Genomic DNA, 57,671 nt, shown 5'->3' with positions numbered 1-57,671 from the left:
CCAAGGCAAAACCACCCATTAGGTGTGTCGTGGTGTCCAAGTGTGAAACCACCCTTTTAATTGGTTGATGCACATAGAATCAATGGGTTAACGATGGGTTGCAATGGTGTCCAAGGAAAAACCACCCATTAGGAGTGCCGTGGTGTCCAAGTCTGAAACCACCCTTTTAATTGGTTGATGCACATAGAATCAATGGGTTAACGATGGATTGCAATGGTGTCCAAGGCAAAACCGCCCATTAGGTGTGCTGTGGTGTCCAAGTGTGAAACCACCCTTTTAATAGGTTGATGCACATAGAATCAATGGGTTAACGATGGGTTGCAATGGTGTCCAAGGAAAAACCACCCATTAGGAGTGCCGTGGTGTCCAAGTCTGAAACCACCCTTTTAATACATTGATGCACATGAAATCAATGGGTTAACGATGGGTTGCAATGGTGTCCAAGGCAAAACCACCCATTAGGTGTGCCGTGGTGTCCAAGTCTGAAACCACCCTTTTAATAGGTTGATGCACATAGAATCAATGGGTTAACGATGGGTTGCAATGGTGTCCAAGGCAAAACCGCCCATTAGGTGTGCTGTGGTGTCCAAGTGTGAAACCACCCTTTTAATACGTTGATGCACATGAAATCAATGGGTTAACGATGGGTTGCAATGGTGTCCAAGGCAAAACCACCCATTAGGAGTGCCGTGGTGTCCAAGTGTGAAACCACCCTTTTAATACGTCGATACACATGAAATCAATGGGTTAACGATGGATTGCAATGGTGTCCAAGGCAAAACCACCCATTAGGAGTGCCGTGGTGTCCGAGAGTGAAACCACCCTTTTGCTAGCTTGAAGCAAATACAATCAATGGGTGGGCGATGGAATGCAATGGTGTCCAAGGCAAAACCACCCATTTGGAGTGCTGTGGTGTCCGAGTGTGAAACCACCCATAGCCTAAGCAAAAGCACCATAACTTCAGTTTTAACTGAGATGCGCTAATTAAGAACGACCGCTAATTGTATCTTGGCATCTGTGTATGGCGTTGGTAAATGGAGATAATGCTACGAAACCAATGTAAAACAGTCCAATGATTACACGGTGATTTATGTGAAGTATCCAACAAAAAAACCACCCATAATTGTGAGAAAGATCGTTGAATAATTGGTTGAAAATAATACAAGAGCCAAAATATTACCACATGGTAACAGACGGCGAATCCAAATCTTCAGCAATGGTTGGTTGCATTGATACTCAATGCCAGTGAAACTCATAGTGCACAACCCATCCTTTTTCTGAATCATTCATAGCTGCACTATTATCTAGCGGCTAGATCACAAAATCTGAGTTTAACTCCAATAAAAAACCACCCATAAAAGAACTTAAGCCACTGTAATAATTGATATAACCCATCAACGACTAATTCTATAAATAAAATAGTGTTTCAGTAGTTAGTTGAGTAATGTGGTAAGATTAGAGCAGGCGTTTATTTTGATGTTTATAACAGGGTGTGGTTGGAGGATCGAGTGGTGCTCTGTGGATAACCTGTTATTAGGCTGTTATATTGACGAATGATCGCGTTGGGTTGTTTGAATGATCGTGTTGAGTTATTTGATTGATCGTGTAGGCTTATACGATTGATCGTGTTTAGTTAGTTGATTGATCGCGTTGCTCTCTTTGAATGATCGTGTCGCCTTTTTCTAATCAAGCGACTGAAAAATAAGGACTAAATTATCTCTAAGATAAAAGATCTTTAGTTAAGAGAGATAAGATATTAGTTAAAGGAAACAATAAATGCTTATTCATGATGAAAATGGTTTTGTAGAAACAGATCGAAATTGGCGTTTAGGGTCACTTATCTATTTTAACATCGAGAGTATGAGCGATCTTGATCTGGCTTCGTTGACAGATTTACAGAAAAGCCGCCTTGAGATCTTACTTCATCATGCCAAGCAAGTAGATGATAGGGTCATATCAAAATCTGATATGTCTAAATTGCTGGGGCTCAGCTTACCGACTACCACACGATTACTGCAGGCCTTCATTGAAAAAGGGGTGTTAAGCAAAATAGAGCGCTTCAAACACCACTCTAACCGAAGTAACTTGTTTGCATACCAGTTTAACAAGCTCTCTAAAGCACCTGTTACGGCAGTTGTGATTCAAGAAACATCATCTAACCAAAGTGAGCAATATCGTCAGGAAATGGCGTTAGCGAAGCGATATAGCCATAACGTTGATGTGCAAAGCGATGACTTTCATGCTTTTGAGGAACGTAAGATCCTTGACGCCTTTCTCGGATCTTCTGGACAACTCTCTTTTTCAAACTTCTTAGGTGCTGATGGTGAAAATACACGTTCACTGGAAAGACAATTGCAGACCATAGACAAAGACGGTAAACGTTTAGTGGCCAGAGCTAAACTGGAATCAGATTTAAGTTGTTTAGAGGTATCCGATACTCGCTTTATCTACGCTTTACTCAACTTAACCATCACATACCACCTTGCCCATGGCGATCTGTATTCAAAGAATGGTCAAAGTTCGATTAAAAACATCACGCCTATTGCACGCGACGACCTAATGACATGGTTAAGGCTTAGTAAGAATGAGCCAAACCGTAAGTATGTGCATGACAAGCTTCATCAAGTTGAAAACAACAAGTTTTCACTCGAGCTGACAGCGGAAGATGACGAGTTTGTTCACCAGAACAAACGTGGTAAGCGGTTATTTCAGATCGTAGAGTCGGATGCCAGGGTTAGAAAAACGAAGGCTAACATAGCGGCTCCCCTGCCCTATCGCTACTTTATAAAATGGGATACGAATGTACTAAGGCAGATGTTTACCACAAAATCCCTATTCATATTCCCTGTCGAAGTAATACAGCAGCCATTCACCGTGTTTATGCTTTATGTCCAAACCCGGATAGTTCTTAGCAAAAGGCCAAAGGTTGTGTATGACCTCGATAAGCTAGCGTCATTAATCAACTACACTGATCCAAACCGGGGCCCAGCAGTAAAAATGTTGTGGAAAGACTTTAAGAAAGCTTTTGCTGACACTGCGATAGAAATAAGGGCTGGTAAAAGTGTTAGATCGAAATTAGTTTCTGTAAAAGCCACAGGCTCTGTTGGCGGTTGTAAATTTACGGTGATCGGAGACAAATTTACCAGTAAAAAACCCATCTTTCAGGTTACAATCGAAGCGGACAGTGCAGACATATTGGCACTTTCACAGCCTGAGAAAATCCGCCATACATTGCTGAGCGATGGTGAAATAGATCTTTCAAAACTAGAAGCGTTGGGTAGAGGTACAAAATCGGCGGTTAAATTCTCTAATTTACCCTTGGTTGCATCCAGATTAGAAGATGACAACTACGTTCAAACAACTCCGGACCAGCCAATGCTAAAAGCGCTTCAGCTTGAAGCCAAGCCGTTTGTACTTAGAAAACGTAAATACACCCTAACCGTAGAAGCGAGTCATTCCAAATACATCTTTCATCGTTACATGTCGAAGAATGAGTATGATGGCGCCATCGAGGACGTGGCCAAGCTGACAGGTAATGATATTAGTGCCGTTACGAAGCGTATCGAGCCGGCCTTTAAAGCGCTTAATCTATTTCTATTAGATCGGAAACTGCCTTTAACCCCAAAACAGTTAGATTCTCTTTTAACTGAACTGGACCAAGGTAAAAAGTTGGAGATCGACTTGTCGACACTTATCCAGCGTTTTCAGTTGCGAGCAAGAGCCCTTGCATGTATTGATGCAGATGATACCGATACTCTAAAAGAGTACATCATTAACTTGGTTTAACCGGTGAACATTATTAAATAGGGGGGCGTCAAGCTCCCTTTTTTATCGACTAACTTGCGTTGCTCGCTTCATGAGCTGGTTTTGTATAAAAAACCAGCGTAAATGCAAAATGTCCTTCTTAGACAAAAATAAAAAAATAAATTTACATATCCTGAAAAATGCAGCATTATCCACATAACGCAATAAATGCTGCATATTTTAAGGTGAACAGATGGACGTGAGTAAGCAACAATTTCATCGCCTAGCGGCACGCTCAACATCAATGCTGAGCTCGCTATCCGAACAAATCAATGCCCAAAAAGACGAGTTGGATGAAAACGGCTATCATCAAACCTACTCAAAAGCTGCATTAACTAAGCTTCCTAACCTCACTAAAGCGCTGGTTGATAAAACCGTTGCTGAAATGGAGCAAGAAGGCTATGTATTTGAGAAGAAAGCGGCCGGCACAGCAGAAAAGTACGCTTTAAGCTTGCAAAACATCATAGATATTTATGCTCACCGTCAGGTACCTAAGTACCGTGATCGCTTTAATGAGGCGTTTGTTATCTTTATGGGTAACTTGAAAGGCGGTGTTGCGAAAACTGTGGCCACGGTAACCACCGCGCACGGACTACGAGCGCACCCTAACCTACTTAAAGAAGATCTTCGTATCTTGGTCATAGACTTAGACCCGCAAGCATCTGGTACCATGTTTTTGAATCACACCAAGAGCTATGGCAGTGTTGAAGCTACTGGCGCCCAAGCCATGCTGCAGAACGTCACGCGAGAAGAGCTACTGGAAGAATTTATCGTCAAGTCAGCGATTGATGGTGTCGATATCATGCCTGCATCCATTGATGATGCCTTTTTAGCGTCAAACTGGGAGCAGCTATGTGCTGAACACTTACCCGGTCAAAATATTCATATGGTGTTAAAGCAAAATGTCATCGACAAGATAGCGTCAGACTATGACTTCATCTTTATTGACAGTGGCCCACACTTAGACGCCTTCTTAAACAACGCGTTTGCGGCGTCCGATATTATTTTCACCCCTATTCCACCAGCACAGGTCGATTTTCACTCAACATTGAAGTACCTCACTCGATTACCAGAGCTAATTGAAATTCTGGAGCAAGATGGCAGTGAGGTAAAAGTGCAGGCTTGTATTGGATTTATGAGCAAACTTGCCAATAAAGCTGACCATAAGCTTTGTCATTCTTTGGCAAAAGAAATCTTTGGTGGCGATATGCTTGACGTGTCACTGCCGCGGCTAGATGGTTTTGAGCGCTGTGGTGAGTCCTTTGATACCGTGATCTCGGCCAATCCAGCGACCTATGTTGGTAGTGCGGAGGCATTGAAAAAGGCCAAGGCAGCGGCAGAAGATTTTGCGAAAGCAGTATTTGATCGAATTGAATTTATAAGAGCTAACTAATTATGACCGCAAAAAGAGCAACAATTGGCCGTACCTTGGGTAAGACCACATTTAGCGACCCTACTGCAGAACAAGGTGTGACCTTTACCCTGAAATCAGGCCGTAAAGTCACATTCAAAAAGCAGCATATTGAAGCGGATAAACTGGAAGATTCGACGTTTGTTGAAACCTCAACCAATGGCCGTGACCAAGCAGGCTTAACACCAGAGTCATTGCTCGACATTCGCCGTACTATCAAAGTACAACAATTCTTCCCGGCTATTGGTTTTGTGGCCAGCAATGGCAAAGTCAACACCCTTGATGGCTCTCGTCGTAGAAAAGCAGCCATCCTTGAGCATGTTGGGCTTGATTACCTCGTTGCTGACGAAGAAATCTCTGCTGATGATGCTAAGCAGCTTGCCCGTGACATCCAAACAGCCAAAGAGCATAACCTGCGTGAACTCGGGTTAGAGTTAATGTCATTAAAAGACAGTGGCCTTAATCAAAAGGAAATCGCGCAAGAGCGCGGTTTGTCTGCGGCTAAAGTGACCCGTGCACTGCAAGCGGCCAGCGTGCCATCGGAAATGCTCAGCGTGTTCCCGGACTACTCTTTGTTGTCACATAATGAGTACAAACAATTGCTCTCTATCCAAGAAGCACTACAGGCCAAAGGGGTGACCTTGGACGACCTGATAACTCATGTCATGGTTGATAAGGACAGCTTCAGCGATGAGCTAACCAATGACGAGGCAAAAGACGAGTTAATTAAGCTTTATGGCAAGCACAGTAAATTGTTGTTGGATAAGCCCAAGGCAATAAAAACTAAGGTGACTGAACTTGCGCAATTCAAAAATAAAGATCAGTTTGCTCGTAAGAAAGTGAAAGGACGCTTCACCAGCTTTGAATTTAACCGTTTAGACAAAGAAACACTGCAAGAAATCGAGTTAGCTATCAGCGAAATTATCGCGAAAAACGCGTAATTTTCGCCAAGCGATTTCATGGGTTAAGTGTTTGTAATTATTATAAATGTGAAAATAATTTCAGACTGAAATCGCCAAGAATTTCAGGCAAAAAAGTAGCTAAGAAAAGCAAAAGGGTAAGTGCCTCCAGTCGCCAAACTCACAGGCCCCTACCCTTTCAACACCAACATTGAAGAGGATCAACAAATGTCAGTAGCCCAGATTTTAACAATAGCCGCAGCCATTGCCAACCATCAAGCTGTGAAACTACCTGCTATGTCCAAGCAAGACTTTGATCGACTGCTTGGAATTATCAAAGCTTCTAAATAACAAAAGCCCGCTTAAGTGCGGGCTTTTTGTCTGATTAAACTACCTATTCGGCAGTAGTCTGAGAGATTTCAACATCAGTTCGTGTCGTTCTATGGTCAGCTACTTATTCAGCAGTAATATCTCTATACATTTTCACTATAGCAAAGTTTATAAAACTTGCAAAAATCAAGCTGATTAGACTGCTCGTTAATTGCTGATCGAATCGTAAACATGCAAAGCTTTAGCTGAGAAACTGGGACGTTCTCCTTCGGGCGCTCTGTTTTCATTTTCAAAAACACCAATCAAGAAGGTATGGCACAAGCGCATTGCTGCGGCAGGATGTACGCAAACAACCCCTTCATACGCACCCTTGGCGTAAACATCGCCAGAAGTCACCGTAAACGCATCCATATCGCCAACATGCTCTAAGGTGATGCCTTTGGCTTGGGCTAATTGAAACTGCTCAGGTGTAGGTGTGTGGCGACTAACAAAAGCAAATAACATAGTTGGAACTCCGTTGTTGTTTAACTGAAAATGACTATACCGAAACAAAAGCCTGAAATGTGTTCACACAAATTTGTCAGAGCTGCACACTAAACGAGAACCCAATTATACAAATTCCAAATAGCAAAAAACCCGCATTGCACGGGCTTCTTAGCTTTTTCCTCATTTTACCCCAATCCATTTTATTCGATTGCTTTAAGCAACGAGTGAACATCCCTTTAAGACCAATGACTCCCCTTAGCCATTGAGTTAATAATACCGCCTCATTAAATAGGCGCTACCGCTTAATCATTGAATTGTTCAATCAAAGATATAATGGCGTTCTTCATCAAGGGCTAATTCTTCTACGGCTGGCAATGAATGGCCATTTACGGGCAAATGAAGGATATTGCGTGTTTCTTCGTTGCCTCCAGCATAAGCAGGAGTGAAGCCCAAAGCGAGCCAGAAAGGAAGGGTATCGCCAGAGCCAAGTGCAGTGGCCTTTAAACGCACCACCTCAACGTGAGCAGGCAGCGAAGATAGAAAGACTTTGAATACGGTTGTTCCTTGCTTTTGACCTCTTAAGTGAGGCGGCACATAAAGCATGTGAACCAGCGCCCTATTACCATCAATCTCCGAATCAATGTATGAATCGTTCGAGTAAATATCTTCGTAACCAGCTTCCATAAAACGCCCTTACTGTTAATTAAATTTAACAACGAACACTGTCATGCAGTGAGAATATCGGTTTCCAATCACCCGAGCCAAAACCAAAGGTCTCCGCATTAAAATATTGCTCTAAAACGGCATCCATAATGCACTCATAGACACCCTCAAGTCCCATTGGTAACTCTTTTCTGGTTTTGGTGTTGTAATTTTTTAAGCGTTGCAGCGCCGCAGAGCCATTGCTGCCTCTTTTCAATTCTACCGACTCTAGCATTCGCCGCAGTCGTGTTGGCCTGTTAATGCCACCAGCAGAGAAATAATCCGTGTAGGCGTTAAAGGCGTAATGAAGCATGCCGATGCTTTCATCTTTTAGTGCGGCCATCGAAGACAGATTGGCTACATTTGCCTCAAAGCAGGCTTGATACCTCCCTGCCCCATTGATGTAGCCTTGGTGATGCCATCCAGTATGATCAGACATTGACAACCTCTGTTACAAAATTGAATGAGCAAGAGAGCTTACGGGTAGCCACGACATCATTGTGTCGACTTGCTTTGTAACTGGTTGAGCGTTATTGGGACTTAGTGGAGTGTGCGTCACAAAAAACCATTCTTCCAACATCGCGTCTAATAGCGCCTCAAAATGCGGCTCTAGGCCGAAAGGTAGGGTTTCGTAATGAGGCTGGGAGTATTTCTTTAGTTGGATAACGGCTTTTATGCCATCCATATTATCCTTAAACTTAATCTTGTCGAGCAGGCGGATAACAGAGGGAATACGGATAAAATCCCCGCCATTGTGATACAAGCAATAGGTATCAGAGGCTCGGCTAAATAATGTCAACCGATGGCTAGATAGATTCGATTTGCCAACTCTCGCAATGTGCTCACGAAGTTCATTAAATTTGCTTTGGTATTTACCTGTGCCTTCAAAGTAAGTATTTGCCATAAATGCGCCTCCTTGGATGTAGCTATACTAAGCCCGCCAAAAAAAGGCGCTACCGATGACTTAGGCTAATGGGCAACTTAAAGGTGAATGTTAAGCCATCTCACTTTGAGAATGTCTTACACCGGAAAAGTTTAGGTGGTTATATACCAATTTGAGCTTATCTTCGTCGAAACATGAAACCATCTTTTTACCCATTTCACGCTCAAGAAAGGTACGGCGTTCAATTCTGGTTAAATCCTTCCAGAACAGACCATTAACAGGAAACTGATCCGTTATGAAATCATTGATAGCTGATACGCGTTGCTGGCCATCAATTAGAATGTCACTCATTGGACTCATGGTGCCATTGGTCATTTCGAGATAGTCATTAATCATCACGCTACCAAGGTCATACCCCATAAAGACGCTCTCGATGAAAGAGATTTTTTGTTCTTGCGACCAAACCAGTTCCCGTTGCCATGAAGGTAATGGAAATCGACCGATAAAACGATTAGTCCAAGGGTATGCTTCTTTGCCAAAACCGGAATTAGCAACCAAGGCATGAATTGAGGTTGATGAAGAAGCAAAGCGAATAACTGGCTTAGGTAATCTCATTATCATGTCTCCTAATTATTGATATTTAAACTGACACCACTGAACTGGTGACAGGCAACATTTGGTAGTAGCTATATTAAGTTAGCTGAGCAAAGGCGCTACCGATGATAAAGACTAAACTGGACGTTTTTTGCTGTCATTGGGGTATAAGGCGCTATCCACCAAATAGGCATAAAGATCTTCTTCCGAGTCACTTTCAAACAAGATTTCTTGGGGATAGCGACTATCTTTGTCCCAGCATTGCACTACGGTATAAGCACGGTTAACAGGGGGCGTATTCTCCACCAAATGAAAATCTAGGACATACAAATTAATGGCTCTGGCTGGACACAGCACGAATGTATAACTGTCACTATTCGTGTCGGCTTGAATAGCTATTGGGAAATTGCGGTGATCGAGTATGGTAAACCAATCAATGTTAGTTTCCTTCGGCTGCGAATGCTTATTTTCGATCAACTTTTGACGATGATAGCTTGGCTTAAACCCACCTGAGCTAGTTACCCAATCAAACATTGAGGCGGCAACCGGCACAAGGTAGTGGCTCTGGAAGGTACGATTTTCGATGACGCAGTGATATGTTGGCAGTGCTTCCTCATCACCATCCTTCATTAACAAATACGCAAAGGTGTGAGGGCAATACAGTACAGCGTCATAGTCAGCCAAGCGCTGACTGTTTTCGAGTAATTCATCAATCAGTTGAGCTTTGCTGCTAATGATTTCTGCTAACTCGGGTGATTCCTGAGTCAATGGAGCGCTGCTATCGAGGTTAATGCGTTGCAGCCCCGTGATAAACCAGTAGAACATCGGATCAGCGACCACGGCATCAATATATTCAGCCTCTGAATTTTCGTATATCACTGCTTCTGAGAAGGTGCTAGAGCGGCTCATAGTGTTTCCTTGTGTGCTGGTGGATTACATTAAGATTGATTGTGAGTTGAGTAAGGCTTGGCGCTACCAAGCGCTTACTTAACAAGGTCGCTGAGCATCGCCAATGGGATAGCACACGTTGTAAATAAGCACGTTTAGCATTTCTTGTTCATCATTCGTGCGACACAAGATCGTAGAGGTTGTTGAGTCATCGCTAGCATTAACAGACGTCACATAAACACCATATTTACTTTGTCCTGCTGGGATAACATCTGCATCCGCTTTCAATACTTTTAGATAGAGATTGCGGATTGGACATAAGAGAAAACAAACGCTGTCACTATGTTCATTATGCAATGCGGGAAAGTTAACGGGATTAATCAGTGATAGCCCGTTTAAGCTGGCTGGGGTATTAGAGGTGCCTGTGTATTGATGTGGTTGAGGGCTAAATTCAAAACGACTCATTGATTTTAACCAGTCAAATAGATGGGCGGCGCACTCGATAAGGTTTGTGCTGGTGTAATCTTCGCTCTCAACTACGCAGTGGTAATTTGAGTAGATCTTACCTTTTGGACTCTCCATGTAGATTGACACCTGAGTTTGAGGGCAAATCAAGATAGCGTCATACTGCATTAACATGCTGTTGTCTGTTTCACCCCGTTGGTCCATGTGGGCGACGATGCGCGGGTCATTAGCATTGAATTGGCCATTTTCGTTTTTAATAGCCACTATTTCTAATCCCGTTACGAACCAATAAAAAAGCGGATCAGCTTTGATTGAGTCAAGGAACACTCCGGTTCTTAAAAAAGCATCGTATTCTTGCGAGCCAGTAAGATCCTCAATCTCAGAGCCTTCATCAAACTTAATATCTTCTTCAAACGTAACTATTTCAGATTTTGACATTTTAACGCCTCGCATTTGTTGGATTTCGTTTCGACAAGGTAAATAATGAAACGAATAACAATAGGCGCTACTGGCAATCGCTATCGCGGTTTGACCCACGCGTATGAGCCGCAAAGAATGATGTCGTGGGGTTTATCTGATTCTACAAAGTCACGCTGAGACAAAACGTAAGTAAAACAGTGATGCAAAAACGGATTATAGGTAAGTGCCAAAAAACCTAAATCAACCAACTCCTGCTCGGCCAGCTGCCTTGCGAACACATCCACCAGCTCACCGTTACAAAAAGCATGCACGTTGCGTTGTTGTTAGCGCTGGGCGCGTTGCTGTGATGCCGAGGATATTTTGATGGCTGGTTGTTTACCGCTGCGTAAATGAAAAGCAGGGGCATGGCATATCACCCTGCCCTTATCTACACCCTCACGAGACAATAAAGAAAAATAACCTTGTTTGTTGAGATTGCGATAACCACTGACTTGCAGGCCTCGTTGGACAAAGCGTTGCTGAAAACCCCGCATACTGTCATTACTTAACAGAGACGGGGCTGAGAGAAATACAGTCATTTGTCTCCGTTGGTTTAGTCTTCAAACTCAAAATTGCTCACACCGTCATCGTCAATGACATGAGCACGAATGTGTGAGCAAACCAAAACTGGCTTTACTGGGCTTGTCGGCCCCTCTAGCCGCAAAAACACATTTTCCTTTTGGCAGTAAGGGCAAACGGCTTTAGCTGCCAAATAAGGACCAATCATGTCTAAGCTGTTGCTGTCTGGTACTAAATGAACTGCCATACTGATCTCCTTAAAGCCATAGCGATTAAACAAGACACAGAAACTCAATCAAGCTAACACACTGAAAAGAATGCTGTCAGTCAGTGAGCTAATCGGTGTCCAGTCAGCGTTCAACTTGGCTGGTGGACATTTTTTAGTTTCAGCGTCCAGTTTTACATTGTAAAAGTAAGCTTCCAGCACAGCGTTAAGAATATCTTCAAACACCGGCTTAAGGGACTTTGGCAAACAGGCATCGGAAGTAGTGCTAAAGGTTTTTAGTCGTGTTAAAGCCCTTGATCCAGCGCTCCCACGTTTAAATTTTAAGGTCTCAAGCATGGGTTTTAATCGTAAGTAACGATTTGCACCACCGTTATTGTAGAAATCGTAATAGGCATTTGATGCTACTCGTAGCGCTTCTATCCCAACGTCATTAGTCTTGCCCGTCTCTGGAATATATTTGCAACATTCATCGTAAACCGCTTGGTATTTGCCGCTGTTGTTCCAGTATGTGTTTTCTGATGCCATAGTAGCTAAGCCTTTTAGTGAGAGTTAGCTGCATCATAAAACCAATACTAAAAGGCGCTACCGATTGGGTTATTCATGGCCATCGGCTCCAAATTTCGCCCACAGGTAATTCTTCGATGGTTGCGCCTACCACCCCAAGCCAAAGTCGAAAACCTTCCTGTATCTTTTGGCTTCCTGTGAGCCATGACGTGCTGGCGATGGCTACTAAGGTTGAATTAGGCGCCATAAATTTAGCAGCGTGTAGAATGTGTTTAATATCTTGGTTCTTTGTGAAAGGAGGATTAATCAGTATGGAATCGAATAAGCCTAAATCGGATGGCGTCAGAGTTAAAAAATCCGCATTATGAAGCTGAATTCCTTCTTTACTTTTCAGCACCTTCGCATTGCCAGTATTGAGCTCGACAGCCACTATATCGCTATCTGGCGCGATAGCGAGAGCCGCATTAATCAAGGCTCCGTGGCCAGCCGAAGGCTCTAAAACTCGTCCACCAGCTTTAAGGTTGGCTTTCTCTGCCATGGCTTGAGCGCGAGATTTTGGGGTAAAGAACATTTGAAAGTCTTTTATTGTCATCTAGCTTTTCACCACCTAACAAGGAAGTGACAATATCTGAGGCAGAAGTCTTAAACTCAAAGTAACCACCGCGTTTGTATGTGCCACCGGCTTTGATTAACACTTTTTTTACTTGGGCATAATTCGTCAGCTGGGTATCCGTTGGCAATAACAACTGATTGCCGACAGGCTGCATGATAGCGATAGAGTTTAGGATTTCTTGTTGTACTGACATAATAAGTAGCTCCTGTTTAGTAGACAGGAGCTAGGTTAAAGCTAATGGGATAGGGCGCTACTGCGTCAAGGGCTAACTAATTAATCGAAGTAGCTTGAAGTGCTCGTCTTTAATTCGCTCGTAACTGATTTTGGTACCCGTCCCTATGGTTTTAACGCTACGTTGTACCAGCGTGACATTATCGCCACTTTCCGTTGCTATCGAGTGTAAATACACGTTATCCGTTTTGGCAACATTTACCGATATGACCTTAGAGACGCGAATATCACGCGATAACACTGGGGCATGACTCGCTAAATCATTCAAATGCAATTTAAAACTGAATGCTTCCCCGCAACGGCTGCATGTTTTCGCTACCAAGGGATTAAACGCTCGGCAATTTGGACAAGGTTTCGCGCCATTGCCTGCGCCAGAGAGTTTAATTTGGTCAAAAACCAAATCATCTATACAGCCATGGCGATTGACGTTATCCGCAAAGTCCGACAATAAGCAATCGCGCTTGTTGGGATGAACGCGCATGCCTCGGCCAACGATTTGAATGTAAAGCGCAATGGACGAAATATGTCTCATTAGGACAATAGCATCGACAAATGGTAAGTCGACACCCGTGGTCAACATCCCCACATTGACTAGCCAGCGTCGGCCATGCGGGTTTGAAAATAACCTGAAGGCTTGCTCTTGCTCTATCTCTGGTTGTTTCGAGTGAACAATAAAAGCAGCTTCCCCGGCATCAGTGAGAAATTGTGTCAGCATGACAGCATGGGAAATGTCACGGGCAAACACTAAAATCGCGTTACGCTGATCGGACGTATTAATTCGTATAGCTTGGTGAATCGCGGAGGCTGACCTTGCTTCTAAATCTGCGTCATCGTTGAGTGTCGAATATTCACTGTCGTCACCAAAGCCTGGTACAGAGTGCACGCCAACTAAATAGCCTTGCTCGATGAGGGTGAGGATGTCTATTTCGTAGACTTTTCGCCAGCGCGCCTTACTGCCTTCAAAGATCTGTTTGCGACCTCTAAAGGGGGTTGCGGTTAAGCCGATTACGATTGCATCTGGATACTGAGCAAGTAAAGCAGCATAGGCGCTATCATCCTCTGGCACCAGATGGCATTCATCAACGATGATAATGTCCGGGGCTTTAATATCGCGGTTAATTAGGGTTTGATAGGTTCCAAGGATCACATTATGCTCATGGCCGGTGTCATCGCCAAATGCTGAGCTACATACACCATGATCAGCTATGTAAGTTGCATTTTGCTGCAGTAACTTTTTGCGGGGGGTGCACACCAAGATTTGCTTATCGATGAGTTTGCTGACCAAGGTGGCAATGATCAGCGATTTCCCAGCCCCACAGGGTACGACACACAGCGGGTTTGAATGTGGATGATGAGCAATGGAATCCATGATCTTGTTTACGGCTTGCTGTTGATAATGCCTTAGCTCGTAAATCATTCACTGTCTCCTAAAATGATGTCATCAACCGGGTAGATGAGCGTGCCTGTTTTACTCGCGTCACTGACTTTGACTTGATAAATAATGCCCGCTTGGGAAAGTTTGTCGAGCAATGACTTTCTACTATTGCCGCCGCTAGCGATATACTGATAAAACTCGCCCGAGTAAGAAATTTTACGTACAAAAATAGCAATGAGCGCCAGCAGTATTGATGGTGATTGTCGGCGGTTCACTCTCATGCACGTTTTTGTGTTTTCTAATAGTTTTAATGAAATAACACCATCGTAACTGGCTGCGTCAATAACATTAAGCATTACGTTGGGCTTGAGGCGTATAATGATGGGATCAAAGCGCGCGCTGCCAGAGGAAATCGTGTCCTTGTCGATCAGTGATATTTGCTCAAGGGATTCAATAATATGACTACAATCTTTTTTGCTCCAATCGGGATCAACTGCCAGCACCAAATCTCTAGCTCGATGCCATTGGCTATCTGGCGTTGTTCGGCTCACTAGCTCCGCTAGCACTAACAATGACCAGCAGGAAGTTTTTGGGTTATTTTGTTGAACTATACGGGCAAGGCGTTCGAGCTCGTAAGGGGCTAAAACCTTCACTAAGTTCTTCCCCTTTACTTCGATCTCGAAATCGAATCGGGCAAGCCGAAGTTAAACACCGTAATCCCTTTTTCTAATTGAGCATCGCGATACTTAAATAAACCTTGAAAAAATCCTTCTAAGACAAAATCAGGCATGTGCGAGGCGCGATGATGATCAAGAGCGGTGCGCCAACCTTTGATCTTTGAGTCAGTAGCCGTAATGCCGCCAAGGGCAAAAATTTCGATGAGTAGCGCCTTATTGCGACTCACACCGGTCAAATGGAGGACGGACCTAAATACATCATTGTTTGTCATGTGTCACCTATGCGTTGATTAGTGTGGAGAGCTGTCTGTGCGACAGAGCTTATTTAATTGATACTATAAATGAAAATAAGACCAGTACAAAGTAAAAAGGCGTGTAGCGCCAGTTGCTTAAGCTGCAATATCAATGTTGGTTTTGTGTTTTTTTAAAATCCGGTAGACGACAGCAAAGGCTTCTGGCCGAGGCTCTTTTTTAATAGCTTCGAGCAACTGTTCGAGTGTAATAAACGCTTTCGGATCGGTAAGGTCGACGTTAAAGCCATGGCGATATACGAAGTCTTGCGTCCCCCAAAAACAGTTACCCACGGCTCTTGAGTCACTTAGCTTAACTTTGATGTTGGGAACCGCTTTGACTAGCTTACTTGCTTGCTCAAGAATTTTACCTTTAGGCATTTTTAAGAATACTTGCATATTCCGTTTTTTGGCGAGGCCATGCACAGCGCTCGATAATGTTTTGCCGTGATAAGAGGCAGTTCCGCTTCGAGCGATAAAACCTCGTTTTACAGTAAAAGATGAGCCCAAGCTTCTAACTAACCATGTCGCTGCTCGAACATCAACGCCTTCACCGTACTCACCAACTAAGGCAGATGAAATATCGAGAGTGAACAAGCCATCAATTTCGCCAAGGCCTTTTTTATAGACGCGGGAATACCAATTGCTTGGAAGCGTGACTTTAATGTTAAGATCTGTTTTGCGATAGGTGCATCGACTTGAATATTGCTCACCTTTGTCAGTATATGAGCTGTAATCCACCTCAGCGGGGCTGTCTGTTAGAGTCACAGCAATGTACTTAGAACCACTGGTGTCTGGCGTTACACGATCAATATACTTTTCTATTAATTCAATACGTCGATTAGTTGCACGCGCAATGGCTTGGTTTGACGAGCGGCGAGAAATATCTCGGTGCATTTGTGCAGTCTGTTTACTCATTTGTTGACTAAAACGACTGGGGGATGCAAATGGGTACTCGTTGTAGCGAGCTTTTCTCTTTAGTGAAACCAGCGCTGAAAAAGCTGAGGTGTATTCGTCATAAAGCTCAAGCGCACGTTTTTGCGTCAGCCTTTTTCCGCCCTTAACTCCTTTAAAAGCGGCTAGGCGTGCTTTTATAGTATGATCCGCACTGGTTAAAGCATTTAAGTTGCGAGCCCCAAGCTTGGCCTTGGCCGTCAGCATGGTTTCAGTGTGATGAGTGCGATCAATTTTATCTTGATTGGTCAACTTATTTTCGATGTAGCGAATCATGAGATTTCTCCTATCGGGTGGCCTGTGGTCACAGTAACCCCAAGTGGCGGAAGCGCTACTCAACTAGTGGAGAGTTTATATGGTTTCCAAAAATATTAGCGGTGTTCAAACGGGCGCTGATTTAGGTCGTTTGCTGGCAGCTTAGCGCTTTGGAATAATGACAGGCGCCGAAGCTCCAAGAGGCACAACGGACAATATTTTTTGCGACCAGAGCGAATTCATCCGGAGCCCGGTTAACGGAAAAAATAGTTAATATTACAGGGAATTGAGAAAGTGCAGCGCTTGGGCTCACAGAGAAAACGCGAGACGGGTTGTATAGCGTTTTAGCTAACACTTCAATGATTCAACGATAGCGTCAACTCGGTGGGCATCCATTTGATGACGTGGTATGAATCGAAATCGTTTTAGTAGTGCGGGGATGAGCCCACCACAATTGCTAGCTTCGTTGTAGCCGATAACAATCCAGCGATAATGAGGCACCACTCGACCACCTTTACAAACAAACAGCTTAAACTCTCTAACGCCGCGCTCAATAACAAGATTAAAGCCTTTTGTGCCTTTAAGCGACATTTGATTGGTACAGGTTTCCATCACCACCTCCTATCCGCCGTTATTCAGTTATTGTGACACAGGGAAAGTTAAGCACCACCCAGAATAATGAACTTTCACTTAGAAGCACTAAATCGGTGCTTGAAATGAAATTTTTTAGCCAGAAAAGCTCTTAGTATTGTTCTGCTTGTTCAATAAACCAAAATTGGAGCATCAAATGGAACTATTAGCAGCAAACCAAGTGGCACCCCAAATGTCACAAAATGAGAGTGATAAAACCAACCTTAAAGTGTTAATTGTCGCCATGGCTGTCATGGCCATATTTTTAGTCAGTAATGCGATTGCTGGTCAAGACTCAACTGGCTTTGATCCTTTATGGGATATGGTCCAGACCTGGGCGGTTGGCTCTCCTGCAAAACTGATCGCGGTTATTTCACTCATGTCGGCGTTCTTTTTCAGTATCTTGAAACCAAACTTTATGATGGCCATTGGCTCTTTGCTATTTTGCGCCATCATGGGTCAAGCGGAAGATGTGATCGCAGCATTCGGCCTAACGGCAACCATTTTTTAAGTCAGCGACAGAGTAAAAGCCGAGTTAGGGCGGCTTTTACTCTTAACCTTTTTTGTAAGGTGGTTAGATGAGTGAGCAAAAAGCGAAATCGCCAACATACCAAATGCCATATCGAGTGAATGCGCCGCTTCAAGTGGTTTGGTTCGATGTGCGTCAAATCGGAATCTTTCTCTGCATTATTGGTGCAGGAAATATTCTCGAGCAGGCAGGGTGGTCAATTCTGATTGCGATAGCATATATCGTGTTATCCAAGAAATTGTCCAAAAATAAGTGCCGAGGTTATCTTCGTCATGCTTTGTGGTGGCATGGAATACTGCCAAGCAAGGAAACTTCGAGTATCAAAAATCCTTTAACCAGAGAGTATTTCCGTTAATTTCAACAACATTTTTGCGCAATGATGGGTTTGCGCGAGGGTAATAGAATGTTTCAAAATTCACGTTCAAAATCAGCAAAATCGTGGAGCAATGCGGTATCCGCGGCAAATATCAACGCACTGGCAGTCTTAGTCTTAGCACTGGGATTAGTCATCGCTCTAGTTGTCATTCTCAATAAAGATACGAAAACGATTATGACATCACCAACATACAAAGGTGAAAAAATTGAGGTCATTGGAAATAAAGCCAATAGCAATTGGAAAAAAGGTTGGTCGCTATACCTTGCTATCCTGATCGGCAACGTGGGCCCAAAAAACGTTGAGTTAGTGGTATCGGAAATAAACAGCTATCTATCTCCTCGTTTGAAGCGGCAGAAAAAAGAAGAAATAGAGAAGTTTGTTGCCATGCTTAAAGCCCGAAACGCAGAGCAAACATTTGTTCCTCAGGATATGGCTTACGATCCCAAGCAAGATGTGGTCTGGGTTTGGGGTGAGCTTTCTGTTTCCACAATGAACAACAAATCGCCCACCCCGCAGCGTTGGACTTATGAGTTTAAGGTCTTAATGGATGGCTTGGGTAGTCCGCGTGTCACCTTTCTCGACCAATACAGCGGTGCACCCAAGATAAATCGAAAACGAAAGAAAGACGATGATGTGTCTGTAAAACTCCGTGAAGATCAGTATTACGACGATGAGATGCAAGATGTCGTAGCCAGTGCAGAGGGAGAAGCAAAATGAAAGTAACAACAATGGCCATACTAATCGCTTCTGGTTTGAGTGCTTCAGGGTTTGCCAATCAAGATAACCTCGATTTATCCATGCCTGTTACGGAATTAAATTCAACGGCATTAAGTATGCCTCCTTTAGAATATGATGCGGGAACGGAGCAAGGGGGTGAGGCAGGGACAGAAAGTAAGTCTGTCATGAATAAGGTCGCCCTGCAAAAAGATGCAGGTAAAGACATTATCAAGCTTTTTAATGATGGAAATAGCAATGCAGGGAAAGAAGTGAGATATGAGTATGAAGAAGTTGACGAGTATGGTCGACCTCGTATCAATCAAGCTGCAACCCAATCCGAGCCTTCAATGTCGATGCAGGATATTGCCAAAAGCCAATATAAAGCAGTGCAGCGCTTTGACAAAGTAAAACCAGGAGCAAATCTCATGGCCCCCGGTGCTTATGGCATGCAAAACCGAATTCAAACAAACTTCAATGTTGTCATGGTCAATACTTCGACAGAAGAAGCCGATGCGGTGGTGTTTGTTGAAGACGGTTTCGTGTATGTCACACCAAAATCGGATAATCCTGTTGACCTGTTATTGTTTGAAGCTGGCGTACCAGAGTCAGCATTTAACATTACACTGGTGCCGGTTACAGTGCCTCCAGCAATGATTGAAATTGACAACATCGTGCCCAAGAACATGCGGCAAAAAGGGGTTAAATACATTAAAGAGCAGGAAAAACTAGAAGTTGAAGAAAAGGTCGCCATGCTCAATGAAAATGTTAAAACCACAAATAGCCATGTTGAGACAATAAGAAGTGCATTAACGCCGATAGCGCAGACCTTTATCCCTGAAGGTTATACCGAAACAACATTAAGTGACCTTTCTGCAGCTCATTTGCGCCCATGTCAGGCCCATGTAAAACAAGATGTGGTCGAGCGCTACATCGGCAGCTACTACTTCATTGACGTTGTGGAAATTGTGAATACACGTAAGCGAGATTACCTCATTGAAGAGCAGCAATGCTTGGGGCCGGATGTCATCGCCGTGGGCGTACTCGAAAAAACACTGCTAAGGCCAGGTGAAAAAACAGAGATGTACATCTTACGGGACAAATTCCACAAACAAGGTCCTCAACTTCGTAAACGCGTAAGAGGGGAGAGATAAGATGAATTCAATCATGCGCTCCTTACAAGAGAGCTGGGCTAAGCCCAAAGTGCGTTATACCGTGATGGGGTTGGCCTTTATCGGTGTGGCATTCATGTTTATGGACGTATTTTTTCCTGAAGATGTAGTAAGAAAAAAACGCGTCAAAGCTGAGGTCGAAACATCAGTATTTAAACGCGATGCAGTAGAATCGGTCGATCAAGGATCCATACAACAAATGTATGAGCAGGCGACAAAAGAGATTCAGCAGCGAGAAGCGGCCGTAGAAGCAGAAAGGCGAAAAAATGAGCAGTTGAGAACTGAGATTGACGAAATGGTAGCTAAGCAAGATCAACAAATAGCGACCTTGAGTCAGCATGTTAAAGCGCTCAAACAGATGATTAACGACGGCCATGATGGACAGGGCAGGGCAAAAGTCGGTGGGCGTTCGTCCGATGGTAAGTTTCGCCGTGTCGCGGGTAATGATCCAAGGGTGAATCAAGGGAATGGTGAAGCGAGCCCCGCTGCTTATACAGGCAATTCAACACTGCCTAAGCTTGAAACCAAGCGGATGAGAACGATTTCTTCAAAACGAGTCAGGGTGATTAACGGTCGTGGGGACATTGAAGAATATGCGCCAACTACCCAAGTAATGAGCAACCAGGTGGTTGAGTCTGGGGAAGAAACTCAAAGTACGAAAGGGACAAAATCCAAGTCATCGAAACCGTCGGAAGAAGGCGACAATGACATCTTTATCCCTTCAGGCTCTATTATTACGACCGTAGCCATTACGGGATATGATGCGCCAACGAACAGCCAAGGCCAAGCGAACCCAATGCCCGCTTTAATGAGAGTAAAGTTAGATACCATGTTACCTAACCACTACAGAGCAAACTTTGAAGATTGTCATGTCATGGTATCGGGTTATGGGCAGATGAGCTCTGGCCGAGCTTACATGAGAACCACCAATCTCAGTTGTATCATTGATGGTAAAGCCACGGAAACATCACTGAACGCATTTGCAGTGTCGGATTTTGACGGCAAAGCTGGAATCAAAGGCCATCTAGTCAGCAAAAATGGCGCAATAATGGCTCGTGCGATGGCTGCAGGTTTTGTTTCGGGCTTTGCAAACGCGGCATCACCGCGCGCTGTTAATGTGGTTCAAACAGATCCCAGTGATACGTCGACTTTTCAAATGCCTAACTTTGGTGATGCGTTTGGCGCTGGCGCATTTCAAGGTGCTTCGAATGCCATGGATAAGCTTGCAGAATACTACACAAAGTTAGCCGATGAAATGTATCCGGTAATTGAAATCCCTCCTGGCGTGGGCGTTAGTTTTGTTGTCCAAAAAGGCTTCACCATCAAAGTACCAGATTAGGAGAAGAAGCATGAATACCAACAAAAAAGCGACCCCATTTCTGGAAAAAGTAATTATCTTCATCATCTTTTTTGGAGCAATGTTTGCGGCATCGCGCTATTACCTTGAGCATTACATCGACAACCGATTGAGCCAGATTGACACAGGTTTAAGCATTAAAGTGCTTAACCAATCTGAAGTGGTGGCAGACCTTTTGAGTAAGGGGTATTTGCCTGTCGATATCGCTGAATACCTTGAACTAGTTAAAAAGATTGCCGCCAAGCAGGGGACAATATTGATTGACCGTGAATCGGTTCTGGCCATGCCGGACGCTTACAAACTGGAACAGTTCACTATCAGTGAAATAAAAGCGAAGGCCTTGGAGTTAAATATAAAGGTGACCCCTGCGAGCGAGAGGTACATACCTCGAACCAGATCTGAAATGGACAACCTACTAGAGGTGTCAATTAAATAGCATTAGAAAGCTGAAAATCGCGCTGGAAGTGAAACTTCAGTCCGAAATTAGCAATTAAACTGAATATTCACATTCACAATCACAATCACAGTTGAGGTAAGCCATGTCTACGCGAAAATTGATTCTCGCCACGGTAATGACATTTACGCTATTACCCTGTTATGCCAACGAAGCCCAAAGCGATAATGCTGGTGGCGCAGTACAAAGTAGCGAGCAACAAACTGGGGGTATTGATACATTTGAAAAGCCTCGCTCGAATATTCTAGCTATTCAAGCTTTGCCAATTAAAGATTTGAACTTAGTTGAAACTGAAGAAGGCGTTTATTTTGCAACGTCAAACGGGCGTTTCATCATTAAAGGGCAGCTGACCGACACATGGAACAGGAAAGGTATCACAACGCCTGAGCAGGCGCGAAGCACCTACAGAGTCCCGCTAAGTTCGTTGGTTGGTACATCAAAAACACAGGACAACTTAGCCACAATACACATTGGCCAAGGCGAAAAGAAAGGCTACATCTTTCTCGATCCAACAGAGCAATACAGTCAAGTGATGATAAAGCTGGTGGAGCAAGAAGCTAAATACAGCTTTGATGTGGTACTAATGCCTCGCAAAGATCCTCAGTCCCGACAAGTGGCAAAACAAGTATGGTGCGCAAAAGATAAGCGGCAAGCACTCTTAAAAGCGGCTGATAGCGATTACCAAGAGCTCGAACAAAAAGAAGATTGCGGCGTAAAAGAACTGTACGCAAACATCGTGGCCTCAATGCTTCTTCAGCTTCAACAGGTACCTGTCGTGGTCAGAAATGATGGGCTCAGGCATTTAGGTGTTCCAGAAGACATGGACGCGTTTTTAGCTGTCCAATAACGGATTGAATACGACGGAGGGCGTGATGAAAAAAATAAGGTCTCGTCAATCCTCCAAATCAGACTACTGGGACGCAAGGCAACTTGATTTATTCAATGAGCAAGACTGTCAAGGTCGCCCTACTGATGCATTAAAGGTCCCGTTTATTAACCATCGAACAAGTTCAGAAGAGGAAACATGATGTTTAAATTAGTGATAACAATGCTGGCGGGCTCCCTGCTTCTAAGCGGTTGTAGTGGCCTCCTAACTATTGGTGACGAAGAAGCCTATTGTCCAGGAGGGCCTAGCGGCTCGATGTGTAAAGGCCCACGCGAAATTTACCAGTTAACAGACAACAAAGCTAACCTTCATGCTGAAATGACTGAATCGTCAGATGAGGGAAAGACTGGTGCCAATAGTGAGAGTGGCAGCGAAAAAGCACTATTGGCAGAAAAGATCAAAAAAGAAAATGACGAAGCGGGAAATAAACCGGTGCCCACGACGTTTGCCAATTACAAAGCGGTTGATGATTTTAAAGGCATCGAAGCGCCCGATCCACGCGGGATCTTAAAGCCACCAAAAGTCATGCGCATCTATGTCGCAGCTTGGACTGATAAAAACAATGACTTGCACTTACCAGGCTACATGTATGTTGAAGTTGAGCCCGAGCGTTGGGTTGTTGGTAAGTCCGTCAACAAAAATGTCAATCGCATCGTCCCGTTTTCAGTAAGAAAGCAAGCGAAGGATGAAACGAAGAGCAAGATGAGTAACCCGGGCGTTAGACCTAATGGCATGGGATACAGAATTGCACCCGAATGATCTTCAAGTGTAGGTTTCAGAAGTAAGACAATAAAAGGTAATGTCAATGGTTATGCTATCTGGCTTTTTAGAGCGTCAAAATCGAACCTTAGATTATGATAAGGTTGGGTCGCTAATGCCGGTCGTGGACTTTATTCCACAACCCAAAATCTTTATTTGTGAAGGCGGGTATATCGCTTCGACTTGGGTTTGTCAGCCATCACCTGGGTGTACGATAAAACACAAGAACACTCTAACGGCGATGTTTAAAGATGAATACCCAGATGACTTTTGTATGCAAATACAGCTTGTCCCGCTTCCGGATATTCGGTCTATTCTATATGGCTTTAGTAGTATCCGTGGGGGTAGGGCAAATCAAAATGATGAAGAACAGGCGGATTTACTGAATGAGCTGGATTATCGTTATCTAAAGACATGCGTTGACCAAGCCATTCATCCAGAATCGGGTATGAAGGCGAAGAACTATGAAGTCTGGGTATCCATTAAGATGCCGATAGCGAAGTTATTCCCGAGTGATGATGAACAACTTTCCTTTATTAAGACCAGAAAAAGTATCTCGGCACATTTAAAGAACCTGAACCTATCACCCATGCTAATGGATGATGAAGATTGGCTATATCGAATGCAAATTCTATTGCAGCGTCGTCCTGATGCACTTTGGCGCAAAGATAAAGTGCGAGCGTCAGGATCCGCGCCACTATCAAATCAAGTGCTCGAAAAAGGTAATCGAATTGCATTAGAAGTTGAAGGTATTCAGGTAGATAGGCCTGATGGGCGCCATGAAGCATACATAAAAATGTTGTCGGTAGAAAGCTATCCCAAGTTGATGGGGTTTGGTTTTATGTACGACATTATTGCCGATTGGAAAGAGGGTCGTTGGGAAAACGCGGTATTGGATAATGTCATCATCACACAAAATATACATTTCCCAAACCAATCAAAAATGCTCAGTAATTTTAATGCAAAAAAGTCGTTCATCATCAACCAAGCTCATGGACCGACGTTAAAATGGAGCAGCAAACTAAGGTATCAATTTGAAGATTTCAGGGCTATAGAGCATGAAATTAACGAGGAAAAGGCCAAATTAACGAATTCATACTTGCAGTTCATGGTGATCGGCCAAACGAAAGAAAGTGTGACTAACAGCGTAGAGCAGTTAAAGAGTTTTGCGAATGGCCAACATTTAGATTTGGTAGAAGATCATTATCTACTAGCTCCTTTGTTCGCAAATACTATGCCTATGGGTATCGATCCAAAAGCCGTTGAAACCTTAGAGCGTTATGAAATTTTTACTTCTCGCGCCTTATCTTTCTTATGTCCTTATATGGGTCCTTGGAAGGGAAATACGGCTTATCCGGTCATGACGTTATTTACCCGTGAAGGGCAGGTGTTTTCCATGGATTTATTTGAGACCAACGGATCATATAACTGCGTGGTTTCTGCGACCTCAGGTAAAGGTAAATCCGTGTTTGTCGGTAAACTGCTCGATTGCTATTTGGGGTCAGGGGTAAACCGTCATTGGGACAACATGCGATTACCTAAAGATAAGATGAAATATTTCCGAGATGGTGGCCAGGCAATCGTTATTGATGTGGGGCGTTCATACGAAAACTTATGTGCGCAGTATAAATCCAGCCAATATATTACCTTTGGGCAGGGCTGCGGTTTATCTCTCAATCCATTTTCGGCCTTTTCCAGTTTCACTCCTATGACCACTGAAGAAACGATAAGAGCCGCGAAGATAAGCGAAAACCAATTAGATACGGATGCCGGTGTATCTGGAGCAAGTGAAATCGCTGTAGACAAAATGATGCAGTCCATCATGGTGTTGAACATGCTAAAAATGATGGCCTCGGAAAGCGGGAACATTGATGACTATCAAAGCGCGGTCATGCTCTCAATTATGACCAATCTTCATGCTGAGCTCGGAAGCAAAGCCGATGTAACAGAGTTCGCAAGACGTTGTTTGGCGCATGAAGATAAGCGAGTCAAAGATATCGGTGAGCAGTTACAGCCATTTTGTGAAGGTGGGATCTACGGTGACTTGTTTTCAACTCGTTTTCCCGCGGTAGACTTCTCTGCCAACCTCGTCTGTTGTGAGCTAGAAGAGCTCAAGGGTATGCCTCATCTGCAAACAGTGGTGTTGATGGCCATTATCCAACAAGCACAGAATTCATTTTTCCAGACAGCTGGCACGCTTAAGCGAAAACTATTCATTCTCGACGAAGCATGGGAATTTTTGAAAGTTGATGAAGGTGGAAGCAACCAAGCAAACAGTAACTTCTTTGCAAAATTCTTAGAGGCGGGCTGGCGCCGTTTCAGGAAAACGGGGGCAGCGGGTATCGTTATTACTCAAAGCCTAATGGATTGTTACGAGTCGCCTACGGGACGTGCTGTTGTTGATAACTCACCATGGAAAATTACGTTAGGGCAATTACCTGAAGCCATAGAAAAGCTGAGAACAGAAAAAGCTTACTATGGCAGTGAAACAGAGTTTACCTTGCTTCATTCACTCAATACCGTGGCCGGACAATATGCCGAAATGATGGTAAGGCATGAGCAATCGAGTGAGGTGTGCCGGCTTATCCTGCCAAAAGAATCGTTGCTTGTTTACTCAACTAAACCCAGTGATCGAAGCAGGGTTAAGAAATTCTTGGATATGGGCCACTCTCGATTAAAAGCGATAGAGCTTGCCTATAAAGAAATGGCAGCTGAGTACCGTGCAAATGGTGTAGGCGACGATGACTCGATTATTGATGAGCGAGACAAGTGGAAGCTCCAGGTGCTTGAGGAAGTGTATGACAATAAAGCTAACTCGTGAGAGCACGTGGCATTTTGGCGTAGTTAAGTGGTTTAACAATAATACTGGCTATGGGTTTATATGCGAACTGTCACAGTCTGATTTTGGCTTGTTAAATCAGCCAGACATTATGTTGCATTACCGGGAAATAAACACAGTAGAGAAACGAGCTCGGTTGTCTAAGGGCGAATTGGTTAAATTTAAAGTTCGACAAACAGTAAAAGGTAAGACTGCCTACGCAGTTGAGATGTTTAAAGAACAGCTAAAATAGCTGGCATACCATAAAGGTGAACAATATGAAAAATACAATGTCTTTTAATAGCAATAAACTAAAAGGAAGTTTGATGACTTTTTTTGGTTGTCTTTCTCTAAGTCTTCTTTGTTGGCTCACAATTTCAAGTGACACCTCTCTAACAGATTACGGTGAAATTGCCTTAATCGTAGCGCTTTCGTCTGCTATTGGGCTTTACTCCTACTTTCGAAAAGAAAAAGCAAGTCAGTAAGTGATACGGAAGCTCCATAGAAAAAATGAGGCTTCCGTACCCCCTTTTATATTTTGGCTGTGAAAAAATGATCTAAAAAATGAGTAATCGATTAAGAATGGTTTAGCTCTGTGCCTGAATAATGATAAATTCCAACCACTATTGACATGTAAATTCGTAGGGTATAAATAATGCCGATTACTTCTGCTGTAAATGAAGAAACGAAAAGAGCAACAGCCACTATCATTAAACAGTTATCGACCGGCGAGCTAATAATTCCCGCTTTTCCGGAAACCATTACATCATTTAATGATGCATTAGCCTCGCAACAAAGTATGAAAGATATTGCCGCAATAATTGCTTCTGATATGGCCATAGGCCTAGCAACCCTGAAAACGGCCAACGCTGCCATGTTCTGTGCGGGAAGGGTCCCTTGCGAAACAATTGAAGATGCCGTCAAACGCCTTGGCCTGAAAAAGCTAAAAGAGATCGTCACGTCCATCGGGATCCGTTCTGTTTATCAATCGCAATTAAACAATCATCCCGATCTCAATGAGCAATTTAGATATTACTGGCGCTTGTCACAGCAAATGGCAAAGCTCGCTGTTTGCTTTGGTAACCAAGCTACCTTGAACAATCCAGATATAATTGTTGAAAGAGTTCAAGCAAAGGCCCTGTGTTACTATGTTGGAGCAATCCCCATCATTCGCTATTTTGCACAAGAAAAACAAAAAGGTAACTTTCATGCCAGGGCCATCACCAATCCGGTCATTGAGCTACTCAGGCCAAAGCTTGGGAGACACATGATACAGCGATGGGGACTGTCGAAAGGATACCAGGAGGATTTATTGTACATTGAATCACCAAGCTTCGAATTGGTGGAACAGGCTCAGGAGCGTCATTGTCTACTTGCTGCAAAAAATACACACGAACCTCAAGCAAACCTAAATACTATAGATTATTTAGAGCAAGTAGGTTTTTCCTTTGATAACATTGATTTAAATACAACAGAGCTAGGTTTAGATTTAGATGAATGAACTAATTATAATTGAGTCACTTTCACCAGAAGAGGTTTGTGGCACGATCTCACCAATTATTGAAAGGTATGACTCAAATACCATACACCGGGAGGATGGAGGTGTATATTCTTGGCAGTTTTCTTCTGGATGGAGTATCGGAATTAAGTCTATAGACGTAGAAATGGCTTGGAGTAAAGAGTGTTTGTCGAATTACCTTCTATTAAATGCTCATATTCCGATAAATAAAAGTTTAACCTATAGAGAGGTAAATATATTAAATGAACAAAATCCTACTTTGAAGTTTATTGCAGGTCCAAGTAAAAGCCTAATTATAACTAGAGCCATTGACTTTCGTATCGGCAGACTTGCAAGCTCGTTTGCAAGTGAAGTCGAAACATTTATTGGGGACGCAATTTGTTTCGTAGATCTATATTTTTTGACCAACTCATAGGGTAACCATTTCGCCGTATAGTCAACTGATATGAAGGTCGTGAGTAGTTACTAGTCATCAATGTCACTAAACACATTAATGTGCATTAGTTGATCAAATGTGTCACCATTTAACATAGAATTCAATTCTGTATTGCCATCAGAAGGAAACAACTCATATTCGTCATCTTCGAGAGAGTTGTCTTGTGCAACGATCGTATCTACTGCGTTGCACGGTGAAGGTTTACCTCGATTGACATAACCCTGCCAATCAGGATGGATATCCTCAAGGATTTCCTCTGGTGTGATAATGGAAGCAAACCAAGACATAAATATTGACCTTTTTTTCTACCTTTGAACTATATTTTAGTACACTTTGAATTAGGCGCTATTTAGCGGTTTTACCGCCAAGAAATGTTAACCTAATCCGCCCTTTAGCTAAAACATTCAAAGACATTATTTGTGAGTCAGTGTCTTCCCTTTTTGGCACCAGATAGAGCCAGCTTTTGTTGGAGAGGGTGCAATCGGAACAATGCAAATTTCGACGTGATGTGAGCCGATTTAAAGGAATACTTACGACGTTCCCGCAATCGCACCTCGCATCTAGAGTGAGTGTAAACAACGTGCCAAAACGTAAGCTTCTCGGAGTCGGTTTAGCCTCCGTAAGAACTGTCAATTTCCCAAACCGTTTACCTATGAGGTTCTTTAAATGTTCCCCTGTCTGATTTTGAGCAAGATTTGATCGACTCATCATGCCATTCTCCTCATTCCTAAACTAGGAGTGATCTTATCAACAGAGAAGAAGTGGCAATGACAATAACGAGACCATTTTGGATGTACCAAGTGATCCATTCTTAACTATCATGCATGCTTAGATGGGATTTAAGCTCTCAAAGTTAAAGATTGGTTTAATCCTTTTGGTTGTCCTGTTAAAAGGGGTTAACAACCTGAACCGAATTACTTCAATGGGGACTTATTGGAACTATGGATAACCGGCGACGCCAGCAAGCTTAGCGCATTTTTCTGGCATCACCTTGTGCTTGGCTATAAGCACCAACTTTCAGGCTTGATAGCAAGTTATGAGTGTATTTTCGTTGGACAAAAGGAATACAAATCGCCCTTTGGTTGCTTTAAAGCGAAGACCCTGGGCCCGGGCTGATTTACAACGTTTTTTTACTGAAGGGATCTTTTTAGCGTTTTGTGAACTTGCCTCATCGAGCAATGACACCAGTGATGCAACGCTTTTTGTGCCCACGCTCGAGCATCGTTGCTTGAAGCGCATATACGCGTGTTCTGTAATATTGTAACCATCATTACTCAACATAGAAATCACCTTAAATTATGACGAAATTAATTCAAAAAATTTAACTACTGACTAACAATGACATCGGGAACAACCACATTAACGTACTCGGCAAATTGTTTATAATGCTCCATGTAAAGCACCAGCTCTTCCAAGTCATTTGCATTAACGGAGAATACATAACCATTTGCTTGAGATACGCGCCCTAGAACGCTTGATTGCGTTGATTTTGCTAGTTGATACACCAGCTCTTGACTAATTGAAGCATCAAGATGAAACACGACTAATAGTCGGTCAAGCGCAACCGTGTTACCCTGTGCTGTCTCAGCTACACGACCAGGAGTCGTGTACTGATAGTCACCAAAAAAGTCATTGGCAGACAAAGTAAATGGGCACAGAGCTAAAAGTAGAAACGCTATGATATTACGCATATAAACCTCCAAAGTTGGGCTAGCCATGATGACTAGCCCTTAGACTTAAATTAAAAATTCGCGGTTATATTCCTGCTCGCACAATATGCGAACGCCTAGTTTTTGAGCCTTAGCTAGCTTTGAGCCTGCTTTGTCTCCGACCACCAGCAGGTCAGTAACAGAGTTCACATTTGACTGGACTTGAGCGCCAAGAGCGCGAGCCTGATCCTCCATATCACTACGCTTGGCTTGTTGCATTGTTCCAGTGAAGCAAACGCGTAAACCACTTAATAGGGCTGAAGAACCTAGTGTTAGAGGCTCAGCAATGGCATCACTCAATGGTTGCTCAACTAAGTGGAAACCTTGTTGCAGAAGTGTCGATAACAGTTCACCTTGCGATTGCAGATCAGCACTAACTTGAATTGAACTGGTATCGCCAAAACCTGAAATTTTCTCGATATCCACGGGGTCAATCTCGCAAAGTAAATCAGTGATTTTGTAATGAGCGAGTAATTTGCGGCTATTGCCCTTACCCAAGCAGTGAATACCTAGCGAAGCAAGCAGCAGCGTATCTTCTAGCGGCTCAGTAATAGCGCGGTTTATTTCAGTAACAAGGTTGGTAGCATCACCCGCATTAATGCCAGCCTCGGTGAGTTCATCCGCATTTGCAGTGTAAATATCTGCAATGCCAAAGCCATGATTGGCGAGAAGATCACAAGTTACATCACCAAAACCTAACACCCCGATAGTCTTAAAATGATGCTGGATTTTGCGTGAGGCTTGCGCGGAACAAGTCAGGTTGTTTGGGCAAACCAAATTAACGCTATCCCACGTTAATTCACTAGCACAGCAAGGGCATTTCGTTGGTAATACAGGCTCTACTGGTTTTACGGTTCTAAGGTATGTTGGGATAATCGAGCCTGATCGTGTTATTTCAATGAGCGCGCCAATCCCGATTTGTTGATCTAATACATGCTGAGCGTGATGCAGTGTGGCCTTATTGAGATTAGCGTTAGAAAGGTAAACACTGTCATAGAATGCGGTTGGTACAACCACACCTGTGCGGCCAACCGTCCAGCGAATACTGGTCACAGGTGTTACCGCTGTTTCACCCATTTGTTTAATGGCGACTTGCCAATGGTGGTGATGAGAGCATGAGCCTAAGCGCTCCTTCAGGACAGGATCGACAAACTCAGCAACCACGCCATCCATCGGATAAATGCAATGTTCGTAGATGCTGGCAATCAGCGAGTCATATTCGCGCACAAAGATCGTGTCATCCACTTCAATCGCACCATCTATATCTTGATACACCACCAACTCAATCATGCCGCCTTGAAGGGCTTTTGTGGCTTCTTGCGATAGCGATTCGCTGTTAACAATCCCTGCAACAAAGGCACGCTCATCTGCAAATTTGTCTGCAAAGTGCTTGTGGAACAAATGACTGGCGATAACAATTTCACCTTTGTCATGTTGACGATCCATATTCGCTTTGACACTAAGACCTGCTTGGTGTAAATGAGAAATGTCGCGTCCAAAGCCATCTTCGCCACGAGTAACGAGCAAGGTATTATTGCGCTCTGAGCGACAAGCACAGCCATCTAGCTTGGGTGTAAGACGAATGATTAATTTATCTAAACCAATCGCCTTGGCAGCTTGCTGACCGCTTTTTAGCCACTTCTCAACCTCGTTGAATGATTTGGCTTTATCAGTAGATAACATAGGGTTGTGTTCAGGATGCTTAATGCGGCCTTTAGCACCAACAATGGCAACAAACTCGGCTTGCGGCTGGTTTACAAAAGGGTGATGTGGATTGACTGCTTTAAGCTGGTCATAGTAGCTATCAAATACCGTGTTGCTAACCTGTGGATTGCCCGATCGGTAGTAGCTATCAAGTTCCTCACACAGTTCAACGAGCTGTGATTCGCTGAGCATGGACGGAGGAAACGCCAAGCTTGGGTTGCTGATTTTCTTCATAGTGTTTTGCATTGAGTGCTTTCCTTTGTGGTTTTATTGATACCGCTATATTGGCTTCAATTGAGGGAGGCGCTACTCGGTTTTTAAGCTCGCTTAATGGTGTGTGGGCGATCGGATGGCCAAGGCATCGGCCAGTGCTGTCACACTCACGACAAGGCGGGAGAAATGTAAACCCAAGACTTTTAGCGTGTAGGGCTACATTACGGATCATGTCAACTTCTACAGGCTTTCCGCGGGCATCAGTCATGTTTAAGCTTTGGATCGATTCATCGTCAAGCAACAACAAGTCATCAATCGGGAAGGAAATATGGAAAAATTTCATAAGGTCTGACTCAAATAGAACACGGACTGTGTAAGAATGACATATTTCAAATTAGGCCAGTCACAATAGCGAGGCAAAAATCGCGCTTCTAATGTAACTATCCCTGCTATGTTTGACCCACAATACATGCAATTAAGTCATCATGGTTGAGCAAGCATGAACAGAAAACGTGAGTTTTACGAGCTAGCAAAAAGTGTTGATGGTTTGGTAGACGACCTTGCCTTGATAGCTGAGCACTTTGGGAAATTTGCTGGGGCCGAGTTACGAACCATTGATGGAAGAACCGCCAGTTACGGGCAAAAGCCAGTAAAGCTACCGAAGCATGATAATGTCATGCCGCCACAACATGAAACTCAAGGCAAAAGAGGGTATCGGCATTTAGTCAAGTGAGCTTGGTGGGGACAGGTCGAATCAACACAGTGGTACATCAATGACACTGAACTGGCTTGATGCAAGGTACTGAAAAAACTGGGGTAAACCGACTTATCCCAAAAAACAGTGGGTAAGTCGGTGGATAATGATCATTTGTAATGATAGGCAGGCAATGACAATACTGTGCATTGTAAGCCATCGGCAGGATTGGTATAACCGTACCAAGTATCATTGTCGATGCAGTCTTTCATTTCTTCTAAGAAGTAGTACAAGTCCTTGGTTGCTTTGTACTTAGCTCGTTGGTCAAGTTCATACATTTCAGCAATATCGGCCTCACCGTATTCCACAACAGCAAACGCAAACGCTTTAATATCAATACCCAGCAAGCTAGGTACATAGGTGTAAAAGCTCTCTTGTAGATCGTAGCGCAGGTTAGCCGCTTGGCGAGCAAATCCATCTGGGCTAGCGGTAACGCCTGACGTTTTAACATCCACAGCAATCATATCGAAGCGCAGCCAATCAAACTTCACTTTAAGCCACATGCCTGTAATTTTGCATTTGGCGATCACCGTCAACTCAGCCATGCCATCTTTAATCGCCAGCTCCATGAGCGGGTTACGCTTTTTCGATTCTAAAATGCGGTGAGCATCATCCCACACAATCGGATCGATACAGCGAGCTTCTACACACTTTTCATAGATATTAACGCTCGGCTCCTTGGCAAGAATAGCCTCGACAATTTCATCACGTTTGCCTTCTGTGCTAACCCCAATGAGCTTGGCTGTTTCCAATAGCTCGGCATCCGTTTCAATAATATTGTCGAACTGAGACTTAATGAACTCGTCACGGTGATTCTTTTGCAATACATCAAAGATAGCTACTTCTGGTGCGGCCTCATGCAAACGGGCGATTAAATCGGCGCGAAGCCCTGACGTTTTAAGGCCACGAGACTTTAGTTCTGCTTTTAATTCATCAACCTTTGAAATGGCGTTTGGGTAATCAAGTGGGTTAAGGTCGCGTTGGTACATGCCATAGAACAGCTCTGGCTCAAGGATCAATGTATGACCGTGACTACCCGTATCCATAGTGCGCTTATAGGCGTTCGTGCGAGCGCGGCAAATGGAATCTAAATAAGCGCGTTTGTAGTGAGCAGGGGTTTTGGCAAAGGTTTTTAGCTTTGATGAACTCACAGCCGGAATTGCATGGTAATCGTCATTGGGTACATCGGCAAAGACGCCAGCGACAGGTTGGCCATTAGCATCTAAAAAGTTGGGGCGACCCATATTGTCAAAGGCGGGAGTGATGGCCACTGGGAAATCGGCTTTACAAGCTGATGACTCAAGCAGCAATTCAGCCAAGCTCTTAGGTACTTCAAAATCGTTTGTTATTGCTGTTAATGCCATGATGTTCACCTCGTTGCGTTGTTTGATGTATCTATGATCAAGCTAAAACACAAAGGCGCTACCCATTAACTCTCTCCAACTTAAAGAATAATTCAGGCATTGGCTTATTAACTAAGTAATGCTCCGTCACCGCCTTTGCTTCATCAATACCAAAGACCACGGCGACACAAAAACCTAACGACTGAAAGTGAAGGCAGGTATTCACTTGCTCTGGCTTCACAGCCGTTAGTGCTTGAGAGTGATACTTAAAACTGGTCAAAGGCCGTTTAAACTCCAGCATCAGGCCGTGATATTTCCCGCGAGGTGTGAGCATGAGTACATCGGGTATGCCTGACTTAACCCCTTCGGCGATAAAAGCCACTCGCTCTGTCTTGGTTCGATAACCACCGTTTGGCACCGCAAAAGTGCTACGATATTCATCATCATACTTCGACAGCAACCATTGAAAATACAGGCATTGGTGGTAGTGTTCTAATAGCCGAGTGGGGAGCTTGTCCATTTTTTCAAGCCGGACAATTTCCTTTGTGTGGGGGTCGGCTAAGAAATGAACTTTATTTGCGGCTGCGCGCTCCACCTTCTTTTTAGAGCCTTGCAGTAACAAGGCTTGGTAATCTTTGCTCGACATTCGCGTTTTATTAAACCCTGCACCGACATCAACAAGGCGTTTAGTCGAGCGCTTGCCATATTGAGATTGAGCGAGCAAGGCTTTAGCGTTTGGCTGAGGCATAAGGATTAAAACACATTAAATTGATGACGGTACTCATCTTCCGTGAATAAGGAGACCCCTAGACTTCTCGCTTTGTCGATTGTGACTTTGCCAACACGCTCGCCGGTGACCAAAATATCTGTAGTTGAGTTCACTGTTTTACCGATCCACGCGCCATGAGCGCATGCTTGTTCCTCCATTTCCACTCTAGGTAAAGACATCTTGCCGGTGAACGCCACCGTATAGCCTGTTAAAAGAAGCTGATTTTGGCTAGTTTCAGTCTTTGGTTGCGACTTGGTAGCGATAAAAGGAACTGTGTTATCTGGCACAGACTCATTTTGGGTATGCAAGTGAGCTGATAGACAGAACATGGATGAAATAAATTCTTGGTTTAACTCAGACATGATAATTTGCGCCTGTTACTTTGCTGTATGACGCTTAGTGTGACCGCAAATGGCATCGGCGCTACCAAATAAATTCAAAAGAACATCTTTATGACAGGCACTCAAATCTCCGATAACTTTGCATGATGTGTTAAGCTTTGATCAGAGCAAGCAATAATTAGAGTCTTACTGTGACACCAAAATCAACGCAGCCCAAAAAAAAGAGAAGGGCAAAATTAACCAAGATGGGCAACAAGAATATTGTTGCTCCTAAGATGGAAGATGGGTTCCCCAAAGGTTTGAAGGAATCACTCAAGGACATTTTGCGCGAAGATAAACATGGACTGAGCTTTAATAGCGATACATCAGTACAAATGCGATTTATGCGTGATGGCAAGAACCTCGGTGAAGTCTTTGTCTATGGTGACCATGGTGGTGTAAATGCTGCCGTAGAGCGGGCTATCAGAAAAGTAGAGCAATTCCGGGCAGTAAAAAAACGTGCAGACTCGTATCGCCGGGGCGCTCCTGTTATCAGTAAACCGCAACAAGTCAGGTTGTCATTGCAAGAAAGTATCGAGAGTGATGAGCTGGTGGAGTTGTTAACTGAAACGGATAGATCAGAGATCGACATTAGCGCTGATACGCGTAATGATTCGACGAAATTTGAAGGTGTGCGCTATGTGCATAATTTCGACAAGCGGCGAAATAAAACCGAGCGGCGATATGAGGTGGTAACACGAGATCTTAAAGGTAAGCAAATCATTACCGTGTTTTCTCTTGGATATAAAGATTTTGATGCTGAGTGGCAGTTACACGCTTATCGAACAGCAATACAGTTTCGTAAGGAGTATGAAGTTTACGGTGCTAATATGTATCGAGCTAAATACAAGCATTGGAAAGAGCGAAGATTGTATGTGCAGGGTTATCCGTTTACACACCGTCATATTCAAGATTATGCCAAGAAGACGATGGAATTGAACGAGGCTATTGCCAAGTATCAATCGCATTTTTCGGGGGTTGAAGGTGCTAAGCTAGGGTTGCCGGTGTTAAATTTCGCTTCAAATGTCAAAGACCTATTTCGTGCAAAGATTAAAGGGTAGGCATCTTGGTGGTGTAACACAAGTATCCACCCTGGCTGCAAGATAAGTTGATCGGTGAACGTTGATTTAGGTGATTAGCGTTCAAAATTCGCCAGCAAAATTTGCTTTTAACACACTGAAAATTCATTAAAAGGCTTAATAATTTCAGGCTGAAATCGCCAAACTTAAAACGATGGTTTGATTGCTCCAGCCTGTACGGAAGGAGCAATCGGTATCAACTTAAGATCATGACGCGCAAAGGCATGGCTGCTCAAATTTAATACAACAGCGAAGTAAATGTTTGCCAGAGCAAGTCATGTTTACTTGTGCTTCATGATCGGCAATGAGAAGAACGGCCTCCCCGCTAATCTCGGCATTATCTTTAAAGTAAGCCAGCGGAATAACGACCGATGTACCATTTTCAAGTGCTTGTATTCTTTCCAGAGGGTACGACTTAGCCAACACATACCCCTTAGGAATCAGTTGATTATTAATCAAGTGGATCAACACTTCATTTGCGAGTGTGGCGATGGGTTGGCCCGTGTTTGCAATCGGAAGTTCAAGTTTCATAAAGTACCTCAATTACATGCTTTAGACAGTGTTTTTTGATCTTTTTGGGAAATGGATAAACCGTACTTTGCCTTAACTTGCTTATAGGTTGTCGCAAACTCACATTGAAATGACCCTAATGGGGGCATCCATTTTGATGGTCGCTTACCGGATTTGTCTTGGTTGATTTGACCGTAAACCACTCTCAGATTGCTACGATCAAGGGCAAACTTGCGTTTCTGTTCGAGGGTAAATTTATAACCGCCGCTATAATGGGCATCGACGAGGGACACTAAGTGCTCAATTTGCATATCTCTTGCTTGAGTATGGTATTTGCCTGTGTAGGGATCTAGCCAATAACCCGATTGCACATAACATCCGTTGTTACTCATTTTGACAGGCTTGAGTGAGGTGGATATCAATAATTCGTGACGCTCATTGATGCAATCACCATCTAAGTCTGGCCAGCTCGGAAGCCATTCATCCCGATCATATTTAGGGATCGGTTTAGTGGCATAAGCCACACTCATTGAAGTAAAAGTTAAGGCAGCTAAAAGCAATGTTACAAGCTTCATAATTTCCTCAAAAGTGGTTCCAATAATTAATCTCAATAACGCTTACCGCTGACTTTTGTTTACCCATTGCCGCCCCGACTAAGTGTTTATTGGCTAATGGGTGAGAGCTTTTGGCGGCACGGCCAGCGTAAACGGTAATTGTGTTTTTGCAGTGGTCACTTAAACAATCATGCAAACTGACTATGACTCGCTCATGCACTTTGTTGAGTGCTTCTAATCGACTCGTTGTGAATAGTCCATTAGGTGTTAATACTGTTAGCAAGTTGCTTTGGCTGGATAACTCCAGCACATCATTGCAGAAAATCACACAATCAAGCGATGGTTCGTAGCAAAGGTAGTCCAGTTTCTGTGTTACTTGCACTTTGCTGTCACAAAAACCAAACACGAATGTTCTGAAAAAGTCCTTTAGGTCAAAAAGCTTAACTTCACAATCCTGCATAAACCCTCCGCAACATGCTTGGCTTATTCAATATTACAATGCTGCGACAGAGCAAAGTTACATTTCAAAGCTAAATGATCGCAATCTAAGTGTTTAATGACATTGAGTTTCGCTCCTGCGGAAAAAGCTAAAGCTACCAGCCAGTGCTTCGCCAAACTCATCACAAGGAAGGCCTTCTTTTGAAGGGGTAAATACAGCGTCATAGTGCCGCCACAGGCCATTATTGTAGTGCAATTGTTTGCCATCCCGAGTGACAAAAATTGAGCAAAGTCGAAGTCCGACAGTACCAAGCAAATCCATGTCTAACCCGGTAAAGTCAGTGGGTGTGTAACCATGAGTTTGCCAACAAATTAGTGCTGTTTTGATATTCTCCTGCAAAGACATTTTAAATAATTGCATGTTATTTAAGTCGGCATCGAGATTGTTCAACAAATCCTGCACGGTCCAAGAGTGATAACATTCTGCTATTTCAATCGAACTGAGGGCAGTGACGGACACCTTATCTGCAACATCGTTGAGAGACTCTATTTCTTGAATTAACTCCGCCCCATTGCTACATGAGCCATAAACGGCGGCAGCAAATGTAATCATTGAATGACGATGATCAACTGTATCCACATTAGCTCCTAATTAACAAACGCTCTTACTGCGAAAGCCCCAAAATTTCGGGGCTGTTTCTGACTAATTTACTTTGACAGGCACAATTAGCGAATGCCGTTTACTGACTTAGAATGGGATGCCAGCACAGGCTAGTCATCATCGAAATCCATCGGCGGTTCATCATACCGGGGTTGACCCGTAGAGTGACCACCTTGGTTCCGATGTTGTTGAGGTTGATTTGGTTGTTGTGGTTTACCCCAGCCTTGATTTTGGCCTTGCGGTGGCTGACCCCAGCTTTGATTCTGACCTTGACCTTGGGCACGACCTTGGTTCTGGCCTTGACCTTGATTCTGGCCTTGGCCTTGACCTCGACCACCGAGCATCTGCATTACACCATTGTAGCCTTGAACAACGACTTCCGTGGTATAGCGGTCTTGGCCTTGCTGATCTTGCCATTTTCGAGTCTGTAATTGACCTTCGATGTAAACTTGTGAGCCTTTTCGCAAGTATTCACCGGCTACCTCAGCCACTTTTCCAAACAGCGACACCTTATGCCACTCTGTTTTCTCTCTTTGCTCCCCTGTGGACTTGTCCCGCCATGATTCAGATGTTGCGATGGTTATATTAGCTACAGCACCGCCATTTGGCATATAGCGCACTTCCGGATCTTGGCCTAAGTTGCCGACCAAAATAACTTTATTCACCCCACGACTAGACATAAGCACCTCTTACTATTAATAAAAAATTGGGCTTACTGTTTACTGCTTCCTAACCCAACCGACACAGCTACTTTATCCTTAATAAACAAAGCCGCTACCGCCAATAGTAAAGATTTTTTTGAAACACAATGTCACGCAGAGACATTATTTGAGTGATCCAATGAAAAAAGCCCCATATGTGGGGCTTTATTGTAAGGGTGTTATGCCGCCTGAGCGGTTTGCTCTGCGAGTAATATTTCAATGTCGTGTACTCGTTGAGAGAGCGTTGCCAGCTCGTCTTTATGGGCAAAAGGTTTGCCAAGTTGTGATTTGGCGTTTTCAATGTCTAAATTATTTCTTTCGATGGTTGCAGCATAAGTGAAGCCGAGGGAGGTCAGGCTATTTAGAATACGATCAAACTCGTTAACAATGGATCTGTAATTCATTTTGTTAGGTTTCACCTCATAGCTTGCTTTACCGCGTAGTTCAACAATCACATCAAGGCTACTCAGGTTGCGCCAACGCTGCGCAGAGCTAGGTATGATGATTGCAATATCAAAGCCATGGTATGAGCCAATGATCTTATCATCCCCAATTTTCGCAAAACGAGAAAACGATTTTGCGGCCACGGCTAGGGCGTTAACTGCGCCTTGCTCGTTAGGGGTCGGCGCTGAGCGAGAGAAAGGGTTATAAACAGTACCTTTGAAGTCATAGTGAGAGCTATCAATCTCAATCGAAAAGGTGTCACCCTCAGAATGCTTGTTTGCCGAGTGGTTGGCAGCGTCAGCGTTAACAAGGGGGATAAGCTTAGTCAGGCGCTTATTTAGTTTAGTTAAATAAGCGATAGTGTCTTGATATTCAAACTCGCGCTGCTGGTAGCGTCTTTCTAAAATTTTAAGCTGTTTGATCCGACTAACCCCTTTTACATGCTCTAAAATGAGGGGGTTATCACTCACGGCCGCTTTGATTTCAGCAAACGTCATTTCATTATCACACTCTGAAATTTCACGGGTATTTAAGTCGCCCGTTTGGAATTGCTTGATCATGGTGGCTTTGGTTTCCAATAGGCCGTACATGAACGAATCAAGCGTCCCTCTTGTGCAGTAAATGAACTCCTCAATATAAAAATCAGGGGAGGCTTGCCACAGTAAATTACCAACGCGATCCATACGCCCGCTTCGTTGCTCAAAATCACTCGGGCGATAGGGCACATCTAAATGATGCAAGGCGCAGAGTTTTTGATTTACGTTTAAGCCAGATCCCGCAAGGGCAGTAGAAGCCAGTAACACTCGAATTTTCCCCGCGTTCAGCATTCGTGACAATTCTTGGCGTTTGGTGTCGGTGCTGTAATCGTGGATCACAGCGATTTGTTCAGCGGGTATGTGCTCAGCTAGCAAGCTTGTTACTTCGTCATAGAATGAAAAAGAAGATTTAGCGATACTGGCAACAAGGGCTGGGTCAAGTTTATCCAACTCAGCTTGCGCTTTTTGATTGCCATTTTCCGCATCAGCAAACAATTTTAGTAGGGTTTTATTGGCTCCTGCTTTTGCTCTAGCGGGTACTGAGGTGTCGCAAAATAGGATCTGTGTTCCCAACACATTATTAAACTCGTGATATTTGCTAACCACATTAGAAACTACGGCATGCAAACGGTTGCTGGTGGTATTAGCAAAGGGATCGATAATACGAGGGTCAACAGCAGCTAAACGGCCTCTTGTCATTAGCTCAAGCATGTTGTTTTTGCCGGGGCCTAAGTCTTTAGCATCTTCAACAATTTGGTTAAAAATGTCGGTTTGCGCCTCGCAAGCATCCAGTGTAACAATGGTTTTTTGGCCGTTTTTCATTGGCGGGATGGCGGGGCGACCATCAGTTAAGCGAGGCAAAGCGTTACCTAGCTCATCTTTGGTAATGGTCTCAGCAAACGAAGAATACAAGTTGGAAAGCTCAGGTAGATTGCAGAAGCGGCGTAGGCGGGTACGGATTTTGTAACCTTTACCCGAAGGTGCGACCTCATATTGGCTTTCAGGGATCGCAAATAACGAGCTAAACACATCAAAATAGCCAAGGTTTAAGCGTTCAAGTTCCTGCGGGCATAGGTATTTGATGTAATTATACACCTCGCTAACACTGTTGCTGAGCACGGTTCCGGTTGAAAAAATGACTTTACCGCCTTTGTTTTGAATATTGCGTACCTTGATCAGCGCGTTATAAGCTCGTTTACTGCCATTAGGGTTACCAATCCCGCATACGCCGCTTAGCCCACACGCAAACGGCACGTTTTTAATATAATGCGCTTCATCTACGAGCAGCATATCAATATTTAAGTCATCCCAAGTAATTGTGCTTTCGATATGACGATCAGTGAGTTCTTGTAACTTGGCTTCAAGTGTTTCCTTCTTTTTCATTAAGCGTTTAACTGAAATGTTCGCATCATCAAGCAGTTGAATACCCGTTAAGATGGTATCAATTTCTTGTTCTAATACCTCGCGCTCGGTATCGGTTGGCATTGGCAACATGGTAAACGAGGACAATGGAATGATGCACATATCAAAGTCGGTAATACTGATCCTTGCCAATGTCTCGGCGCGATATTTGGTAGACATAAGGGAGGGATCTAGGGTTAACACATTGGCGGTAGGATACAAAGAAAGCGCCGCTTCACTAAATTGACTAACAAGATGGTTTGGCATCACGACCATAGCGCGATAACCTTTTAAGCGTCGATGCTCCATTATGGAGGCTATTTGGGTGAGCGTTTTACCCGCCCCAACACAAGCATCAATCAATAAGTTATTGCTAAATAATGAGCGCCAAATAAGGGTCTTTTGGTGTTCATAAGGGGTCATGGTGCAATGTCTTAATGTGAGGTGAGCGCCATCAAAACAAGGTTTAGCCCAGACATTAAAGGTGTCATTGTAAATAGCCACCAGATCGGCGCGGCGGGTTTCATCTTTAAAAATCCACTGATTGAATTCTTCTTTAATGGTGTTTGCGGCATCAAGCGCGTTGGTGGTTTCCACCTCATTAACAATATATTTATCCTCGGTTGGATGTGGGTCTTTAACGACTACCTCACTGTTATTCATAATGAGATTAAGCAGTTCTAAACAGCTTTTGCGCTTGGTGCCGTAGGTTTGAGTATTGGCAACGTGAGAGCTTGCGTACCCCTCGACATAGAAGCGACCCGCAGCATACACTACTTTTACACGGCTTCGCTCACCGACCAAAGAGCAAATAAAATCAGTGAAATACTGGCAAGGAACCCAGCTTGAGTGGAGTTGAACGGTAATATCTGCGGCGCTTAATGGTGCAGGCAGCGCGGCTCTAAGTGCTTGGATATTATCTTTAAAACTGGGATCGTTGTGCGCGGCTGTTTCCGCATCGGTGATTTTTTGACGTAAATTGCCTGACAAATAGCTAGCGCCTAGCAGCCATTGGCTAGGGTCGTTAGGATCTTTGAATATCAGACCTCGTAAGGCATCAAGGCAGTCATCAACCGTGCGCTTCGTGAGTTTAGCAATGTAATTAATATCGATGCAATCTAGCTCTTGCAATGAAATATAAAGCGCTTCAACTGGGTTATTGGCGGTTGTTGGGGCTTGATACGGCTTAAAAACACGTTCAGATAATATTTTGGCTGGCTCCCAGCTAGGCTTGACTTCTGGAATACCTAGCTTTCTCGCTTGAGCTTTGCTGATCCCTTTATCGTAATTTATCTCTAGGGCTTTAAGGCGGTAGTAGTAGGGATCGCTAGAAAGCGCGCGCTCAACTCCCACACTATGAAAACAGCCAAACTTTGACACAAAGGATTGATAATAAACATTTAACTCAGCTCTAGCTTGGTCAATTACTGTCTTGCTGTGACTGGTAGACGTTTCAAATTTCAGCAGATTTTTAAGGGCTTGCTTAATGGGTAGGCTTGCTCGAATGCGCTGGCAATGAACCGCGTTATTGGTATCGACATAGCGGAAGTAAGCGACATTTGCGCCATCTTGGTTAATTTTATCTTCAAGGCGTTGCACTAACTCTCCGGTGTTTAGCTGGGTAAATTCAAAAGGCTGGGCAGGATAGGCCAACTCAGCAGCATCAAAGGTGAACCCGTTATCTGTTTGTGAGTAGTCGAGGCGTGGACGATGAAAAACAGGATTGAGAGATTGATTATCAAGGGCGGCTTGTAAAGCGTTTGCAAAGTCAGGTTGAGACACGACAGAGCAGCTAGCGTGAAAGCTTGAAGGGGCTGATAGTGAGCCTATGATATATTCGGGATGATCAAGGTAAATTTGGTTAATGGTGAGAGGGTTACCCGCACTGTCTTGGGTGTCAGCCGTGGAAACCCAAGGCGCGTTAACATCGCCAAACTCAGCGCCTACTTTTTGAAAAATAAGTATATCGGTGACCACATCGGCACCTGACTCGTTAAATACCTCACTTGGCAAACGTACCGCACAGGTGAGTTTAGCTTGTGATGCGATGGCGCGACGAGCAATGTCATTTTTTGAGTCTAAAAACCATGCACTGACAATCACGGCGACCAGCCCCCCACAGTGGATTTCATCAATCATGCGGCGAATGAAGTAATTATGAATCGACATTTTTTCTTTGTAGCGCTTGTTGTCTTGCGCGGGTAATTTGCCGAACGGGACATTAGAAACCGCCAGGCTGAATTGGCCCGAATGAGGTAAATCAACATGCTCAAAACGCTGATTAACATAAACCTCAGCTTCAGGGTGGCAAAAACGGGCGAGCTGGCCTGTGCTGGGGTCGAGTTCAATAGCGAACTTTTTACAATTTCTAAGTTGGCTAGGCACATTTAAAAAGATCCCTGTGCCTGTGCTCGGGTCGAGTAACAGGCCGTTTTCATCAAAGCCAAGGCGCAAAATAGTACGATATAAAGCATCTTTTAGTGAGTCAGGCGTATAAAATGCCGTGTTTAAAGATGTGGCGGCGGCTTCGTATTGCTCAGACGTTAAATGAATGCGTAAAGCATCATTGTGTTTATGATCAGCTTCAAATGCTTGCGCAAACTTCCCCCAACATTGAAAGCTTTTAAGCAATTTCAATTCATCGCTTGTTGGGCGTTTGCCGCTTTCTTTCAGGGCATTAATGACCTTAATACATTCAATATTGTTCAAGATGGGATCTTGATGACCAAGGGTGCTTTCAACCGCGATAGCAACCGTGTTCATAGGCTGTTCTAGTAGAAAGTCTAAGAAATGCCCCGTAGTTTGTAGATTCATAAATTTCGCCCTCGTTAGTTAACAAGGAGCATTAAACCACTGAGGGGAGAGGGCGCTACCGCTAAAATTTCGGCCAAAAGGCTATTGGATGACGCGAAGGGTGATGCCTTGATCCGTTAGAAAATTGGCTAGTTCAGGTTCAATGAAACCAACGACAATCATTGCCTGACAATAAAAACTCAGCGCAATGACATCTGAGGCAAAGTCGCCAGTACAAGGCAGATCAAAAGTTTGCCAGTGGCGAGCATCAACGACTGGCGAGATATGATGACGGTGGTAATCAAGGCAATAAAGTTGCACGCTGTCTTTATTGGACAGTAACCTCAATGCGCGTGATTGCCATTGTTCGACGGGGGAGGTAATCAAGACACCGACAGAAAAAGTGGGTGTCGGACAATGCCAGGACTTAGCGATGGCAAAGTTACCGGGAAAAAATAAATCCTTGAGGGGCGATAAATAAAATTCATCGTCAGGCTGAGACGCTATTGGGGCCGCATTGAGTCGAAAGCAGTTGTGCATTGAAGGCGATAAGATGGCCTTATTCCAAAACGAGATCAACTGAAATTTTGCTCGGCCATAACTTAGCCAACCCCCTTCATCAACTACAGGAATGAAAACGCAGGGATAACGGCTAGAGAATTGCTCATGCAGTGCTGTTAGCGGCGATTTTGATAGGGAGGATGGCACAACCCAGCATACGTCTGACAAATCCATCACATCGCCCTCTGTACTGGTTGCAGCTTGATTAGCGCGTTACTCACAATGTCACACTGGGTCGAATCCAAGTTGTAAATGTTAAACAGAGACTTGGGAGGCATACCAAGGCATTTTAGTAAGCGTTTATGCAGATCCACTTTAGTCAGAATGTTATTAGCTAAGACGGGGACTACAAGGGATTCTACTGCTTGCCGCTGTTGTCGCAGTTCGGCATTAGCTGGTGTCCCAAGCGGTAAATGATCGCCTTGCCAATATGGAACCGAGGCATCGCAGTCCTTATTGTCACAGCAATACATTTGAGTGTCATGATCGATAGAGCAATGTGATTGGCAGTATGGACAAGCCAGCTTCACGCACTGAACGGGTTTAGAAAAATAGCCGCGCTGCCACTCACTGAACACCAAGGCCGTGTAACGCAAACAATCATGCTCAGTAGTGGATAGCTCGGTCATTGCATTGATATTCTTAAACAGCATATTGGCGCTGACACGGTTGAGGTATTTACGCTTATGTGGCTTAAATAGCAAGTCCAGTCTTGCAGCGTGAGCATCCAGATCGACTTGGCAAATAGGGATGTGAGAGCGGCGAAATTGTGCAGTTAACAACATAACTGGATCAAGCTGTGAGATTTTACGGTACTTCATCACGACCTCCAATTAACCCAATTAAGCGTAAAATTGATCAACATCCACACCAAATGAGGCAATGGTTTGCTTATCAATTAACATACCCTGACAGTCCAGCTCAGTGAGATCTTGAAAGCAGCCAAAATACTTGGTTTCGCCATAACGCAAAATCTGCCAAAGAAGCTGACAACCAAACAGCACAATGCTTTTATTGACGCCATAATCTTGCTTTTCGATGGCTTGCTCGGTAGAGCATGAGCGACTGGTATCATCTATCATGGTGGCAAGATGGTCTTTATATAGATGCCAAAAGTTCGGAACACGGTTGGTGTTGTTTGGTTTGGCGATATGGCCGATAACGCATTGAGACTGATCTTTACCGTTACCAAAATCGAGCCACAAGTGCTGGCCTTCCTTAGCAAACTGATAATGCTCGCCAATGGCTCGGCGCACCGATGGCACATCAACAGCAGTAATGATTAATTCCGTTTTGCGAGTATCCAGATTGCGTGGCTGGAATTTTTTGATCACATACGACCACTTTACGCCGCCCCATTGGTTAATGCGGTTAACCAAAACCTCGGCCTTGGGTCGGCCTACATCAGCCGCCCAAAACGATTGACGACCGAGATTGGCGGGGGATACGCAAGCGTCATCATATACGGTCACATCGAGCCAGCGTTGCTCGTTGCTCAAGCTGCGGATCAGGCTGTCCATTTGAAACAGCTCAGTCAACAAGGCAGCGCCAGTGCCACCCGCACCCGCCACGGTGATCTTGATAGCGCCGTTTACCCAGTCATTAGGCATTGTTAGTTTCATTAGATAGCTCCAATTTTATCTAAGGTTTCAGCCAGTGTGCCATAGTATTGAAGCTCCGCTACCTTCACTCGCCCCTTGGTTTTCTCTTTTTCGCGCCAGTATTTAAAGTTACCAGCCGAGCCTTGATAGATTTCTAATTTGTGAGTGTGAGAGCCATTGGTGTGTGAGAAGTTGCTATCAAACAAACTGGCTTCACACTCTTTTAAGTGATGCACACTGGTACTGACGGTGGGTTTTGCGCTTCCCACACAGAGAGAGCCTTTGCCATTAATATTACAAAGGGGTGAGTGGTAAATACGCGAGTTCATCGTGGGGCGAGTGTTGCTTGCAAGGGCAAAAATATGGATACCACCATCGACACTCCAACACCACAATAGCGGAGGCCATTCCACGTTAAGACAAACATGATCCTTGCCGGTGAACCACATGCGGCGGCGTTGGCGCTTCGTGTGCCAGCAAACGCCTTTCGCGTTATTAATTAAAATATTCTGTGGCAGGATGACATTACTGGCCTTGGAATCATCTTTATTTGATTGAGTTAAGTCATTCATCAGTAAAGTTAAACAGGCTTGAGGATCGACTAACTGGCCTTGCCCTGTGCGACCGTCACGATTAATCTTATGACGACTGATTGCCACCACCTTGCTATCGAAGCCATACAGTGTCAAAGCTGCGATAGGAGTTGGTTTAGGTGCAGGTGTTAACTGCTCGGATGAATTATTAGTAGAGACTGTTAGCATGATGCATTCCTATTAACTGTTTGAAACAGTATGCCCTTGTTTGAGTAAGGCGCTACTGCGCTTCAACAATGCGATCAACATGCTCAGCAAAGGCGCACATGACGTTATTCGCCACAACCCAATTTTTTAAGGAACGGTGGTAATCCCCTTTAGACAGATCGATGTGCGCTATCGCTATTTCACCCGTTTCAGCAAGGTAATCATTCATGCTTTCTAAGTATTCTTCTTCAAAGCCAAAACCAAAATCCATCGCGCAGTTATAGGCTAAATCCATATCGCTTAGAGGCTCAAAGTGGGACGCATTAAAGTCATACTGAGACAAAAGCAATGAAATTAAATGGGCTAAATAGAGCGCCGCTTCTGCCTCTGTTTCGTTTTCATTCAAGGCCGCTAATTGAACAGTCAAATTTTCCAATTTGTCTGACATAGAAAGGAAGTTATCTTGTTGCATGGCAAAATCTTGCTTTAGAGCGAGCTTGCCATGCACGTAATCGGCAACATTAACACCCCACTCATTTTCGCCATAAATATCATCAAGATACTCCGCTGAACTGGGGTAGTGCTCAGTCATCCAAGCAATAATGTCGTCATCTTCCACAAGCGTCCCAATAACTTCATAATCACTGGCTGTCAGATCTTCGCAAGCCTCACCGAGCATCGACATAGATGTAGCACACTCAAGCAAGTCATCACTAGGCATTACCCTCCCAAGGAAAGAGATCGCTTTAGCAAACTGATAATAAGCGCTTTTAAGGGGAGTGGAGTAAGATAATTTGGCAACAGGGGCAGATATAACAACGAGATTACTGTCTCGCGTCAGGCGCAACTTGAAGCCATTATAATTGCAATCATACTGGTCGGAGATATTGCTTAGTGATATGCAGCCAAATACTTCTTCGCAGTTTTTTATGTATTTCGTTGGAAAAGGAAGATTGAGAGCGGCGAACCCCCCCTCTGTTTCTTGTTGATACTGTTTAGCTTGTTGCTCGATAGCTTTTATCACTTCAAGTCGAAGCTCATTACCTTTATCTACTTGCGCGAAAGAGCCTTGAGGTAGCTTGATAAAATCAACAATGTCTAGCTCTGACAGGATATTCAGACGCCACGCACTAGACAAAATAAGCCGCCAATCATTAGCGTACTTGACGACTTGAAGATCCTCAAACTTGGGCTTGGCGATATTAAGCTTGTTCCTTCCTGTTTTATTGAGTGATAGCTTTTGCCCCGTAACGGGGCTTTGTGCGTACCATGGTACATAATTAAGGTTGGTTGGCGCTACATAAGCGGAGGGAGTTCGGAGCTGTAGAGCTCCCTCCCCATGGAGGCTGGTTGCCGCAACAATGCGGAAATCGCTTCTTGATGTTGTAAGCTGAGTTGCCATTTTTCTCGCCTATTTGAAGAATATTGGAATTGCCATGAAGAAAGCGCATTGCTGTTTTCTGCTTCAAACAATGCGGCTTCGTCAGCCCATATCGTTATTCTTTCATCAATATTCATAGCCGCTACTCCCTGATTAGCCATTTGTTTTTGGTGGTGCTAACAACACTGGGTACTTGTGCTGTAACTCACCGTCTACCATCACAGGCACACAATCTTCTGGATAAACATGAGTGTGGCGAAGCTGTGGAAAGCGCGGTGTCAGGGCGCGAATGGCTTGCGCCAATGTCATATCACGACTTGGAAAATCAATACGGATACCGTTCAAGTCCAAAAACGACACTGGGTTTGAGTTGATGGTTAACATAGTGTCCACTCCTTATAGTGAGCCTTCATCCTCATCGTCAATAGACGACACCGTGTTGGTTGCTGGCGCGGGTACTGGGGCATCTACCGCCGCTTGAGCTGTCTCTGCTTGTGCTGGATTCGGCGCAGAAGCTTGTGTAGTTGCAGCAGGGGTTGATTTAGCTTGAGGCTGATTGGGGCTGATGGCCGTGTTCAAAGCGGCTGATTTAACACCTAAATCACTTTGTAGTGCGGTCAGAGCATGGGTCGCAGGGGCAAAGCTTTGGGCGTAATGAGTCAGTGTTTGCGCGAAGCCTTGGTCGAGCATGGCTGGGCTACCATTAACATTGAGTGACTTAGCGATTTCAGCGCGAAGCGCGTTGGCTTTTTGCGCCTTGGCATCAAAATGATACTCTTTCGAGCTGGTGGCCAGATCGTTGGTAATACAAACGTGTAGTTGACCATCTACGCGATGTAAGCGAAGGGTTAGCTCACCAACATTGGCTTGCTGCATCAGTAAATCAATAGCGGAAAAAATAGACATATAAACCTCGATATAAGTAATTGACCAAGCTATTTAATCAGCACTTCCGTGTGCCGCTACTGCTATTTGTTAATCAAACCAAGCATGGATTGAGGGGCAAAATCAGACCAATCGAAAGTGGTTGAGGTGATCAACTTGATTAGCTCCGATTTTTTGCCATTTGCCGCTTTTTTCCAAGCGGCCTCGCCTTTTTCACCACAACTTGCAGCATAAGCCGCCGCGAAACCCGATTGCTCCGCGAAGGCCACAATATCAGCTTGGTTGTAAAGTTTGAGTGTTTCGTTGTTAGCGAACCACTGCGCCTTAGCTAAATCGATAGCGTCACTGCGAGTCTTGAGTAAATCAATGGCAAGGTCGATAGGAGTTCGTTTAGTGTGGCTGTGCGTGTCTTGTGCTTCGTTTTCTAACAGCCATGCCACCGCCTCAAGGCTGGTTTTTTGGAGCTGTTCAAGTGGCAATGATAAACCGAATACGACTTGCTGATTTAAATTGCGAGGATAATTATCAATGGTTGGTTTAAAGCCCGTAGATTCACACAACGAAGCGACACTCAACGACAGCATATATAGTGGATCTTTGGTAAAGCAAAGGGCGGCTTTGCGGAGTAAACCACGATGAAAATCCATGACTTTTTGCGGCGTTTTTTGTATCACAGGCTTTGCTTTAGTTGCTTTAGTTGCTTTAGTTGCTTTAGTTGCTTTCGTGCCTTTCGTGCCTTTCTTGGCGGATGGTTCGGTTGAGGTATCATCTGTTACTTCAACCGCATTAGTCGCCGTTTCTTTGACCTTGGCGGGGGTAGTTAATTTAATGAAACAAGCCTTATCGACACACGTATTGGGATAAACATTCCCTTCAACACCTAAACGGTCATCAAGTACACAAGCATTACTGGCACAACCCGTACAGCCATTGGCAAATTGCTCTGCACCCATCACATCAGGACAAACAACATTGCTATCTTCTGGTGACACTTCTGACCAAAATAGCACTTTGCCGTATTGCTGCTCGGCTTCGGCCTTTTTAACTTCCAAAGCCTGTAACGTCTTTTCTTTATAGCATTTGCGATTTGAGCATAACGAAGGCGCTGTTTCACCGAATAAATCAGACATGAGTTCACCTTGCAAGCCAGTATTATGCTCACAAGTTGCACATGCCTGAGTGCAAAAGATAGCTGTATCGAGAGGCATTTGGGCTTTAGCTACGCGAGTACGCGCATAGGCCGCAGTCCATTTTTCCTCAACACAGGTATCAGCGGTTGCGTCTTGGCGGTCGGCTGGGAAAGAAGATAAGATCAACGCCACTTCCACATTGATTTTACCTTGGTCGAGGTAAGCCTTAATTTTATCGGAGCATTTAAGCAGCTCTAATCGTTTATCTAACTTGGCGCGTGACCAACCTAGCTCGGCGGCAGCGGCGTTTCTATCACCCTCAAATAAGGTCACATAACGCTGTGCAGATTCCGCTTGGTCAAGGATGGAAACACCCTCACGGTTAAGGTTTTCAGATAGATTAATAGCGATAGCTTGCTGATCGTTAACGTCTTTAACAATCACAGGAATGGCAGGTAAGCCAATCTCTTTGGAGGCCAACCAACGGCCTTCTCCCGCCAAAATTTCGGCATGGCCTTTGTCGATAACACGGATGGCGATGGGCTGAATAACGCCGTTGATTTTCACATCTTGCACTAATTCACGAAACGCTTTCTCATTACGAGATTTACGCACGTTACCAAGAGTAAAAACCTGTAACTGGCTAACGGGCAGCATGAACTGGTCGTTATCTTTCACGCCCGTTAGGTCGATATGCTGTGAACCGTTATCATCAAACCAAATGATGACAGGTGCATTAGCATTTGCCGTTGTTTCATTTTGCTGCGCTAAAGGGGTAGAGGCTGAAAGCTCAGACACATCAACCATCTTATCGTAAAAGCTATTTTCTGTTGCAGTAACCATATTTTGTGTCTCCAGACGTTTTGTTTACGAGGTTTATTTAATCACTGGTTTACAGAGCCGCTACCGAAAAATTAAGCGCGACAGGGAGCTATCACACATACATTATTTGATTGTGAGGTGCAGATAGAAATAGGTAAATTTGGCTGCCCACATTTGACAATCGCGGTATCACCATGCGCTGAGTTAAGTGCATTAATCAGGTATTGAGGCATCACCGAGAACTCGCAAGTGGGTGAGTCACACCTTGACATCTGGTATGACACGGCATCTTCACAAGATTCACCTGTAGAACGGTTGTTGCTTATAATGCGTAATTCGCCATTTTCAGCCAGACACGTTACCGAGGGATTAACTTTGTTGTTAATAATAGAGACACGCTGAACGGCTTCTAGGAATTCATCAATATTGACAACTATTTCCGCGTTAGCCATTCGCGGGATAACGCGATCAACATCAGGGAAGGACTGATCAACGCTCACACTGGAAAAGGTGGTGTTGCCACATTTAAGCTGGAACCAGCGTTCATCAAATTGCAAATTCACTACGCTTTTTTCATCGAAGCACTTAGCGCCAAGTGCAGAAAAGCAAGCACGAGGGACAACCAAGTTCACATCAGCCTGTAATCCAGATAAATCTAAAGGGGTGTAGCTAACTGAAACACAATGGCCGTTGGTTGCGCACAGGCGAAGCTGGCCAGTAGCGATATTGGTTGTCAAGTTATAATGGTTCAACGCAGTACGCACATCGTTCACCGCCGCAAATGGCGCAACATCGTGGTACATTCCAATGAATGTCCTAAAAGGCACGGACAAATTGACCTGCTCAGAAGAAAAAACCACGTTAACAAGCGGAAAAACGTGACCATCACTACACTGGATTTGACTACGGCTGCGGCCAGATTGGACAATCAATTTTTGCTTATCAGCTTCACCTTGCACTGTGAACGTGGCCGCTTTTGAATCATTAAGGGCGTTTATCACACTAACGAGGCGCTTGCTATCGACAATGATTTGCCCTTCTTCGATAACTTCCACTTCATTGAACGCGCAATCAACAGAAACGTGCTGGCTACCGTTGCTTGCGGTAAACAACAGCCCGTTAGTGTCAGCGATAATATGGATGTTTTCTAGGATGGCGTTCGCCATTTTACCTTGGATTATCGTGTTTACTCGCACCAATTGCTTGGCGATCATCGCATCTACTTTAAATTTCATCTTACATCCCTCCAGAGTGGTTAGGGACACAATGCCACCAATCAATGAGCCCGCTACCAAATAGACGGCCTATTGTTCGTTAGTTGTGCAAAATTGGGCTTGCCAATGAAATTGAGCGTGTGTTCTAAACGATAAAATTAATCAATGTCCCTATTAGACAATTGAGGTTCAACGTGAAAAACACAATGCGAATAGCAATTCTTGGGTTGTTTGCAGGATGTCTCTCATCCACAGCGAGCGCAAAAGCGCTTTATCTTATGGGAGAGGTGAATGCCCATTTGCCAAAAATTAAGATAGACAGCCAAGCAAGTCCAATTTTGCAAGGTGTTAAGGTTAGAACGGTCTCTTTGTCGCAGAATGACAACGGATTTTGTAAAGTGTCTAGTGACAGCGCATGGGTTACTGGTGATGGCTCTGAAGCAGAAAAGCGTTGCCTATTTGAATTCACGAATATCCCAGCAGGACTTTCAGACATTAAAAACCTCTCTATACAAGGTATTCCTCGTGATACAGGTTTGAATAGCGTAGGTTATAAGGTGACGTTTTTCAGTGGCACGAACAAAAAACCTATCGTGATCACCGAAGTCATGGACGGCTTTCAAGTACAAGCGCCAACAGCGCCTAAATTATTAGGGGTCACAGCCAATGGCGGAGGCGTGACCTATGATCCCAACCAGTTAGAAATAAATGACCGAAATGGCCTAGACCAGTTCACAGTCAATGTTGAGCCAAGAGCATTTGATCAAAAAATAATGATCGACAATATTGGCGATTGTGATGTTCTTGAAGGATCTACGAAGTGTCAGATTGACATGAGCGGCGAATATCATAACAAGACAGAACTTAAAGGCTCATTAAGTTACGAGATCAAAGCAAATTCATTAAATATGTTTTTTGCGGAAAACAGCATTTATGATTTTGTGTCAAAGTGGGACTTCACCCCTCCCTCAATCGAGCTGTTTGCACATAATGTCAGCCCGGATGGTTATGATTTAAAGCGCAGTATTAGCATCAATGGCCAGGATGTCGAAATCGTAAACAACATAGCGAAGATTGCTGTCACAAGTAGCCATGACCAAAAAGGCGGGGATTGGTGGTTACCTAAGCAGATAGAGCTAAACTATGCGCCAATTGAGGGGCTAAGCTTTGATGGTTTAGAGCTAGATGGCAAAACACTCATGCGGGCTACAATGCGACCAAGCTCAAAGCAGTTCTCATTGGTTTCCAACGGTGAGCCAACTCAGATGGGTAACTACTATGTTTATGATGTGGATGTAAGCTCGCTGGAGCATGGTAAGTTTGATGCGACTGTAAAGGCATCGGACAAGTACAACAATACCTCGACCAAGATCTTTAATGATGTTCGTTCAAATCGGGCGGAAACGGATATCGGTTTATTTTATGAGTACACATCCATGCCATCAACCGGCACAGGCAAAGTCTTTTTCGAGGACAGTCTTGTGTTGGCTGCGTTCAATGGTCTAGCAGGTGACGCCAAAGTAGTGAGTGCGAAACTAAATGGTGAAGACTTACCGTTATCAACGCCAAACGCGCCGCTTTCATTTACCACGAAAGAATTTATTGGTGAAGGATTCGAGCCTTATTCGACACATCAATTAGATATAACGGCGGTTGACGGTTACGGTATCGAGTACAACAAGAGCTTTAGCTTTGATTACATGCCGCTTAATTTCACAATAAGTAATGTGCCTGAGGTGGCGTTTGCCACGATCCAAACGGTCAACATGCGTCTTGAAAATGAAGGAGAAAAGTGTGCCTTCATGCCAACAGAGCGGATAGCAAAAGCGTCAGCGCGGCCTAATTTGCATACCTGTTCGATCTCATGGCCGATGCTTCCTCAAGGGTTTGTAGCAACACCCATAGGCAGGAATTACCTAGTGTCAGGTATCTTTTCAACCACGGGTGCAAACGATTTCGGTTATGAAGTCACTATGCACAACCATAAAGGAGCGTCTAAAGTAGTACCCAGCAACTTAATGTCGATTGATGTTAAGGAGCCGCCTGCGCCAAGCATTGATACGATTGCTGACCGTTTTGAGAAACGCCTAGATAGTGGCCTGTATGTGCTAGAGCAAGATGGCGGCTATTTCACTAAGACGCTAGTAAAAAGCGCGCCAGCCGATGTGGACTTCACCATTGACCAGTCAGGTGAGCAAATCAAGTACACCCGTATTCGCCAGCGTCCTCGCAGTGGCTTAGAGCAGCAAGCTTCAGTGCCTGTCAAAAATAAGGAAGGCAAGCTTTGGCAAGAAGTGGATTTTGATTTAACGGCGAAATACAACAAAGCGCCAGAGTTGGCCACAACCAAAACAATACGCGGCGTCTATGTCCCGCCTAAGCGGGTGCGTATTGGGATGTCAGTGGTAGATGATGTCGCGCTAACAACACGCGAAACCACGTTTAATGTCGGTATTGGACAATATGACCGCGCCACACGTTCTGATATCTATGATCCAGAGGTGCTAGGCAAGTGGAAAGTACACCTTGAGAACAAAATTAATTACCGTGAGTCAGTACCCATTACTGATCCCGTTGAATTAAGTGCCGACGGTAAGGCATCGTTCAAGTTGGCCAGTGATAAGATTGGTGAGTACGGCGGTCAAATCTTAGCTGTAGGTGAGCTGATTTCAGAAGTGGAAGGCTACACACGGAAAATTGTTAGTAAATCAACTTATGTTCGGGTCTACAAAGGCGAAAAACTTGAAGGTGGCTTGGTAGCAAGCAAAATAATCGATACCGTCCCAATGTCGGTGCGCGTGCGATATAAGCCTGACACAAAATTAGACGATAGATCCTTAGGTGACATTCGCTGGGAGATCAGTACAGACAACCAAAGCTGGAATGAAATGCCGGAGTATAAAAATCAGGAAGGCATTAACCATGAGCAACTAGAGCCGGGTGAATTCTTCATTAGAGCAGTGATCCACAATGACTTCACAGGTGCAACTAATGTCACAGAACCGCTTCAATTGATTGCGTTTGAACGACCAGAGTTAAAGCTGGAAGGCGAACGAATGAAAATTACTGGTGAAACCTTTACCTTCAAATTACTGAATATGGGTAAAGAGGCTAATGTGGCTGAAGGTGACATTGAGTGGAGCACTGACAAGGGGAAAACGTGGGTTCCTGGCGAAGAAGAATTTTCGTTTGAAGCGACGGAGGGCATTCGCTATGTAAGCGCTCGCATGAGATACAACCACGCGGACCAAATTGAAACCCGAGCTTGGGGTGAAACCTACCAGTCAGTGAAGGTAATGGAAATTCTACCCATGAAAGCCAAGCTTAAATTGCCCCGCAGCGTAGAAGTGGGTCAGCCAATAAAACTTGAAGCTGAGCCAAGACTGCCTTATTACGGTGTGACACGACCTACAAAAGCACAATGGATCCGTGCAAACGGTGAAATAGTCGAAGGTTCGGAATTGGCTATCACCATGTCCGAGGATGACATTGTTGATGATATGGGGCATTTCACGTACCAGACTTGGATTGAAGGTCGAAAAGATGAAACTATGTTCTCTAAGACAGTGGACATCAAGACCTATCGTTACGAGTTACCGGATATTGCCATTAAGCTAACGCCGAAAACCAGAGTGGTACCTGCAGAAGTGAAAGTCCAGATCGAAATGGGCAGAGTCGAAGCGCCAGATGTTGAAATTAAAACCAACGTTGAGCTTAATTCTGGTATGACACTGATCAGCGATAATGGCCGCTACAGCGTAGTTAAAGTTAACGATGCGGGACTTCATGAAATCAGAGTGCGAGTGTCAGACAACCGTGGCAATGATGTGATCGTAAAAGAATTTGTTGAACTGCTTGATCCCGAACCGATGAATATCGAGGTGGCTGATTATCTTTCGCCAAAACGGTTACGTGAACCTGTGACATCCATTATGAGCCCAAGGGTGAAATTGGGTCATCCCCAAGACCAAATCGTGTCCTATGAGTGGTTTTTAAATGGAGATAAGGTTGGTGAAAGCCGCATAGGTGAATTTAAGGACATGAAGGCGGGGGCAAATAGCGGAAAATTAGTGATTAAAACCGCATTTGGCCAAATGGGAGAGCTACCGATCACTTATAACGTGGCCGAAAACATTCCACCAATTTGCGAGGTGGAAACGGGTGAGACAATTAGCTCCGTATACTTTGTTGCCAGGTGTTCAGATGAAGATGGTGCCATGGTTGGTTATCGCTGGCTTATCAATGGCGATAGGGAAGTAACCGGTAGTAAAATCAGCTTTCTTAAAGCAGATAAGGAACTAATATCCGTATCTCTTAAAGGTTATGACGACTCTGGAGCATTTGCAGAAGCTGCAGCATCTGTGCAGATGTAGCTGACAAGGTTAAGGAAAATAGGAGCCACAGGGCTCCTATTTTTTTGTCTAATAACAAAGTCCAAGAAACTCTTGATAAAACCAGAACAAACAAGAAAAGCGAGCCTAAGCTCGCTTTTCTTGCGGCGGTAACCAGCCGCCTGTAGGAGGAACCACCCTCCTTAGAAACGTGTCTGGAGGACGCAATTTCTATATACAACTCTACCAGCTGCGCGAAGAACTGCAACATAAGTATTAATAAATGTCTATATGCTCATGGTTTTCCACCAATAGCTCCTGGAATCGGATCCAAAAACATTAGACGGCCCAAATTAGCGCTGGTAATGCAAAAGTGGTTAAAAGCAATGTGAAAAAATAGGTATTAATGACGAAAACATAGAGTAAAAGACATGTCGCAAGGCAATCCTCATTTCAATCCCATGAAACGCCGCATCATGATTGGTGGGTTGATCGCGTGCACTATTTATACCTTTGTAGGGCTTTTCATGTGGCGATATGAGGTTTCGCTACCCATGCAAAAAGGCGAAGGATGCTTGGAAGGAAAGGTCTGGGTTATCGACACTTGGGATAAGCATTATGAGCAAGGCGATATTCTTGCTTTTGCTTTCCCTATAGAGGGTGACCGGTTTTTCAAGCAGGGCCAGCGCTTCATTAAAAAAGTTGCTGCTGTCGCTGGAGAGCAATACGACATCACACCAGATATCACAGTCACTACAAGCCGAACTGGAGAGACTCGTTTCTTTTACAGCTCTGTCAAACC

57 protein-coding genes and 1 pseudogene (1 of these 58 only partly in view) are annotated in these 57,671 nt (G+C 44.1%); 21 read left to right on the top strand and 37 right to left on the bottom strand.

Annotation, left to right across the window (positions count from 1 at the left end):
- The first annotated feature begins 1,776 nt into the window (after positions 1 to 1,776).
- The 4 genes from K6Y21_RS09905 (at position 1,777) to K6Y21_RS21255 (ending at position 6,465) form a co-directional block, all read left to right on the top strand.
- Positions 1,777 to 3,786 carry a replication initiator protein RctB domain-containing protein gene (locus K6Y21_RS09905; RefSeq protein WP_233071682.1) on the top strand — a complete coding sequence of 670 codons (2,010 nt, stop codon included), beginning with the start codon at positions 1,777 to 1,779 and terminating at the stop codon, positions 3,784 to 3,786.
- 211 nt (positions 3,787 to 3,997) lie between these two features.
- Entirely contained in the window at positions 3,998 to 5,197 is a 1,200-nt protein-coding gene (locus K6Y21_RS09900; protein WP_233071681.1) for an AAA family ATPase, read from the top strand.
- 2 nt (positions 5,198 to 5,199) lie between these two features.
- A complete protein-coding gene (locus K6Y21_RS09895) occupies positions 5,200 to 6,156 on the top strand; it encodes a ParB family protein (protein ID WP_233071680.1) in 957 nt (318 codons plus the stop codon).
- Positions 6,157 to 6,342: 186 nt separating this feature from the next.
- Positions 6,343 to 6,465, top strand: coding sequence for a hypothetical protein (locus K6Y21_RS21255; RefSeq protein WP_285229733.1), 123 nt, complete (start codon positions 6,343 to 6,345; stop codon positions 6,463 to 6,465).
- A gap of 186 nt (positions 6,466 to 6,651) precedes the next feature.
- Here K6Y21_RS21255 and K6Y21_RS09890 read toward each other — a convergent pair whose 3' ends face one another.
- From K6Y21_RS09890 to K6Y21_RS09810, 17 genes and pseudogenes are all read right to left on the bottom strand, one after another.
- Complete coding sequence (locus K6Y21_RS09890; RefSeq protein WP_233071679.1) at positions 6,652 to 6,948, bottom strand: hypothetical protein; 297 nt, start codon at positions 6,946 to 6,948, stop codon at positions 6,652 to 6,654.
- 300 nt (positions 6,949 to 7,248) lie between these two features.
- Positions 7,249 to 7,614, bottom strand: a complete 366-nt coding sequence (locus K6Y21_RS09885; RefSeq protein ID WP_233071678.1) for an N-acetyltransferase — start codon at positions 7,612 to 7,614, stop codon at positions 7,249 to 7,251.
- A gap of 25 nt (positions 7,615 to 7,639) precedes the next feature.
- Positions 7,640 to 8,071, bottom strand: coding sequence for a hypothetical protein (locus K6Y21_RS09880; RefSeq protein WP_233071677.1), 432 nt, complete (start codon positions 8,069 to 8,071; stop codon positions 7,640 to 7,642).
- Positions 8,072 to 8,083: 12 nt separating this feature from the next.
- Positions 8,084 to 8,536 carry a hypothetical protein gene (locus tag K6Y21_RS09875; RefSeq protein WP_233071676.1) on the bottom strand — a complete coding sequence of 151 codons (453 nt, stop codon included), beginning with the start codon at positions 8,534 to 8,536 and terminating at the stop codon, positions 8,084 to 8,086.
- 90 nt (positions 8,537 to 8,626) lie between these two features.
- Positions 8,627 to 9,130, bottom strand: a complete 504-nt coding sequence (locus K6Y21_RS09870; RefSeq protein ID WP_233071675.1) for a DUF262 domain-containing protein — start codon at positions 9,128 to 9,130, stop codon at positions 8,627 to 8,629.
- Between the two features lie 114 nt (positions 9,131 to 9,244).
- Positions 9,245 to 10,018 carry a hypothetical protein gene (locus tag K6Y21_RS09865; protein WP_233071674.1) on the bottom strand — a complete coding sequence of 258 codons (774 nt, stop codon included), beginning with the start codon at positions 10,016 to 10,018 and terminating at the stop codon, positions 9,245 to 9,247.
- A gap of 78 nt (positions 10,019 to 10,096) precedes the next feature.
- Positions 10,097 to 10,900, bottom strand: coding sequence for a hypothetical protein (locus K6Y21_RS09860; RefSeq protein WP_233071673.1), 804 nt, complete (start codon positions 10,898 to 10,900; stop codon positions 10,097 to 10,099).
- Positions 10,901 to 10,980: 80 nt separating this feature from the next.
- Positions 10,981 to 11,415, bottom strand: a pseudogene (locus K6Y21_RS21520) (hypothetical protein).
- Positions 11,416 to 11,474: 59 nt separating this feature from the next.
- Positions 11,475 to 11,687, bottom strand: a complete 213-nt coding sequence (locus tag K6Y21_RS09850) for a hypothetical protein (protein WP_233071671.1) — start codon at positions 11,685 to 11,687, stop codon at positions 11,475 to 11,477.
- 48 nt (positions 11,688 to 11,735) lie between these two features.
- Positions 11,736 to 12,191 (bottom strand): hypothetical protein, encoded by a 456-nt coding sequence (locus K6Y21_RS09845; RefSeq protein WP_233071670.1) that lies wholly within the window; start codon positions 12,189 to 12,191, stop codon positions 11,736 to 11,738.
- A 73-nt stretch (positions 12,192 to 12,264) separates the two neighbouring features.
- Complete coding sequence (locus K6Y21_RS09840; protein WP_233071669.1) at positions 12,265 to 12,741, bottom strand: methyltransferase; 477 nt, start codon at positions 12,739 to 12,741, stop codon at positions 12,265 to 12,267.
- Positions 12,686 to 12,976 (bottom strand): hypothetical protein, encoded by a 291-nt coding sequence (locus tag K6Y21_RS09835; protein WP_233071668.1) that lies wholly within the window; start codon positions 12,974 to 12,976, stop codon positions 12,686 to 12,688. The genes K6Y21_RS09840 and K6Y21_RS09835 overlap by 56 nt, the downstream gene beginning before the upstream one ends.
- A gap of 72 nt (positions 12,977 to 13,048) precedes the next feature.
- Entirely contained in the window at positions 13,049 to 14,431 is a 1,383-nt protein-coding gene (locus tag K6Y21_RS09830) for a DEAD/DEAH box helicase (RefSeq protein ID WP_233071667.1), read from the bottom strand.
- Positions 14,428 to 15,042, bottom strand: coding sequence for a hypothetical protein (locus K6Y21_RS09825; RefSeq protein ID WP_233071666.1), 615 nt, complete (start codon positions 15,040 to 15,042; stop codon positions 14,428 to 14,430). The genes K6Y21_RS09830 and K6Y21_RS09825 overlap by 4 nt, the downstream gene beginning before the upstream one ends.
- A gap of 14 nt (positions 15,043 to 15,056) precedes the next feature.
- Positions 15,057 to 15,338, bottom strand: a complete 282-nt coding sequence (locus tag K6Y21_RS09820) for a DUF1456 family protein (RefSeq protein WP_233071665.1) — start codon at positions 15,336 to 15,338, stop codon at positions 15,057 to 15,059.
- Positions 15,339 to 15,455: 117 nt separating this feature from the next.
- Positions 15,456 to 16,562, bottom strand: a complete 1,107-nt coding sequence (locus tag K6Y21_RS09815; protein ID WP_233071664.1) for a hypothetical protein — start codon at positions 16,560 to 16,562, stop codon at positions 15,456 to 15,458.
- A 351-nt stretch (positions 16,563 to 16,913) separates the two neighbouring features.
- Positions 16,914 to 17,177 carry a hypothetical protein gene (locus tag K6Y21_RS09810; RefSeq protein WP_233071663.1) on the bottom strand — a complete coding sequence of 88 codons (264 nt, stop codon included), beginning with the start codon at positions 17,175 to 17,177 and terminating at the stop codon, positions 16,914 to 16,916.
- A 175-nt stretch (positions 17,178 to 17,352) separates the two neighbouring features.
- Between K6Y21_RS09810 and K6Y21_RS09805 the strand changes: the two genes are divergently transcribed.
- The 13 genes from K6Y21_RS09805 to K6Y21_RS09745 all read left to right on the top strand — a co-directional run bounded on the left by K6Y21_RS09805 (position 17,353) and on the right by K6Y21_RS09745 (position 28,194).
- Positions 17,353 to 17,706, top strand: coding sequence for a hypothetical protein (locus K6Y21_RS09805; RefSeq protein WP_233071662.1), 354 nt, complete (start codon positions 17,353 to 17,355; stop codon positions 17,704 to 17,706).
- 67 nt (positions 17,707 to 17,773) lie between these two features.
- The gene (locus tag K6Y21_RS09800; protein ID WP_233071661.1) at positions 17,774 to 18,079 is read left to right on the top strand and encodes a type IV conjugative transfer system protein TraL; all 306 of its coding nucleotides are present in this window, start codon (positions 17,774 to 17,776) and stop codon (positions 18,077 to 18,079) included.
- A gap of 48 nt (positions 18,080 to 18,127) precedes the next feature.
- Entirely contained in the window at positions 18,128 to 18,817 is a 690-nt protein-coding gene (locus tag K6Y21_RS09795; protein ID WP_233071660.1) for a type IV conjugative transfer system protein TraE, read from the top strand.
- Positions 18,814 to 19,968, top strand: a complete 1,155-nt coding sequence (locus tag K6Y21_RS09790; protein ID WP_233071659.1) for a type-F conjugative transfer system secretin TraK — start codon at positions 18,814 to 18,816, stop codon at positions 19,966 to 19,968. The genes K6Y21_RS09795 and K6Y21_RS09790 overlap by 4 nt, the downstream gene beginning before the upstream one ends.
- Before the next feature lies 1 nt (position 19,969).
- Complete coding sequence (locus K6Y21_RS09785) at positions 19,970 to 21,325, top strand: TrbI/VirB10 family protein (protein ID WP_233071658.1); 1,356 nt, start codon at positions 19,970 to 19,972, stop codon at positions 21,323 to 21,325.
- A gap of 10 nt (positions 21,326 to 21,335) precedes the next feature.
- On the top strand, positions 21,336 to 21,779 hold the full coding sequence (locus tag K6Y21_RS09780) for a hypothetical protein (RefSeq protein WP_233071657.1): 444 nt from the start codon (positions 21,336 to 21,338) through the stop codon (positions 21,777 to 21,779).
- A gap of 103 nt (positions 21,780 to 21,882) precedes the next feature.
- Entirely contained in the window at positions 21,883 to 22,644 is a 762-nt protein-coding gene (locus tag K6Y21_RS09775) for a disulfide isomerase DsbC N-terminal domain-containing protein (protein ID WP_233071656.1), read from the top strand.
- Positions 22,645 to 22,821: 177 nt separating this feature from the next.
- Complete coding sequence (locus tag K6Y21_RS09770; RefSeq protein WP_233071655.1) at positions 22,822 to 23,442, top strand: TraV family lipoprotein; 621 nt, start codon at positions 22,822 to 22,824, stop codon at positions 23,440 to 23,442.
- Positions 23,443 to 23,488: 46 nt separating this feature from the next.
- Positions 23,489 to 26,263, top strand: coding sequence for a TraC family protein (locus K6Y21_RS09765; protein ID WP_233071654.1), 2,775 nt, complete (start codon positions 23,489 to 23,491; stop codon positions 26,261 to 26,263).
- Positions 26,241 to 26,513, top strand: coding sequence for a cold shock domain-containing protein (locus tag K6Y21_RS09760; protein ID WP_233071653.1), 273 nt, complete (start codon positions 26,241 to 26,243; stop codon positions 26,511 to 26,513). Before K6Y21_RS09765 ends, K6Y21_RS09760 begins: the two co-directional genes overlap by 23 nt.
- Before the next feature lie 25 nt (positions 26,514 to 26,538).
- Entirely contained in the window at positions 26,539 to 26,745 is a 207-nt protein-coding gene (locus tag K6Y21_RS09755) for a hypothetical protein (RefSeq protein WP_233071652.1), read from the top strand.
- Between the two features lie 170 nt (positions 26,746 to 26,915).
- Positions 26,916 to 27,761, top strand: coding sequence for an HDOD domain-containing protein (locus K6Y21_RS09750; protein ID WP_233071651.1), 846 nt, complete (start codon positions 26,916 to 26,918; stop codon positions 27,759 to 27,761).
- The gene (locus tag K6Y21_RS09745; RefSeq protein WP_233071650.1) at positions 27,754 to 28,194 is read left to right on the top strand and encodes a hypothetical protein; all 441 of its coding nucleotides are present in this window, start codon (positions 27,754 to 27,756) and stop codon (positions 28,192 to 28,194) included. Before K6Y21_RS09750 ends, K6Y21_RS09745 begins: the two co-directional genes overlap by 8 nt.
- 50 nt (positions 28,195 to 28,244) lie before the next feature.
- On the opposite strand, the gene K6Y21_RS09740 is transcribed toward K6Y21_RS09745, so the two are convergent.
- The 3 genes from K6Y21_RS09740 to K6Y21_RS09730 all read right to left on the bottom strand — a co-directional run bounded on the left by K6Y21_RS09740 (position 28,245) and on the right by K6Y21_RS09730 (position 31,874).
- Positions 28,245 to 28,502, bottom strand: a complete 258-nt coding sequence (locus K6Y21_RS09740) for a hypothetical protein (protein WP_233071649.1) — start codon at positions 28,500 to 28,502, stop codon at positions 28,245 to 28,247.
- A gap of 1,038 nt (positions 28,503 to 29,540) precedes the next feature.
- Positions 29,541 to 29,906 carry a hypothetical protein gene (locus tag K6Y21_RS09735; RefSeq protein ID WP_233071648.1) on the bottom strand — a complete coding sequence of 122 codons (366 nt, stop codon included), beginning with the start codon at positions 29,904 to 29,906 and terminating at the stop codon, positions 29,541 to 29,543.
- Positions 29,907 to 29,951: 45 nt separating this feature from the next.
- Complete coding sequence (locus tag K6Y21_RS09730) at positions 29,952 to 31,874, bottom strand: BRCT domain-containing protein (protein ID WP_233071647.1); 1,923 nt, start codon at positions 31,872 to 31,874, stop codon at positions 29,952 to 29,954.
- 466 nt (positions 31,875 to 32,340) lie between these two features.
- On the opposite strand from K6Y21_RS09730, the gene K6Y21_RS09725 reads away from it, so the two are divergent.
- Complete coding sequence (locus tag K6Y21_RS09725; protein WP_233071646.1) at positions 32,341 to 32,574, top strand: hypothetical protein; 234 nt, start codon at positions 32,341 to 32,343, stop codon at positions 32,572 to 32,574.
- 131 nt (positions 32,575 to 32,705) lie between these two features.
- Here the strand turns inward: K6Y21_RS09725 and K6Y21_RS09720 are convergent, their stop codons facing one another.
- From K6Y21_RS09720 to K6Y21_RS09710, 3 genes are read right to left on the bottom strand one after another with little or no spacing between them, the layout of a single operon-like run.
- Entirely contained in the window at positions 32,706 to 33,959 is a 1,254-nt protein-coding gene (locus tag K6Y21_RS09720) for an SAP domain-containing protein (protein WP_233071645.1), read from the bottom strand.
- Positions 33,960 to 34,017: 58 nt separating this feature from the next.
- Entirely contained in the window at positions 34,018 to 34,686 is a 669-nt protein-coding gene (locus K6Y21_RS09715; RefSeq protein WP_233071644.1) for a PDDEXK family nuclease, read from the bottom strand.
- Between the two features lie 5 nt (positions 34,687 to 34,691).
- Positions 34,692 to 35,069 carry a BRCT domain-containing protein gene (locus K6Y21_RS09710; protein ID WP_233071643.1) on the bottom strand — a complete coding sequence of 126 codons (378 nt, stop codon included), beginning with the start codon at positions 35,067 to 35,069 and terminating at the stop codon, positions 34,692 to 34,694.
- Between the two features lie 170 nt (positions 35,070 to 35,239).
- Between K6Y21_RS09710 and K6Y21_RS09705 the strand changes: the two genes are divergently transcribed.
- Positions 35,240 to 36,148 carry a hypothetical protein gene (locus tag K6Y21_RS09705; RefSeq protein ID WP_233071642.1) on the top strand — a complete coding sequence of 303 codons (909 nt, stop codon included), beginning with the start codon at positions 35,240 to 35,242 and terminating at the stop codon, positions 36,146 to 36,148.
- A gap of 225 nt (positions 36,149 to 36,373) precedes the next feature.
- On the opposite strand, the gene K6Y21_RS09700 is transcribed toward K6Y21_RS09705, so the two are convergent.
- The 14 genes from K6Y21_RS09700 to dnaN all read right to left on the bottom strand — a co-directional run bounded on the left by K6Y21_RS09700 (position 36,374) and on the right by dnaN (position 52,559).
- A complete protein-coding gene (locus K6Y21_RS09700; protein WP_233071641.1) occupies positions 36,374 to 36,697 on the bottom strand; it encodes a hypothetical protein in 324 nt (107 codons plus the stop codon).
- An 8-nt stretch (positions 36,698 to 36,705) separates the two neighbouring features.
- Entirely contained in the window at positions 36,706 to 37,251 is a 546-nt protein-coding gene (locus K6Y21_RS09695; protein ID WP_233071640.1) for a hypothetical protein, read from the bottom strand.
- Between the two features lie 532 nt (positions 37,252 to 37,783).
- Positions 37,784 to 38,308 (bottom strand): hypothetical protein, encoded by a 525-nt coding sequence (locus K6Y21_RS09690; protein WP_233071639.1) that lies wholly within the window; start codon positions 38,306 to 38,308, stop codon positions 37,784 to 37,786.
- A gap of 131 nt (positions 38,309 to 38,439) precedes the next feature.
- Positions 38,440 to 39,009: a single-stranded DNA-binding protein gene (gene ssb, locus K6Y21_RS09685; protein ID WP_233071638.1), complete on the bottom strand. Its 570-nt coding sequence runs from the start codon at positions 39,007 to 39,009 to the stop codon at positions 38,440 to 38,442.
- A 200-nt stretch (positions 39,010 to 39,209) separates the two neighbouring features.
- Positions 39,210 to 44,225 carry a helicase-related protein gene (locus tag K6Y21_RS09680; protein WP_233071637.1) on the bottom strand — a complete coding sequence of 1,672 codons (5,016 nt, stop codon included), beginning with the start codon at positions 44,223 to 44,225 and terminating at the stop codon, positions 39,210 to 39,212.
- Between the two features lie 81 nt (positions 44,226 to 44,306).
- Positions 44,307 to 44,939, bottom strand: a complete 633-nt coding sequence (locus K6Y21_RS09675) for a hypothetical protein (RefSeq protein WP_233071636.1) — start codon at positions 44,937 to 44,939, stop codon at positions 44,307 to 44,309.
- Positions 44,939 to 45,586, bottom strand: a complete 648-nt coding sequence (locus K6Y21_RS09670) for a zinc-finger-containing protein (RefSeq protein ID WP_233071635.1) — start codon at positions 45,584 to 45,586, stop codon at positions 44,939 to 44,941. Before K6Y21_RS09670 ends, K6Y21_RS09675 begins: the two co-directional genes overlap by 1 nt.
- Positions 45,587 to 45,607: 21 nt before the next feature.
- The gene (locus tag K6Y21_RS09665; RefSeq protein WP_233071634.1) at positions 45,608 to 46,387 is read right to left on the bottom strand and encodes a PRTRC system ThiF family protein; all 780 of its coding nucleotides are present in this window, start codon (positions 46,385 to 46,387) and stop codon (positions 45,608 to 45,610) included.
- Positions 46,387 to 47,127 carry a hypothetical protein gene (locus K6Y21_RS09660; protein ID WP_233071633.1) on the bottom strand — a complete coding sequence of 247 codons (741 nt, stop codon included), beginning with the start codon at positions 47,125 to 47,127 and terminating at the stop codon, positions 46,387 to 46,389. The genes K6Y21_RS09665 and K6Y21_RS09660 overlap by 1 nt, the downstream gene beginning before the upstream one ends.
- A 52-nt stretch (positions 47,128 to 47,179) precedes the next feature.
- Positions 47,180 to 48,508, bottom strand: coding sequence for a hypothetical protein (locus K6Y21_RS09655; RefSeq protein WP_233071632.1), 1,329 nt, complete (start codon positions 48,506 to 48,508; stop codon positions 47,180 to 47,182).
- 132 nt (positions 48,509 to 48,640) lie between these two features.
- Complete coding sequence (locus K6Y21_RS09650; protein WP_233071631.1) at positions 48,641 to 48,871, bottom strand: hypothetical protein; 231 nt, start codon at positions 48,869 to 48,871, stop codon at positions 48,641 to 48,643.
- Positions 48,872 to 48,883: 12 nt separating this feature from the next.
- The gene (locus tag K6Y21_RS09645; protein ID WP_233071630.1) at positions 48,884 to 49,393 is read right to left on the bottom strand and encodes a RodZ family helix-turn-helix domain-containing protein; all 510 of its coding nucleotides are present in this window, start codon (positions 49,391 to 49,393) and stop codon (positions 48,884 to 48,886) included.
- A gap of 62 nt (positions 49,394 to 49,455) precedes the next feature.
- Positions 49,456 to 51,345 (bottom strand): PRTRC system ParB family protein, encoded by a 1,890-nt coding sequence (locus K6Y21_RS09640; protein ID WP_233071629.1) that lies wholly within the window; start codon positions 51,343 to 51,345, stop codon positions 49,456 to 49,458.
- Positions 51,346 to 51,416: 71 nt separating this feature from the next.
- Entirely contained in the window at positions 51,417 to 52,559 is a 1,143-nt protein-coding gene (gene dnaN, locus K6Y21_RS09635; RefSeq protein WP_233071628.1) for a DNA polymerase III subunit beta, read from the bottom strand.
- A gap of 257 nt (positions 52,560 to 52,816) precedes the next feature.
- Here dnaN and K6Y21_RS09630 point away from each other — a divergent pair, with 257 nt between their 5' ends.
- On the top strand, positions 52,817 to 56,911 hold the full coding sequence (locus tag K6Y21_RS09630) for a hypothetical protein (RefSeq protein WP_233071627.1): 4,095 nt from the start codon (positions 52,817 to 52,819) through the stop codon (positions 56,909 to 56,911).
- 389 nt (positions 56,912 to 57,300) lie between these two features.
- Positions 57,301 to 57,671 carry the 5' portion of a S26 family signal peptidase gene (locus K6Y21_RS09625; RefSeq protein WP_233071626.1) on the top strand. Its footprint extends 166 nt past the window's final position, so 371 of the gene's 537 nt are visible here — the first part of the coding sequence; its start codon is at positions 57,301 to 57,303; the stop codon falls past the right edge of the window.

It is taken from the genome of Motilimonas eburnea, assembly GCF_021295345.1.
Classification (GTDB): Bacteria; Pseudomonadota; Gammaproteobacteria; order Enterobacterales; family CBDFNC01; genus Motilimonas; species Motilimonas eburnea.
This window is presented reverse-complemented; position numbering and strand designations above follow the sequence as displayed.

What these genes read in the sequence shown, in the direction of transcription:
- K6Y21_RS09715 (WP_233071644.1), bottom strand. Translation starts at nt 34,686, where the DNA reads ATGCCTCAGCCAAACGCTAAAGCCTTGCTCGCTCAATCTCAATATGGC.
- K6Y21_RS09795 (WP_233071660.1), top strand. Translation starts at nt 18,128, where the DNA reads ATGTTTCAAAATTCACGTTCAAAATCAGCAAAATCGTGGAGCAATGCG.
- K6Y21_RS09860 (WP_233071673.1), bottom strand. Translation starts at nt 10,900, where the DNA reads ATGTCAAAATCTGAAATAGTTACGTTTGAAGAAGATATTAAGTTTGAT.
- K6Y21_RS09890 (WP_233071679.1), bottom strand. Translation starts at nt 6,948, where the DNA reads ATGTTATTTGCTTTTGTTAGTCGCCACACACCTACACCTGAGCAGTTT.
- K6Y21_RS09640 (WP_233071629.1), bottom strand. Translation starts at nt 51,345, where the DNA reads ATGGTTACTGCAACAGAAAATAGCTTTTACGATAAGATGGTTGATGTG.
- K6Y21_RS09770 (WP_233071655.1), top strand. Translation starts at nt 22,822, where the DNA reads ATGATGTTTAAATTAGTGATAACAATGCTGGCGGGCTCCCTGCTTCTA.
- K6Y21_RS09745 (WP_233071650.1), top strand. Translation starts at nt 27,754, where the DNA reads ATGAATGAACTAATTATAATTGAGTCACTTTCACCAGAAGAGGTTTGT.
- K6Y21_RS09660 (WP_233071633.1), bottom strand. Translation starts at nt 47,127, where the DNA reads ATGCTAACAGTCTCTACTAATAATTCATCCGAGCAGTTAACACCTGCA.
- K6Y21_RS09670 (WP_233071635.1), bottom strand. Translation starts at nt 45,586, where the DNA reads ATGAAGTACCGTAAAATCTCACAGCTTGATCCAGTTATGTTGTTAACT.
- K6Y21_RS09900 (WP_233071681.1), top strand. Translation starts at nt 3,998, where the DNA reads ATGGACGTGAGTAAGCAACAATTTCATCGCCTAGCGGCACGCTCAACA.
- K6Y21_RS09760 (WP_233071653.1), top strand. Translation starts at nt 26,241, where the DNA reads ATGACAATAAAGCTAACTCGTGAGAGCACGTGGCATTTTGGCGTAGTT.
- K6Y21_RS09880 (WP_233071677.1), bottom strand. Translation starts at nt 8,071, where the DNA reads ATGTCTGATCATACTGGATGGCATCACCAAGGCTACATCAATGGGGCA.
- K6Y21_RS21255 (WP_285229733.1), top strand. Translation starts at nt 6,343, where the DNA reads ATGTCAGTAGCCCAGATTTTAACAATAGCCGCAGCCATTGCCAACCAT.
- K6Y21_RS09870 (WP_233071675.1), bottom strand. Translation starts at nt 9,130, where the DNA reads ATGAGATTACCTAAGCCAGTTATTCGCTTTGCTTCTTCATCAACCTCA.
- K6Y21_RS09675 (WP_233071636.1), bottom strand. Translation starts at nt 44,939, where the DNA reads ATGGATTTGTCAGACGTATGCTGGGTTGTGCCATCCTCCCTATCAAAA.
- K6Y21_RS09840 (WP_233071669.1), bottom strand. Translation starts at nt 12,741, where the DNA reads ATGTTCTTTACCCCAAAATCTCGCGCTCAAGCCATGGCAGAGAAAGCC.
- K6Y21_RS09755 (WP_233071652.1), top strand. Translation starts at nt 26,539, where the DNA reads ATGAAAAATACAATGTCTTTTAATAGCAATAAACTAAAAGGAAGTTTG.
- K6Y21_RS09655 (WP_233071632.1), bottom strand. Translation starts at nt 48,508, where the DNA reads ATGGCAACTCAGCTTACAACATCAAGAAGCGATTTCCGCATTGTTGCG.
- K6Y21_RS09735 (WP_233071648.1), bottom strand. Translation starts at nt 29,906, where the DNA reads ATGCGTAATATCATAGCGTTTCTACTTTTAGCTCTGTGCCCATTTACT.
- K6Y21_RS09720 (WP_233071645.1), bottom strand. Translation starts at nt 33,959, where the DNA reads ATGGCATTAACAGCAATAACAAACGATTTTGAAGTACCTAAGAGCTTG.
- K6Y21_RS09725 (WP_233071646.1), top strand. Translation starts at nt 32,341, where the DNA reads ATGAACAGAAAACGTGAGTTTTACGAGCTAGCAAAAAGTGTTGATGGT.
- K6Y21_RS09750 (WP_233071651.1), top strand. Translation starts at nt 26,916, where the DNA reads ATGCCGATTACTTCTGCTGTAAATGAAGAAACGAAAAGAGCAACAGCC.
- K6Y21_RS09775 (WP_233071656.1), top strand. Translation starts at nt 21,883, where the DNA reads ATGTCTACGCGAAAATTGATTCTCGCCACGGTAATGACATTTACGCTA.
- K6Y21_RS09805 (WP_233071662.1), top strand. Translation starts at nt 17,353, where the DNA reads ATGGAACTATTAGCAGCAAACCAAGTGGCACCCCAAATGTCACAAAAT.
- K6Y21_RS09645 (WP_233071630.1), bottom strand. Translation starts at nt 49,393, where the DNA reads ATGTCTATTTTTTCCGCTATTGATTTACTGATGCAGCAAGCCAATGTT.
- K6Y21_RS09780 (WP_233071657.1), top strand. Translation starts at nt 21,336, where the DNA reads ATGAATACCAACAAAAAAGCGACCCCATTTCTGGAAAAAGTAATTATC.
- K6Y21_RS09875 (WP_233071676.1), bottom strand. Translation starts at nt 8,536, where the DNA reads ATGGCAAATACTTACTTTGAAGGCACAGGTAAATACCAAAGCAAATTT.
- K6Y21_RS09905 (WP_233071682.1), top strand. Translation starts at nt 1,777, where the DNA reads ATGCTTATTCATGATGAAAATGGTTTTGTAGAAACAGATCGAAATTGG.
- K6Y21_RS09740 (WP_233071649.1), bottom strand. Translation starts at nt 28,502, where the DNA reads ATGTCTTGGTTTGCTTCCATTATCACACCAGAGGAAATCCTTGAGGAT.
- K6Y21_RS09785 (WP_233071658.1), top strand. Translation starts at nt 19,970, where the DNA reads ATGAATTCAATCATGCGCTCCTTACAAGAGAGCTGGGCTAAGCCCAAA.
- K6Y21_RS09835 (WP_233071668.1), bottom strand. Translation starts at nt 12,976, where the DNA reads ATGTCAGTACAACAAGAAATCCTAAACTCTATCGCTATCATGCAGCCT.
- K6Y21_RS09650 (WP_233071631.1), bottom strand. Translation starts at nt 48,871, where the DNA reads ATGTTAACCATCAACTCAAACCCAGTGTCGTTTTTGGACTTGAACGGT.
- K6Y21_RS09700 (WP_233071641.1), bottom strand. Translation starts at nt 36,697, where the DNA reads ATGAAACTTGAACTTCCGATTGCAAACACGGGCCAACCCATCGCCACA.
- K6Y21_RS09850 (WP_233071671.1), bottom strand. Translation starts at nt 11,687, where the DNA reads ATGGCAGTTCATTTAGTACCAGACAGCAACAGCTTAGACATGATTGGT.
- dnaN (WP_233071628.1), bottom strand. Translation starts at nt 52,559, where the DNA reads ATGAAATTTAAAGTAGATGCGATGATCGCCAAGCAATTGGTGCGAGTA.
- K6Y21_RS09800 (WP_233071661.1), top strand. Translation starts at nt 17,774, where the DNA reads ATGAGTGAGCAAAAAGCGAAATCGCCAACATACCAAATGCCATATCGA.
- K6Y21_RS09710 (WP_233071643.1), bottom strand. Translation starts at nt 35,069, where the DNA reads ATGTCTGAGTTAAACCAAGAATTTATTTCATCCATGTTCTGTCTATCA.
- K6Y21_RS09820 (WP_233071665.1), bottom strand. Translation starts at nt 15,338, where the DNA reads ATGACAAACAATGATGTATTTAGGTCCGTCCTCCATTTGACCGGTGTG.
- K6Y21_RS09730 (WP_233071647.1), bottom strand. Translation starts at nt 31,874, where the DNA reads ATGCAAAACACTATGAAGAAAATCAGCAACCCAAGCTTGGCGTTTCCT.
- K6Y21_RS09695 (WP_233071640.1), bottom strand. Translation starts at nt 37,251, where the DNA reads ATGAAGCTTGTAACATTGCTTTTAGCTGCCTTAACTTTTACTTCAATG.
- K6Y21_RS09765 (WP_233071654.1), top strand. Translation starts at nt 23,489, where the DNA reads ATGGTTATGCTATCTGGCTTTTTAGAGCGTCAAAATCGAACCTTAGAT.
- ssb (WP_233071638.1), bottom strand. Translation starts at nt 39,009, where the DNA reads ATGTCTAGTCGTGGGGTGAATAAAGTTATTTTGGTCGGCAACTTAGGC.
- K6Y21_RS09845 (WP_233071670.1), bottom strand. Translation starts at nt 12,191, where the DNA reads ATGGCATCAGAAAACACATACTGGAACAACAGCGGCAAATACCAAGCG.
- K6Y21_RS09810 (WP_233071663.1), bottom strand. Translation starts at nt 17,177, where the DNA reads ATGGAAACCTGTACCAATCAAATGTCGCTTAAAGGCACAAAAGGCTTT.
- K6Y21_RS09680 (WP_233071637.1), bottom strand. Translation starts at nt 44,225, where the DNA reads ATGAATCTACAAACTACGGGGCATTTCTTAGACTTTCTACTAGAACAG.
- K6Y21_RS09665 (WP_233071634.1), bottom strand. Translation starts at nt 46,387, where the DNA reads ATGAAACTAACAATGCCTAATGACTGGGTAAACGGCGCTATCAAGATC.
- K6Y21_RS09790 (WP_233071659.1), top strand. Translation starts at nt 18,814, where the DNA reads ATGAAAGTAACAACAATGGCCATACTAATCGCTTCTGGTTTGAGTGCT.
- K6Y21_RS09630 (WP_233071627.1), top strand. Translation starts at nt 52,817, where the DNA reads ATGGGAGAGGTGAATGCCCATTTGCCAAAAATTAAGATAGACAGCCAA.
- K6Y21_RS09895 (WP_233071680.1), top strand. Translation starts at nt 5,200, where the DNA reads ATGACCGCAAAAAGAGCAACAATTGGCCGTACCTTGGGTAAGACCACA.
- K6Y21_RS09865 (WP_233071674.1), bottom strand. Translation starts at nt 10,018, where the DNA reads ATGAGCCGCTCTAGCACCTTCTCAGAAGCAGTGATATACGAAAATTCA.
- K6Y21_RS09830 (WP_233071667.1), bottom strand. Translation starts at nt 14,431, where the DNA reads ATGATTTACGAGCTAAGGCATTATCAACAGCAAGCCGTAAACAAGATC.
- K6Y21_RS09885 (WP_233071678.1), bottom strand. Translation starts at nt 7,614, where the DNA reads ATGGAAGCTGGTTACGAAGATATTTACTCGAACGATTCATACATTGAT.